A 55,197-nucleotide genomic window follows, 5' to 3' on the forward strand; every position below is an offset into this window, starting at 1 on the left:
CCTCTGATGACGCCAGGTGCAAACTCAGAAAACTATACCCTATCATCTTCTAATTCCTAACTTGGTAGAGTACTAGGGACACATTTGTGGAAGTGCCGGACGAGATTGCCGCTGTTATGGAAGAATGTCGGCTCTATGAGAACCGGCAGGAGGGCAGGAAAAGTCAGAGGGCCGCAAAAAAGCGAAAAGCGCACAAAAAAGCGCACAGACGCAGAAAGCAAGGCCGAAAGCCCTTGATACACCAGAAAGAAAGGTGTACAGCACAGTACCGATCAGCAGTAGTATTCCAAGCCCCTGCGCCAGCGCTAGGACAGAGAGCAAAAAGCCGACCCCGATCACGACCACATCCTTCGGTTCCCACAGCCAAGCTTGGCTTTCGCTCTCAAGTTGTCTGGATAGATATACATTTGAACCTACTCAGGCCAGGTGGATCATATAGCGGTTGGATATCCACTATACTCCTGATAAGATGCACTGGCAGATCAACATATAGGTTCTGAACAGAAATTCAATTGTTCCGCTGTCCGTTGGAGATTCTCCTCTAATGATACCAGATGCAAGCTCAGAAAGCTATATCCTGTTATCTTCTAATTCCTGACTTGGCAGACTACTAGTCAAAGAAACTCAGCTGCCGGTCCTTATAACTTCGGGTAGCGGCGGAGATGATATGGCGCATCTCATACAGCACTCCTAGTTCCAGGCACCGCCTGGAGAATAACTCCCACAGTTCTCTGGTCTGGGGGCTGGGACAGTAGTAGCGGGTTCCATACCGTTTCCGGTACCGCTCCCCTAACCCCTGTTCAGGAAAGGCTCGGTCCAGGCCACTGAGAAAGTAGTCTCGCTGGCCATCCCGCATGGTAACACCAAAGGCAGCGTAGACAAACTTTGCCCCTGCCCGGGCGGCGCAGTCCACCACAGATAGTACATTTTCCCGAAAATCTTCCACAAAGGGCAGCACAGGCATGAGGAGCACTCCGGCAAACACGCCCGCTCTGGACAGCTGTTCCAGTGCCTCCAGCCTCTGGCTGGGCGGAGGCGCGTGAGGTTCCAGCTTTGCGGCCAAGACGTCGTCGGTGGTGGTAACGGTCAGCTTACAGATTACTGGAGAATGCTCCTGAATGGACTGGTACAGATCGATATCCCGGGCAATCAAGCCGCTTTTGGTGGCTACGGCCACGCCGCACTGGTAGGCGTCGATGAGCTCCAAGGCATGGCGGGTGAGCTGGAGCTCCCGTTCAAAGGGATTGTAGGGATCACTCATGGAGCCCATAGTAATAAAGGCAGGCTTTGCTTTCCGGGCCAGGTCGTCCCGTAGAATACGCAGAGCGTCCGCCTTAGCTGTCACACGGTCAAAATCCGGGTTCTGATAGCAGGAACTTCGGCTGTCACAGTACAGGCAGCCGTGGCAGCAGCCCCGGTACAGGTTCATGGTGTGGTCGGTACCGAACCACTCCGTCGATTTATTCCGGTGGAGCAAGTGTTTAGCGGGAATATAGTCCATATTACCTCACCTCTCCCCAATTTTACCAGCAACAGCCAAGGGTGTCAAGAAAAATAGAACAAAAGTTTGACTTTTCTGGTTCGCCGTTATATAATAAACCTGTTGATTAGGAGGTGCGAGCGGTGGACCGGGTCATTTTCCATTGCGATTTGAACAGCTTTTATGCCTCGGTGGAGCTGCTGTCCCATCCGGAGCTGCGTCATCTTCCGGTGGCGGTGTGCGGAGACCCGGCCAGCCGGCATGGGATCATTCTGGCCAAGAACGAGCCTGCCAAGGCCTTCCAGGTAAAGACCGCCGAGACCATCTGGCAGGCCAAGCGGAAATGCCCTAATCTTGTCCTCCTCCCTGCCCACCATGGAGTTTATCAGGAGTACTCCAAAAAGGTCAACGCCCTGTATCAGGAGTTCACCGATCTGGTGGAGCCCTTCGGGATTGACGAGAGCTGGCTGGATGTCACCGGCACCCTTCACCTCTTCGGCGGGGACGCGGTGGCTCTGGCCAACCAGCTGCGGGACGAAATTCGCAGCCGTTTTGGCCTGACTATCTCAGTGGGGGTATCCTTCAACAAGGTCTTTGCCAAGTTGGGCAGCGACTACAAAAAACCGGACGCCACCACCCTCATTACCAGGGAAAATTTTCCTGAAATTGTCTGGCCCCTCCCTGTCACCGATCTGCTCTATGTGGGCCGGGCAGCGGCTCAGACCTTTGAAAAATTCGGTATCCGCACCATTGGCGATCTGGCTGTCTTTGACAGGGAACATCTTTTTGATCTTTTGGGGAAAAACGGCGCACAGCTCCACGATTTCGCCAGCGGCGCGGACAAATCTCCTGTAGCTCCCGCCAACCAGTACACCCCTCCAAAGTCAGTGGGCAACGGCTACACCTTTCCCAAAAATCTCCAGGGCCGGGACGAGATCAAGGCGGGTATTGCCCAGCTGGCTGACCAGGTGGCGGTCCGCCTTCGCAAGCACTGCATGAAGTGTCAAGGAATATCCCTTGCCATACGAAGCCCCGAGTTTCGGGACATCAGCCGGCAAACCCGGCTGGACCCGCCCACCGATCTGGCCCGGGAATTGACTCAGGCAGCAGTGGAATTGGCGGACAGCTGCTGGAACATGTCTAATCCAGTTCGAGCGCTCACAGTAACGGCCATTTATTTGATTCCCTCTGAGGAGGCGGGGGCTCAGCTGGACCTCTTCTCCACCGCTCAGGATGAGAAACGCCGCCGCCTGGAGAAGCTGGAGGGCACCTTGGATGCCATCCGGGCCAAGTACGGCCCTGGAGCTATTGCCCCCGCCTCCACCCCTCGAGACCCTAAACAGGAACATCACGCCCCGCCGCCAGGTGGAGGAATGTGATGACGGCTTCCCTTTTTGTAAAAAGGGAGAAACTCTTTTACAAGCGCAGTGGAAAAAGAGAGCATAAGCGAAGAAGACAGCCGCATAATCTGGGGCATGGAGGTGTTGTCCATGCCCCTGTCTTTTTTTGATTTTTTAGGTCAATTAAGTGAGAATCCCGCTCTGTCTGGTACTGTTTTGCTGACTTTAGCCGTTCTGCTGGTCAACGGCTGGACAGACGCGCCCAACGCCATTGCCGGGGCGGTGGTGACGGGTGCCCTCCCCTTTCGGCCAGCGGTAGTGCTGGCGGCAGTATGCAACTTTTTAGGGGTGCTGTGCGTCACTTCGGTGAATACCTCGGTGGCGGAGACTGTCTACTCTATCGCCTTCTTCGGCGGCGGACCCAGAGCCGCCCTTACCGCCCTGTGTGCGGCCATGGCGGCGATTGTCCTTTGGGCGTGGCTGGCGTGGATGTTCGGCATTCCCACCAGTGAGAGCCACGCCCTGGTGGCTGGTATTTCCGGGGCGGCAGTGGCGCTGGAGGGCTCCTTCTCCTGCATCCGCTGGGACTGCTGGGCCAAGGTGGGACTGGGGCTTATTTTGTCCTCTGCCGCCGGATTTTGGGCGGGACGGACCGTCTACTGCCGTCTGAGCTCTGTAAAGCTATCTGACCATACACTTCTTCTGGCGCAGCTTCCCGGAGCGGCGGCAGCCTCCTTTCTTCACGGTGCGCAGGACGGACAGAAGTTTATTGGCGTCTTTCTTCTTGGGACCGCCCTGGCCCAGGGCCGGACGGATGAGGGTACCTTTCTGATCCCCCTATGGCTGATGGCCCTGTGCGCTGTTTTTATGGCCCTGGGCACTCTGATGGGGGGCAAAAAGATTATTGACACCGTAGGCCGGGACATGGTAACTCTGGGTCCCCGGGAGGGCCTGGCCGCCGATCTGGGCAACATTGCCTGCCTGCTGGGGGCCACTCTTTTTGGATTGCCTGTCTCCACCACCCATACCCGCACCTCCGCCCTCCTGGGGGTGGGGTCCGCCGGAAATTCCCGTCCGGACTGGCACGTCGCCGACAAGATTGCCCTGGCCTGGCTGCTCACCTTCCCCGGGTGCATGACCATTGGGTATTGGACGGCAAAAGTATTTTTGGCAATATAATATCTCTTCCGCAAACGGGAGTGTCCCTTTCGCAGATTTTACCTAGGGGTGGCCTGTGGCCGTCCGCAAAAGAGATGGCCTTTCCTATACAAGCGGGCGGCCGCAGGCCGCCCCTACAGAGCACACCAATATCCTGATGATTACTATAAAATGCGCATTAGGACTGCCTTGACAAAGGGGCATTAACGCAGAGAGGCACCCCCAAGTTCTCCTGCGCATAGTCTATTCTGGAAGCAACCGTACAGGTAACCCGCCTGCGAATCTTCCAGAAAGGGTTCTTACATCGTGTTACAGGCACTTACTTGGGCCGCCGGGGGCACAGGCTTTACTGCCCTGCTCACCGCCGCTGGGGCCGCTGTGGTCTTTTTGTTCCGCAAGAAAAATTCTCTCACCCTCCACCGGGTGATGCTGGGCTTTGCTGCCGGGGTGATGATCGCCGCCAGCATGTGGTCGCTGCTTATTCCCGCCATCGAGAAGGCCGAGGAGCTGGGCATGGCAGGCTGGCTGCCCGCCGCTGGGGGCTCCATTCTTGGTATCGTTTTTTTGCTGCTGATGGACTTTCTTCTCCCCCACTTCGGGCCGGAGTCCTTCCACCGGGGGGCCTCTCCCAGCCGTACGGCGCTGCTGGTGCTGGCAGTTACCCTCCACAACATCCCTGAGGGCATGGCAGTGGGCGTCTCCTTCGCCCTGGCAGCCCAGAGCGGGGACGCCGCCCTGCTCACCGCCTCCACCGCTCTGGCCATTGGAATCGGCATCCAGAACTTCCCCGAGGGCGCGGCCATCTCCCTGCCCTTGTATCAGGAGGGGATGAGCAAGGGAAAGGCGTTCCTCATTGGGGCCGCCTCCGGGATTGTGGAGCCCATTTTTGCTTTGCTCACTGTGCTGGTAGCCGGAACAGTCCAGCTGGTTCTCCCCTGGCTGCTGTCCTTTGCCGCTGGAGCCATGCTGTATGTGGTGGTGGAGGAATTGATTCCCGAGGCCAACCTCTCCCAGGGCGGCCACTCCGGCACCCTGGGCGTGATGGCGGGCTTTCTGCTTATGATGATTCTGGATGTGGCATTAGGTTGACAAAAGGCCGCCCTTCGGGCGGCCTTTTGTGTGTCAAAAAACTCGTGCTCATCCTTTTAGGCTCCCTCAGGTAGGGAGCTGTCGCCGCCGCAGGCGGTGACTAAGGGAGTAACATGAAGGAATTTTACAACTTTTCCCGTGAAAACTCCCTCCGTCACGGCTTCGCCGTGCCACTTTCCTCAAAGAGGGAGGCTTTTTTCTCACCTGTTCAGTCAGTTGCTAAAAGGGTACTGGTAACCCCTTTACATCTCTTTACGAATCTGCCGCAGTGCGTTCTTCTCCAGCCGGGATACTTGGGCTTGGGAGATGCCGATTTCGGCGGACACCTCCATCTGGGTCTTACCTTGAAAAAAACGCATGGCAAGAATTTTTCGTTCCCGCTGGGTGAGGTGGCCCACCGCCTCCTTCAAGGCAATACGCTCCACCCACATTTCATCGTTGTTCTTGTTGTCCTTCACCTGGTCCATGACGCAGATGGTATCCCCGCTGTCGGAGTACACCGGCTCATAGAGGGATACCGGCTCCAGAATGGCGTCCAGGGAAAAGACTACGTCCTCCCGCTTGAGGTCCAGAATTTTGGCAATCTCCTCAATGCTGGGTTCCCGCTGGTGCTGGGCCATGTAGGCCTCCTTGGCCTGGAGGACCTTGTAGGCCGTATCCCGCATGGCCCGGGACACCCGCATGGTACTGTTGTCCCGGAGGTAACGTCGGATCTCCCCCACAATCATGGGTACACCGTAGGTAGAAAATTTTACGTCCAAATCGGTGTTGAAATTGTCAATGGCCTTGATTAAGCCGATACACCCCACCTGAAACAGGTCGTCGGCGTTCTCGCCCCGGTTGGCAAAGCGCTGGATGACCGACAGCACCAGGCGCAGGTTGCCGGCGATCAGCTCCTCCCGCGCCTGCATGTCCCCCGCCTTGGTCCGGAGAAGCAGTTCCTGCATCTCGCTGCTTTTCAGCACCTTCAGCTTGGCGGTGTTCACCCCGCATATCTCTACTTTGTGCTGCATGATAAAGACCTCCCGCCCGGATTACTGATAATTCCAGTATCTCCGGTGGGAGGTCTTTCATACGGCTTTTGCTGCCTCTAAATTTTTTATCGTTGGACTGTTTTCGATGGATTTTTCCGGCTTTTCAGTCACTGACCGCTTTTCCACAGCCGCACCAGCTCAACAGGATGCTGGGTCCGCCGGGCCACTTCCTCATCACTCATGCCCTGGGCCACATAGCGCAGGCCCACCGAGCGCATGGATTCGCCGATCTCAATCAGGTTGCCGTCCAGGTCGAAGAACCGGAGCACCCGCTGTCCCCAGGGGTACTCTTTCACGTCGTGGACCAGCTCCACCCCCGACTCCTTCACCCTGGCAGCGTCGGCGTCCAGATCCTCGGTCTCAAAGTAGAGCTCTCCGTTCCAGGGCTTCCACCGGACGTTGTCCTCCGGAAAGCCCACCAGTCCGGCAAACCCCTCCTGGAGGGCGAAGCCCCCCTCAAAGGTCACATTAGTCCCATGGTCCAGAATAATTTTCTGTCCCAAAACTTCCTGATAGAAAGTCTTTGCCTCCTCAATAGACCGCACCGCAAACAGGGATGAACAGTATTTCATAACAGAATACCTCCTTTTTTCAGATGAAAACAGGATACCCTAAAATTTCAGCGGTTCATTGTAAAAATCGGACAACTCCGCCCGGTAGGTCCCCGGCGTCACGCCGCACACGGAGCGGAAGTCGTGAATAAAGTGGGCCTGATCGAAATAACCCAGCTCCTGGGCCAGATGGGTTAGTGAGACCTCTCCCGGTTTTCGCATCAGCCGGGCGGCGGTATTGACCCGCAAAATACGCTGCAGCCCCTTGGGTGACAGCCCGCACCGCTCCCGAAAGAGCCGGGTCAGGTGCCGGGAGCTGTATCCGGTCTCGCCCGCTAGCGACTCCGGGCTCTGTCTATCCGCCATATACCGGGCCAGCAGCTTGGAAAACGAGGCGCTGCCCCTCAGCCGGGCCTGGAGTTCCCTGTCCACCGCCTCCACAAACCCGTCCAGGTCTTCTCTGCGCTGCCAGCAGTCCTGGACCACCCGGTCCAGCTCCCCCTCTCCCTGGTCCAGAGGGATGACCAGGTCCGCCAGCTCCCAAAGGGGCATTGCCGTAAAGGCGGACAGTCCGCCGGGGCGGAACTCCACAAAAAAGCGCAGCGGGCATACCCCCAGGTCGTTGTCCACCCGCACCGCCCGGCTGGAAGGGCCATACAGCAGCCCCTCCAGCTCCCCGCCTTTTAGCGTAAAGGTCAAGCAACCGCTGGCATCCGGAAAGATGGTCAGCGGCAAAAAGTCCTGGGTGGGAGCGGACGTCCCCTCCCCCAGACACAGTGTATAGTGGGCCACAAAGGGCCGAAGAGGCGGTGAGGGCCAGAGATACAGATGGGTAGAGGTCTGCGCGGCCAGATTTTGCAGGCGGTTCTGATAGGTCAATGCCACTGCGCTCCCTCCTCAGAGGTTATACAGGCTGGCCTGGATGTGCTCCTCGTCCATAACCTCAAGTCCGGCCTCGTCCAGCAGTCTGGCAGCCACGCCCCAGCCCGTTTTGACAGTATGGGTGAAGGTGCCGTCATAGATTTCCCCACAGCCGCATGAGGGGGACCTGGCCTTTAAAATAGCCACGGTACAGCCCTTTTCCCTGGCGATAGCCACCGCCCGCTCCGCTCCGGCCCGGTAGGCGGCGGTGACGTCCTGGCCGTCCTGGGTCAAAACCCGCCCGTCGGGCTGAATTTCCGCCGGGGAACGGGGGACGTCCAGTCCCCCCAGCACCTCGGGACAGACGGGGATCAGGTTGTGCCCCGCCCGGTGCAGCTCAATAATTTGACGGTCCAGACGGCTGGCCCCGTCATAGCGGCAGGGCTCCCCCAAAAAGCAGTGGCTGACTAAAATGTTCATACTACTTCTCCTTTGGTTTTTTCTTTAGTTTCAGGACAACTCCCTCAGTTTTTGCCGCTTTTTTCAGTATTTCAACTGCGGCGGCGGCTCTTTGCTTTATAGGGCTTTCTGTTGGAACCGCCGCTTTTATCTCTTCAACCCCACGGCGCAAACTTTCCAGCTCCAGCAGATAGACAGCCAGACTATAAAAGCTTTTCCGCCTTCCGTCGTTCCAGCCGTCCAGCAGCCAGTCCAGAATGGCCCGCCGCTCCTGCAGCTGGGTTATGTAAACCTCAAGCCCCAGCTTCTCCGCCTGTTCCAAATCCTGGACCATCCGGCTGTGGGGAATAAAGGAATCATACTCCATCCTTTTCTCATACCGCCCACAGGGAAATTGCCCGCACCGGGAGCAGAACTCTCCCACACCCTTTTCCAATGCGCACCGGGCAATGGCACAGCTCTGGTTGCCCGTTCCTCCTCCACAGCCTGGACAGTACCCGCCCAGGTGCATGGGACACAGCAGACAGTTCAAACCGCACTGAGAAAACTGCGGATGTTCTCTGCAAAAGCCTTTCATGGTCCCCTCCTGACAAAAAACGGCCCGCCGGTGGGCGGGCCGCTGATGATATGGCTCAGTTGTTCAGATAGTACCGGACCACAGTTTGAAGCAGCTCATCCCGATCCACCTTGCGGATGAGGGCCCGAGCGTTGTTATGGTTGGTGATATAGGTGGGGTCCTCGGAAAGGATATATCCCACGATCTGGTTGATCGGATTGTATCCCTTCTCCTGCAAGGCCTGATAGACTGTAGTCAAAATGGCCTTGATCTCCATATCCCGCTGGTCGCCCAGACTGAATCTGCGGGTGAAGTCCATCTCCTCCATAGTAGCACCTCCCATACGAACAGTTTCGCTCTGTGCATAGTGTACTCCAAAACTTTGTCGATGTAAAGAGCTTTGCAAAAATTTAATACAAATGAAATATTTCTATCCCTCTGTCATGGCGGCGGCGGACACCTGGAACAGAGCCGACAGGGCCGCCAGGTAAAACACATACTGTACGCCCCAGGTATTCCAGATCAGTCCCATAATGGGAGAGGCGATAATGGCCATGATGTGATCCACACTCAGCCCCACAGACAGAGTGCGTGTCACTTCGGAGGGGTCCAGAGCAATGGCGCGCATCATGTAGGAGTGGACCATGTTGAACTGCTCAAAAAGGACGCACAGCACATAGGCCGCAAAAACCAGCCAGGTCAGGCCGTCTCCCAGGTTGAAGGAACCGGCGGCCAGTATTCCGGCCAACAGGCCCATCACCGAGAAGGAAACCGCGATATAGACCGCCTCCGCCCACAGCATCCTTTTTACTCCCAGCTGATCCAGCATTTTCCCGATTACCGGGGCGGCCAGCGTACCCGCACAGTGAACCACAATGGTGAGCAGGGCCACCGTATCCGCCCCCTGCCCCAGCAAATTGATGATGACCCAGGGGGCAAAGACAATTTTGATCCGCTTTTGACAGCCATAGGCCAGAGTGACCATATAGTAGGGCATGTACCGCCTGCGAAACAGCAGCTTGTGGTTCCTGACGGTGTCCTTTGGGGGCATGGACATGGCCAGCACCGCCAGCAGAACCACTGCCCCAGCGGTGGCAATTCCGCCAATGGCAAAGGGCAGAATGGTTTTGGTCCCAAAGCTGAAAAAGCCTGTCCGGAAGCCAAAAAACACCATCACCGCCGCCGCCATATTGAACAGGGTTGTAACCCCCTTGAACCTGCCCAGGGTGGCCCCCACCTGCCCTTTCTCCGCCAGGTCCATGGAGACAGCGTCGTTGAGAGGCATAAACAGGTGCATACCCAAGGAGTGGATGAACATAAATACCAGCATCACCCCATAGCTGGGGGACATCCAGCCCATCACAATAAACCCCACCAGCACCAGGGCCTGGGCCGCAACAGACAGCCACAGGTTGCCCAGAAAGCCTAAAGCGGCCACCAGCACCATGCACAGAATACCAGGGCTCTCCCGGGGAATTTCGATAAATCCCCGCTGGACAGAATTGATGTGGAAAACCTCATTAAAATAATTGGACAGGATATTATTGCCCAGGCCGTTGGCCAGCGCGGTAAGAGCCAGCACCGCCAGGAATATTTTTACGGCCCACTGTCGCTTCTGTTCGGTCATGTTTTGTACGCTCTCTCCTTTATGGTTCCCTAAAACGCGATGCTCTGATATCCGATCCCGGCGATCTCCTCGTCTAAAAGCTGAATACCCACTCCGTTATTATTCGGGTCCTCGGCCCAGTCTCGGCTGAACAGTAGGTAGAGACAGCGTTTTCCATCGTAAACGTTCCGCATAATGCCGTCCGACGGGAGCGCCACCGTCTCCAGGGTTACCCATTTGCACATCTCCTCCACCGTCTCGATCTCGGGCCACCAGGCGGCGAACTCCTTCGGGTCGTCGGGGCCGTAAGCGAAGCGCTCCTCCTCGTTGTAGTAACGGATGACTTTCTGCATCACAGCCTCCTGCAGACCCGGCCATTTTTCCAGGAAAGAATGATAAGCTTCATGCTGCAACTCCGAAACCTCTGTCTGCTCTCCGAAACTGGAATCGACTATCAGGTTCAGCTGTCTCTCCTCCCCGAAAAAGTCCAGATTTATATGGCCATTCCAGTAAAAACCGTCAAAGTCCAGTTCTCCAAATACTTGATCTGTCATCACAGCGTATCCTCCTCCGCCCGGTCCAGGGCATCCTCCATGTCAAAGGGGGGCGTATCCTCTGCGGGCGCGGGGGCAGGGGGTGTGAAGGAGTCGCCGGGGGTAGTGATGCCCTGGCGGTATTTCAGTTCCTGCCACTGCTCTTTGGTAATCAGCAGCTGACGGGGTTTGCTGCCCTCAAAGGGCCCAACAATGCCCTTCTCCTCCAGCTGGTCCACCAGACGGGCGGCCCGGGCGTAGCCCAGCTTCAGCCGGCGCTGAAGCATGGACACAGAGGCCTGGCCCGTTTCCACCACCACCTCAGCGGCGGCATCGATCAGCTCGTCATACTCACTGTCCACATCCTCGGGTGCGGAGCCGCCCACACCTTTGGCCCCTTTCTCCTTCTCAGCGGCGTTGTGCTCAATCTCCTGCATGACGGAGTCGTCATACTGGGCGGCGCCGCTGTTCTGCTTGACAAAGTTCACCACAGCGGCCACCTCCGGGTCAGAGATGAAACAGCCCTGAACCCGGGTGGGCTTGCCGCTGCCCAGAGGAGCGAAGAGCATATCGCCCCGGCCCACCAGCTTTTCTGCGCCCATGGTGTCCAAAATAATGCGGGACTCCATAGCGGAGGCCACGGCAAAGGCAATTCTGGAGGGGATATTAGCCTTCATCAGGCCGGTAATCACGTCAGCGGAGGGCCGCTGGGTGGCGATAACCAGGTGCATACCGGCGGCGCGGCCCATCTGGGCCACCCGGCAGATGGACTCCTCCACCTCTTTGGCGGCCACCAGCATCAAATCGGCCAGCTCGTCGATCAGCACCACAATGGATGGCATCTTGTCCACGCTTCCGGTACGCTCAGCGTAGGCATTATACTCCTCCAGTTTGCGCACACCCACTTCGGAAAAGGTGCGGTAGCGCTTCATCATCTCGGTGACGGCCCACTGGAGAGCCCCGGCGGCCTTTTTAGGGTCGGTAACCACGGGGATCAGCAGGTGGGGAATGCCGTTATAAATGCCCAGCTCCACCATTTTGGGGTCCACCATAATCAGGCGGACCTCCTCCGGGGTGGATTTGTAGAGCAGAGAGGTGATAATGGTGTTGGTACACACAGATTTGCCGGAACCGGTGGTACCGGCAATAAGCAGATGGGGCAGCTTGCCGATATCGCCGATAATAGCCTGGCCGCTGATGTCCTTGCCCACGGCGAAGGAGGTGTTAGACCGGCTGGCGGCAAAGGCGGAGGACCCGATTACTGAGCGGATGCTCACCGGGGAGACCACCTTGTTGGGCACCTCAATACCCACTACGGAAATCTTGTCTGGGATGGGGGCAATACGCACGCCGGCAGCTCCCAGGGCCAAGGCAATGTCGTCGGCCAGATTGGTCAGCTTATTCAGCTTGACCCCCTGCTCCAGCTCCAGCTCATACCGGGTAACTGAGGGGCCCCGAACCACATTGATAATGTTGGCGCTGATGCCAAAGGAACGGATGGTGTCCCCCAGCCGCTGGCGGTTGGCGTTGAGCTCGCCCAGGGCCTCGCCGCCAATCTCCCCGGCGCTCTCCCGCAGGAGGGACAGGGGCGGATACTGATAGGGCGGCGTCTCCTGGCTCATGGCCTGCTGGATCTCCGCTCCCAGTTGGGCGGCCTCGCTGGCAGCCTCCTGGGCTGTCACTTTGGTCAGGGCGGGCTCCGGAGCGGGAGACACGGGGGGCGGCACCGGCGCGGGGGGCTCTTTCAAGGGTATATTGGGACGGCTGACAGCCGCCTGCTCTATGGGCTCCAAAATTGTTTTTGTCTCCACCGGCTCCACGCTTGTATGCTGTGGACGGATTACTTCTACAGGGAGCTCCAGTGGAGCCGCCGGGACCGCAAGCGAAGGCGGCGTAATGGGCTCCGGTTTGGAAATGGTGGGAAATTCCACTTCCACCACTTTGGTCGCCGGCTCCTCCTGGAACACCGGCTCCACTTCCTCCTCCTTCACCGGTTTCTCCTCCTGGGGACGGAGCAGCTGGTCGGGGGTGGGCACCCGAGGGCTGCGGTTGAAAAACCCCCGCTTCTTGGGCGGAGGGGCTTCTCTTTCCGTAATGGGGCCGTTCTCCATTGGAATATCAATGTTGGAGCGGGCTACAGTACGGGCCGGAACCGGCTCCTCATAGCGCTCCCGCTTCCCCCGGCTCTCACTGCGGCTGCGGCGGACGGGCTCAGGTTCCAGTTCGTAGTCGGGGCGGTTGAAGACCCAGTCGGCTACGTCCACAATGGAACGGTCAAAGGCGGCCAGCCCCACAAAGACCCCGGTGATGACAAAGACAATCGTGGCCCCCAGCGCGGTAAACAGGGACACAAAGCTCTGGGCAATGATGCCGCCCAGCGCCCCTCCAGACTGTAAAGCCTTTCCACTTTCCATCAGCTCTCCCCAAAGGGCCATCCCCCACTCCATGGGTTCGATCATCATCCCGTGGAACAAACAGGAGAAGATCAGAGGCAGTGCCAGGGCACAGCCCAGCCTCAGCCGCACGGGACGGCCCCGGTGAAAGCCCAGAATATAGGCCCCCAGCAGCAGCGCAGGAGGCGTAACCAAAAATCCGTAACCCAGCAGTCCTTTCAGCAGGGAGCAGAACCAGCTGATAAAAATAGCCTCCATGTTAAAATAGCCCAAGGCGGAGAAAACAGCCAGCAGCAAACAGACCAGCGCTCCCACCTCCCGGCGGACAGGCCTTTGCGCAGCCTGCTGACGGCTCTTTGTCCCGCTTTTGGACCGGCTGCCGCTGCCAGTTCGGGAGGAGGTCCGCCCTCCGCCGGACGCACTTCCCCCTGTTCTCTTTTGTGTTGCCATATGTCAATCGTTCCTTTCAGGTTACCTAAGGCTTCCCCCCTCAGGGGAAGCCTTTTATGCTGCCGCCGGGACAAAGGTCCAGTTCATAATGTTCAGCAGGATAAACAGCGCACCCGCCCCCCAGCAGTAGAAGGCAAAAGCACCGAAACGGCCCCGGCTGGCCAGCAGCTGGACCAGACGGATGGAAAAATAACCCACCACAGCAGCGACCGCCATGCCCAGCAGATATTTTGGGACGTTCTCCATGGGAACGCCCTCTTCCAGCTCCATCACATCCAGCACCTTCAGCAGTGTGGCCCCCAGCACGGCGGGCAGAGACATGAGAAAGGAGTATCGAACGGCAAATTTCCGGTCAAAGCCCCGGAGCATACCGGCGGAGATGGTACATCCAGACCGGGACAGTCCCGGAATCGTGGCGCAGCCCTGGGCCACACCTACCAGCAGTACATCCAGCAGGGTGGCATTCCGAACCGTCTTGCGCCCGGAGGCCATCTGATCAGAGAGGAACAGGATACAGCCGGTAACCAGCAGCGCCCCGCACACAAAGAAGGGGTTATTGCCGAAGGCCTCCACCTTGTCCTGGATGGGCAGCACCAAAAACAGAGGCAGCGTGCCTACGATAATCAACAGCACCATCCTCCTGGCCTCAGGCGGATTGCCCCGGTAAGACCGGTGGGAGAACAGGTCCCCAAAGAAGGAAAAGAACTCTACAATCATCTCCCAGATATCTCGCCAGTAGACCACGCACACTGCCAGCAGGGTGGCAAAGTGGAGCAGGACGTTAAACAGCTGATCGGGCTCAGGCATGCCAAAGAAGTGCTGGAACAGAGTCAGGTGCCCTGAGCTGGAGATGGGCAGAAATTCTGCCACCCCCTGAACAAAGCCCAGGACGGCGGACATAAAATAGGTCAAAATTATGTACCCCCTCAATGGGACAAATGCCCATAAAATCACTAATTACTATATTAGCACAAGGCGGAGAAAAATACCAGCATTTTATTTTTAACAGAGGCGGCCGCTGACCGCCTCTGTGCGTCAAAAAACTCGTGTTCGTCCTTCTTGGCTCCCTCCGTGAGGGAGCTGTCGCCGCCGCAGGCGGTGACTGAGGGAGGCTTTTTTGACAGTCTCAGGCAGCCAATGTCCGCCTCTACTTCTTGTTCTCCTCAATCATCTCGTGCAGGCAATTCAGAGCGTCGGACAGTCCGCCGATACGGTCAATCAGTCCCAGCTCCACCGCCTCCTCGCCGTAGATGACGCTGCCCACGTCGGCGGCCAGCTCTCCGGTCTGGAGCATCAGCTTTGTAAAGGCTTCTCGCTTCACATTGCTGTTGGCTGTTACAAACTGCAAGATCCGCTCCTGGATACGCTCAAAATAGTAGAAGGTCTGGGGCACGCCAATGACCAGACCGTTCAGCCGCACTGGATGGATAGTCATAGCCGCCGATGGGGCAATGAAGGATTTTTTTGCCGACACCGCCAGCGGCACCCCGATGGAATGGCTCCCCCCCAGCACCAGCGAGACGGTGGGCTTGGACATGGAGGCGATCACCTCTGAGATGGCAAGCCCGGCCTCTACGTCTCCCCCGCCGTTGTTCAGCAGGATAAGCAGGCCGTCCACCTCCTCACTGCCCTCGATGGTGGCCAGCAGGGGCAGGACGTGCTCATACTTGGTGCTCTTGCTGGTGGGAGGCAGAAGCTGGTGGCCTTCAATCTGTCCCACAATAGTCAGCACATAGATGGTCCCCCGCTCTGTGCGGATGAGCGAGGACCCCAGGTCTATAATGGGCTGGATGTCCCCCTCCTGGGGCAGCTGGTTTTGCTCTTCATCCATGGATATTCCCTCCTTTTTGAACTCAAACTTGCTGACACCGGCTCTGCAGGGGCGGCCTGTGGCCGCCCGCAGAACCAAGTGGCAGCAATTCTGACGATTACTATAGTCTGCGCTGAAAGGAGGTTTTTTACACCAAAACTGACGCTCTACTTTTCGTAGGTTGCCTTTTTCGCCGTCTTGCGCTAGACTTGGGACAATGAAAGGAGCGATTTTATGGACAACGAACACTTTGGGGCATTTATCGCCCAGCTGAGAAAGGAACTGGGCCTGACCCAGAAGGAGCTGGCCGACCGGCTGAATGTCACCGACAAGGCGGTCTCAAAATGGGAGACAGGCAAAGGATTTCCTGATGTAAAATTACTGGAGCCGCTGGCCCAAGCCCTGGGGGTGTCGCTGGTGGAGCTGATGCAGGGGAAACGTCAGGAGGCGGACACTCTCACCGTGGCCGAGGCGGGGGTGGTGGTCTCCCAGGCCATGGGGCAGTCAGAAAAAAACACAGCCCGGCGGTACTTAAAAATATTCCGCTGGTGCTTGACGGCGGTCTGTGCCTTATGTTTGGTTTGGCTTTGTCCCCAAATAACTCAAACAGTCATTTTGTGGAAATATCTTCACAGCTTTGCCCCCTCCGGAGCTACTGAAATCGGTGTTATCGGAGGCGCCGACGGTCCCACCGCCATCATTACCGCATCCCACCCCACAAACTCTCTCCCCCTTGATCTGTTTTTACTGGTCGGCATCCCCCTCCTCCTGCTGATTACTTGTATCGTCTTGGCTGTCAAGGTCTGGCGGCTGGAGAAGAAATTGAAATAAAACACAGGGCCTGCCGGCTGGCGGGCCCTGCTGCCTTTCAGGGTTCTTATGACTTCTCTCGCGAGGCTTTTATATCATTTCAAAAATTGCCTTCATACCCTTAAAGGTCATATAGCAGTCCAGCTTGCCCACTGTCTCAAAGGGGGCGTGCATAGACAGGACGGGGACCCCGGCGTCCAGAGTGTCAATGTTTCGCTGGGCCATATAGGCGGCCACAGTGCCGCCGCCGCCGGCGTCTACCTTGCCCAGCTCCGCCATCTGCCAGACCACATTGGCGCTGTCCAGAACGCGGCGTACCCTGGCCACCAGCTCGGCGGAGGCGTCGGAGGCCCCGGACTTGCCCCGCGCCCCGGTGTACTTGCACAGGCCCATACCATAGTTGACAAAGGCGCTGTTGCGCTTTTCATAGACTTCGGCAAAATTGGGGTCGTAGGCCGCCGTTACGTCGGCGGACAAGCAGAAGGACTTTTCAAAACACACCCGCAGAGGGACGCCCTGGGCCTGGCACAGGTCCTCCATAAAGGTGTCAAAGGCGGCGGACTTCATGCCAGTGACGCCCTCGGAGCCGATCTCCTCCTTGTCGGCCAGCATACACACGGCGGTGTACTCCGGGTCGTTGAGCTGGAGAATGGCGGTCAGGGTGGCATAGGCGCACACCCGGTCGTCGTGGCCATAGGAACCAATAAGGGAGCGGTCAAAGCCGATGTCCCGGGCGTTGAAGGCCGGGACGGCGCACAGCTCGGCGGAGATAAAATCCTCTTCGGTAATGCCGTACTTCCGGTTGAGCAGCTCCAGGGCGGCCAGCTTTACCCGCTCCTTGCCCTCGTCGTCCTCCAGAGGACGGCTGCCCACCAGAATGTTCAGGCTTTCCGCCGGGATCGCCTCCCCCAGGGGCTTTTTGGACTGCTCCACCCCCAGGTGGGGCAGCAGGTCGCCAATGGTGAACAAGGGGTCGTCAGGCCCGTTGCCCACTGACACCCGGACCGTCTGCCCGCTTTTCAGGGCCACCACCCCGTGGAGCTCCAGGGGAATGGTCACCCACTGGTACTTGCGGATACCGCCGTAGTAGTGGGTCTTGAGGTAGGCCAGCTCATCCGTTTCGTAAAGGGGATTCTGCTTCAGGTCCAGGCGGGGGGAGTCAATGTGTGCCGCGCCGATATTGGCCCCTTCGGCCAGGGATTTTTTCCCAATGACTGCCAAGGTGATGGCTTTGCCCCGGTTAATCCGATAGACCTTATCCCCCGCTTTCAGCTCCGTCCCGCGGACATAGGGCCGGAATCCGGCCTTCTCCGCCAGGGTGATGGTCCGGTCCACGCACTCCCGCTCAGTCTTGCCCGCGTCCAGGAATTGCTTGTAGCCGGTACAGTAGGCCTCCATGGCCTCCAGCTCACCCTCGATCAGCCGGTCGTAGCCGTTCTTTTTCTCATAGAGCAGCGCACGGCGCAGCTGCTCCCCCCTGGTCTGTTCCTTCTTTTCCTCGCTCATATGATAACCTCCTTCAAAAATTCCCGCACCTGTTGGGAGAATTCCTCTGCCGTGGGGCAGTTATTGATTAAAGTATGGTCGCAGTGTTGGGAAAAATACTCATCCGGTTTTTGCGCTCTCACTCTGGCCCAGGCGTAGTCCTCCGAAATGCCCTCCCGGGCCATGATGCGGCGCACCCGGACCTCGGGTGGGGCCAGGACAGCCACTGACAGTTGACATAACTCTTTTAAAGGGCTCTCCAGCAGGGCAATAGCGTCCACAGCTACCAGCCCTCTGCCTTGCTTCCGGTACGTCTCAATCTGCTCCCGGGTTTGGGATACTACCGCTTTCCAGGCAATGGCGTTGAGGGTCTCCAGCTTCTTTGAATCATGAAAGACCACCGCCCCCAGCTTTTTCCGGTCAATGGCCCCTGTTTCGTCCCGGATCGGGCCAAACTCCTGTTCCAATCTATTCTGTAAAGCAAGATCGCTTTCCAGCAATTCGTGATACACCGCGTCGCAGTCAATGACCGCGCCGCCCAGCTTCTCCACCTCCCGCAGCAGGGTGGTCTTCCCCGCCCCGGTGGGGCCGGTAATGCCCAAAATCGTCATAGCCATTCCTTTCTTAAAAGTGGTCGTATCCCTCTGCTGTCCACTTCCGTCTCCACAGACGGTTGGTCAGCCGCCGGGCCTGGACCAGGTTCCAAATCGGGACCAGCAGGGTAAACCATGGTTCGGCTCGGTCCTCCTCTTCCGTCAGTCTCCAGGCACGCAGGAACAGCACCGCCTGTATCAGGTACAGGCCCAGCAGTCCCAGCAGAAAGCCTACCGTGCCATTGTAGTCCAGCAGGTTGTTCCTTGCCGCGATCAAACCGCCAATGATGAGGGAGAATAGAATTCCAATGGTCCCCATAAACAGTATCCCCCCGCCCAGCAGAGCTGGCCACAGGAGCAGGAACACATTGATCTCACTCCCCCGCTCCAGCAGCGCCAGTCCCTGCTCCCAGCCGGGCCGCTGGTCATTCTGCTCTCTCGCCAGCAGGATGTACCCGGCCAACAGGAGCAATGCCAAAAACTGGGCACTCACCTCCGCCGGGGGCTGGCCGGCCTTTGACCGGAACAGCACATCCATCGCCCCACACAGAACAGGAAACAGCGCCGCCGCCAGAATCCGCCACTCCGGCTTCCGCACAGAGATCCATCCCAAAAGGTCCAACACTATCAGGGCCAGCCACAGCGCCGTCAACCCCCAGGCTGTCATGCCCAGGTCATACGCCGCCAAGACAACGCAGCATTCCAGAATCTCACTCAGCAGCGCGGCCACCGTATGTGCCACTAAATAGATCAGACAGAGTATGTTTTCCATACTCCCACCCCCTTCTGTACTCCCAGCATAGCGGAAGGGAGCAAGACACGCAAGGGGTTTTGGACAGTCGGTCCATTTTGGGGGATAACTGGTCAGGCCTCCACAATATGGAAGCCCGCCGCCTTGCTCAAACGGTTGACCACCGCCAGCCCCATACCGCCGGTATCGGGACACTGGGCCCAGATATGCTTCACCCCGTTGTCGTCCATGGCCCGCAGGGCTCGAAACAGCCGCCGGGCGTGCTCAAAGCTGTCCAGTGAGCCCCCCAGCCGCTCCACGGGGTGGTCCTGGAACCAGTGGGCAAACTCATCAAAACAGATTACTCCCTCCCAGTAGCTGTCGGTCATATGGTCCAGAATATACTGGGCAGTGCGCTGGGACTCCCCCCGAACCACGGTGACTGGAGCCTTGGGCGCGTAGTGGCGGTACTTCATACCGGGGGCTCTGGGACGCTCCCCCTCCTCCAAAGGACGGTCAAGAGAGGGGTCCAGGTCCACCTCATCCAGCACATCCAGCAGCTCCTCCAGCGGGACCCCTCCGGGGCGGAGCAGGCGGGGCGGCGTACAGGTCAGGTCTATGATGGTGGACTCCACCCCCACCTGACAGTCGCCGCCGTCCAGAATGGCGTCGATTCTGCCGTCCATGTCATCCACCATGTGCTTGACAGTGGTGGGACTGGGCCGGCCCGAAATATTTCCGGAGGGGGCGGCAATGGGCACCCCCGCCGCCTCAATCACAGCCCGGCACATGGAGTGGGCTGGGCACCGCATGCCCACAGTATCCATTCCAGCCGTCACCACATCAGGAATCAGGCGCGGGCCGAAGTGGGTCGCAGAACAGACCGGTCCCTTCTTCAGCTCTCTCAGCTCCGCCTCGGTCCGCTTCTTGCACCGGAGAATCATGGTCAGCGGCCCAGGCCAAAAGCGTCTGGCCAGCTGCCAGGCCGCCTCTGGGATGTCCTCACAGTATACCTCCAGCCAGGAGGCCTCTGGGATGTGGAGAATCAGCGGGTTGTCCTGAGGACGGCCCTTGGCCTGGAAAATGCACTGGACCGCCATAGGGTTCAGCCCATTGGCCCCCAAGCCGTATACCGTCTCGGTGGGGATGCCCACCAGACCGCCGGCCCGGATGATCTCAGCGGCCTTTTCAATCTCATTCGGTTCGAGAAGCCGTGTTTTCATGGCTTTCGCCTCCTTGCTGCCTTCGGCCCAGCCAAAGCCAAAATGTCAGAAAAATCAGAGAAGCCATGGCATACAGTCCTCCGGCAAGGTGCCATTTGAACTGCTGGTCCTCTAATGTATACATCACACAATCCGCATATGGACTTGTCTCTGAAATCAGATAGGGCCAGAGCTCCTTGGCCTCTCTGGCTGTTTGGAAACAATTCCATGCCAGCCAGGCCAGGAGCAAACACCCTGCCCACGCGGCGGCTGAAAACGCCGCTTTGGTTATCTTATGCCTCATTGTCCCAAAATCAGGTCCCCCAGCTCCTCCGGGGTTGCGGCCAGGTGAACGGCCCCCTCTTCCTCCAGCTCGGCCCGGCTCCGGAAGCCCCAGAGCACCCCGCAGCTGGTAAGTCCGCCGTTTTTGGCAGTGCGGATATCCACATTGCTGTCCCCCACAAAGAGGGTGTTTTCCGCCTCTGCCCCCATCTCCTCCATCAGTCTGCGCAGCAAAGTGGGGTCGGGCTTGGTGGGTACGCCCTCAACAGCCCCCTGGGTAAAGTCAAACATGTTGGGGAAGTAGCCCTCAATGATGTCCGGCACCAGGCTGTGGGCCTTGTTGGACAGCACCGCGACGGAAACCCCCGCCACCTTCAGCCGCTCCAACAGCGCCCGGATACCGGGGTAAGGGGCGGTTTTGTCCTCTTTGTGGACGTTGTAATAGGGCATAAACTCATCCAGTATGGCCTGGATTCCCTCTGGAGTACGCCAGTCCTCCGGGGCAAAGCGGGCGGCCAGCTTGGCCATGCCGTTGCCCACGTAGCGTTTATACTCCTCCACCGAGTGGGTAGGCCAGCCGTGATTGCGGCACACCCAGTTGCCGGCGTCCGCCAAGTCGTCAATGGTATTCAGGATGGTGCCGTCTAAATCAAAAACAACATATTTATACATGAAAATCCCCCTGTATCACTCACTCGTACACGCCGATCTCCATGCAGCCGATCTCCACGGTGGTGTCCCGGGGGAACTGGGCCCGCTGGAGGTAGGCCTTTACCGCCACCTGGGCGTGTTTGGGATTGGCCCGCTCGTCCTCCAGGTCCAGGTCGATGCGCCCGGCCTCGCCGCCGCAGACAGAGCCCACGTCCTCCAGCACCTCGTTCAGCTCCCCGATTACGTCGTGGAGGTCTTTTCCCTCGGGAAGGGATTTGTAGTGGATATACATTTCCATAAAAATTGCTCCTTTGTTTTAATTCTGCTCCTTGAGCAGCTCCGCCTGGTGGTCGGCGGCCAGGGCGTCAATGATCTCGTCCAGCGTCCCGTCCATCACCTGGTCAATTTTGTACAGTGTAAGACCGATACGGTGGTCAGTCACCCGGCCCTGGGGGAAATTGTAGGTGCGGATGCGCTCGTTCCGCATGCCGGAGCCCACCTGACTGCGCCGCTCAGCGGTATATTGGGAGGATATTTTCTCCTGCTCCGCCTCATACAGCCGGGAGGCCAAAATGCGCATAGCCTTGTCCCGGTTCTGGAACTGGCTGCGCTCCTGCTGGCACTCCACCACCGTCCCCGTGGGCTTATGGATAAGGCGCACGGCGGAGGATGTTTTATTCACGTGCTGTCCCCCCGCACCGGAGGAGCGGAACACCTGCATCTCAATATCCGCCGGGTTGAGCTGGACGTCCGCCGTCTCCATCTCGGGCAGGACGGCCACTGTCACCGTAGAGGTGTGGACCCGGCCCCCCGACTCCGTTTCAGGCACCCGCTGCACCCGGTGAACTCCGCTTTCAAACTTGAACCGGGACCAGGCGCCCTCCCCCTCGACTGTAAAAACAATCTCTTTCACGCCGCCCAGCTCTGTCTCGCTGGCGGAATCCACCACGGTGTGCCAGCGCTTGGACTCGGCATACATGGAGTACATCCGGTACAGGGAGTGGGCAAACAGGGCGGCCTCCTCCCCGCCCACCCCGGCGCGGATCTCCACAATGACATTTTTACCGTCGTTAGGATCTCGGGGCAAAAGCAGAATTTGCAGCTCCTTCTCCAGCCGGGGCAGGTCAGTAACCGCCTGCTGGTACTCCTCCTGGGCCAGCTCCCGCATCTCCGGGTCGGCCATCAGCTCCTGAGCCTGATCCCGGGCCTCCAGGGTCTGCCGGTAGGCCCGGTAGACGTCCACCAGAGGCTGGAGCTCCGCCTGCTCCTTATTCAGCCGGGCCACCAGCTCCGGATCGTTGTAAGTCTCCGACGCCCCCAGCCGGGCTTCAATCTGGCTGTATTTCGCCTCAATGGCGTTCAGCTTGTCCAGCATGGACAGCCCTCCTTGTAAAGCTCTCTCGTCCCGCCCGCAGGCGGAAAAGCCTCCTTTTGAAAGGAGGTGCCCCAGTGCGCACACTGGGGCGGAGGATTGTATTTTGGCGAAGCCAAACTGTATGAAATAAACAAGGTTTGCAATCTCTTGTTTGCTTCGCACATTTCGCCTGCGGCGAAATACAATCCCCACCGCCCTTCGGGCGGAGCCCCTTTCCAAAGGGGCCTTTCGTGGTGCCCTCTAGGGTGTGTCCGTCCGACCGGTGAGATAATCTAGACTGACACCGAAGAAGTCAGCGATACTTACAAGATTACTCATCTTTGGCTCAGATTTTCCATATTCATAATCCTGATAGATACGAGAGGATACACCGATTTCTTTCGCAACTGCAATTTGAGATACGCCCCTGTCCTTTCGCAGTTGAAGCAAGCGTTCAGAGAAAACAGACATTTTAACTACACCCTCTTGATGGTGAAGTCTTCTTCGTGTATTATAATGATGCGAAGAGAACTTTGCAACCCGATTTGGAGGTACTAACTATGGATTCCTTACTTTGAAGCCCTCTAACCTATGCGTACAAATATTGCTTTGACATTTACTCCCTGCGTGACAAGGAGGAGCGGCTGGAAAATGAGAAAATGATACGCATTGCCAAAGATGAGCTAAATGTCCGCGGCATGAACGATGCGATGGAGCGCATTGAGGCCGGTTATTCCGTCTTAGCCTGCCTGGATCGGCGCAGCGCCTTTTGGGCCGGGCTGTCCATTGGCCTGGAACTGAGCCGGCTTTAGCGGTCGAAGACAAAGGACTTCACCAGCGCCAGCGGTTCCCGGATGTACATTTTCAGCCGGGAGGGCAGATGGCTGGAGGGGGCGGCCAGAGTGGAGACATTTTCAAATCCCGCCCTTCCGGCCAGCATTTTGGCCCGGGTGAGGTGAAAGCCGTTGGAGACGATCACCACACCGTCTTTGATATCAAAGCCCGCCTCTTCCAAGTGCTGCGCCGACCAGCGCAGATTCTGGTTGGTATTGTGGGATTGGGTCTCTAAAATGATGTTTTCCCGGGAAAAACCGTGGTCAGCCAGATAGTCGGCCATTCCCTGGGCCTCGGTGGTGGGCTCATTCTCCCCCTGGCCGCCTGACACTACCACAAGCATATCCGGATGGCCGTACAGATACTCCAGCGCCTTGTCCAGCCGGTCCTGCAACATAATGGAGGGGCCCCAGTCGTAGAGCTGACAGCCTAAAATCACCATCACCTTGGGGTCGCCGTTGATATCGTCCCGGGCGCCGCCCAGCACCTGTCCCAGCAGGAGCGCAAAGACCGCCGCACCTGTCAGCACCAGAACAAAGACCGCCTTCATAAGGCCTGTAAAGCGTTTTCCCTTGTAGCTGTTTACCTCCACCTTGGGCCGTTTGTGCGCTTTCTGTATCATCCCCGCGCCTCCTCCAGATCCGCTGCCAGCCCCTCCCACACCGTGTAGAGGTGGGCCAGCTCATCCTCCAGGGCCTCCCGCTGCTGGTAAAGCTCCTGAAGCTTTAAATAGTCCGCCGACGCCTCCTGAATGGCCTGCTCCAGATCGTACATCCGCTCCTCGGCGGCAGCCACCGCCCGTTCGGCGGCGTTGACCTCCTTTTCCAGGTTCTTGGTACCGCCGGGGCGCTTGGGCTTGTCCTTTTTCTCTGGGGGCGCATTTTTCACAGACGGCGCGCCGGGGCCGTCACGCCCCGCAAGCTTTCCCCGCTCCCTGGCCGCCTGATACTCCTGATAGGTGCCTTTAAAATCGGTAATCTTCCCATCCTCCAGCATCCAGATGCGGGTAGCGAAGCGGTCAATAAAATACCGGTCATGGGAGACAAAAAGCAGATTGCCCTCATACTCCTCCACCGCCTCCTCAATCCACTCCCGGCTCTGGATATCCAGGTGGTTGGTGGGCTCATCCAGAATGAGGAGGTTAATTTTGCTGTCCATGAGCATACACAGACGCAGCCGGGACTGTTCTCCGCCGGACAGGGCGGACACCGGCTTGAACACGTCCTCACCGCGGAACTTGAAGGCGGCCAGACGGTCCCGGGCGGTCTGCGCGGTGCAGTCCAGGTCGTAGAGCATGGTATCCACCAAGTTGCGCTCCGGATGGTCAAAGTGGATGATCTGCGGCAGGTAACCTACCTTTACAGTAGGCCCCTTTCTAAGCTTACCGGCGTCCGGTTCCTCCTCCCCCATCAGAATTTTAATGAGGGTGGACTTGCCGGTTCCGTTGTCCCCCAGCAGGGCAATGCGCTCGCCGCCCTCCACCTCCAAGTTGACGTCCGCAAACAGCTTTCGTTCTCCAAAGGACTTTTCCAGCCCCTTGATGGACAGCACCTCGTCGCCCCGAAACTCCCGTTCGCCAAACCGGACGGACATTTTGCGGTCCTTTTTGGGCTTGTCTGTCTGACGGATACGCTCAATCCGCTTTTCCATAGACTGGGCCCGCTTGAAAATTTTGTCGTTGCCTGAGTAGGCCCAAATGCGCAGCTGCTCAGCGGCCTTTTCCAGCTGCTGGATTTTAGCCTGCTCCTTCTCGTACTGGCGCAGCTTTTCCTCGTACCGCCGCTCCTTCTCCACCGCATAGAAGCTGTAATTTCCGGAATAAAACTCCGCTCTACCCTCCTGAATCTCCACCACCCGCCGGACTACCTTGTCCAAAAAGTAGCGGTCGTGGGAGACGGCCAGAACGGTGCCCTTGAACTTTTCCAGATACTCCTCCAGCCACTCGGTGGCCCGCAGATCCAAGTGGTTGGTGGGCTCATCCAACAGCAGAATGTCGGTGTCCTCCAAGATGAGCCGGGCCAGGTTGACCCGGGTTTTCTCCCCGCCGGACAGCTTGTCAAAGAGCCGTTCCCGCATAGCCGGCGGGATAGAAAGGCCGTTGCACACTTTGTTCTTGCTGGTATCTGTCTCGTAGCCGCCCCCGGACTGAAAGGCGGCAGACAGCCTGTCATATCTGGACAGCAATGCGGAATCACTTTCCCCATCTGCCATCCGCTGGGACAGCTGCGAAAGCTCTTCCTCCAGCCTGTGAAGGGGCTCAAAAGCGGTGTCCAGCACGTCCTCCACAGTGCAGTCCGCCGGGTAGACGGGAATCTGAGAAATCAGCCCCACCCGCCGTCCAGGGGCGATCACAACGTCTCCCTCGTCCGGGTGGACCACGCCGGTGAGGATGCGCAGCAGAGTGGTCTTGCCGCAGCCGTTGGGGCCCAACAGGCCCACCCGCTCGCCGGTATCCACCTGGAAGGTGAGCCCGTCCAGTATTTTTTTGCCGACTTCGAACTCTTTTACGACGCCGGATACAGATATATCTATCATTGCTTGGGTCCTCGCTTGTTTTCAATCGTTCTATATGGTACAATATTCTCATTTCATATCAGAAATGAGGTTTTTTTATGGATGCCATTCGTTGGGAAAAGGGTGTGCTCTATTTGCTGGATCAGACCCGTCTGCCTCTAACCGAATATTGGCTGCGTTACACCGACTACCGTGAGGTGGCCCAGGCCATCCGTACCATGATCGTCAGAGGCGCGCCCGCCATTGGGGTGACGGCGGCTTACGCCATGGTCCTGGCCGCTCAGGAAAATGCCTGTAAAGAAGATTTCCTTGCCACCATGTCCCAAGCCAAGCAGGTTTTGGCCAACAGCCGTCCTACGGCGGTCAATCTGTTTTGGGCTTTGGACCGGATGGAGCGGTGCTGGACCGCCTGCGGGTCCAACCTGGCCCGGCTGGAGGAGGAGGCCCGGACCATTCATCTGGAGGACATCCAAATGAACACCAGCCTGGGCAAAGCGGGGGCAGAGCTGGTGCCCGACCGCGCCAGCATCCTTACCCACTGCAACGCCGGAGCTCTGGCCACCGGGGGCTACGGGACGGCCCTGGGGGTCATCCGCGCAGCCCACGCTCAGGACAAAGTGTCTATGGTGTACGCCGACGAGACCCGCCCCCTCCTTCAGGGAGCCAGGCTCACCGCCTATGAGCTGGTTCAGGATCAAATCCCCGTCACCCTCATCTGCGACGATATGGCCGGCTATCTCATGGCCCAGGGCAAAGTGGACCTGGTCATTGTGGGCTGCGACCGCATGGCCGCCAACGGGGACTTTGCCAATAAGATCGGCACCTACTCCCTGGCCATACTTGCCAAACACCACAACATTCCCTTTTACACCGCCCTGCCCTCCTCCACCATTGATATGAGCATCCCGGACGGCTCCCACATCCCGGTGGAGCAGCGGGACGGAGACGAAGTGGCCTGCTTCGCCAGGGGCCGGACCGGGCCCGCCGGGGTGCGGACCTGGAATCCCTCCTTCGACGTGACCCCCCACCAGCTGCTCACCGCCGCCATTACCGAGCGCGGGGTGCTCTATCCCCCCTTCATCGAGAGCCTGGCCTAGGGGCAGTAGACCGTACAGCCAAAGCCCTCCATGATCCGTAGGATGGCTGTGCGGTCCTCCTGTGACACATTGGTGCAGTAAATTGACAGCATCTTATCCTCATAGCCAAAGAGCCTGACCTCCTCGGTATGCCAAGGCTCCTCCGCATGGACCTTTTGAAAGATGGGCAGCTCCCGGCATTTTCGCTGGTCCCATTCTGAAAACTGCTCCTCAAATTGGGACACAATCTCCTCTACTGGAAGAAGCTCCACCGCCTTGACCTTGGCGCAGGTCTTGACATAACGCAGCTTCTCATAGAGAGTCTTGAACTCCATACTTACATTCGGCTTCAGCTTCCAAAATACCAGTTCAATTTCCTCAGACTCCGGCAAATCACCGTGGAAAAAGTAATAGGCTGTCTCGTCCAGAGAGGCGCGGCTCCAATACTCAAAACACCAGCTCCCCACCTCCTCCGCATCCCAATCCCGACCGGTGAGGCGGCACATCTCCGCCGCCTGTTCCTCCAACAGCGGATTTTCTTCCACAGGACCATAGTAATCCGAAATACGGTTGATGAGCTCTTTCACCGCTTCATAGTGCTCTGGCAGCATGTCTGTCACCCTTTCTCTACGCCTCCACTGTCAGCTCCAACAGCTTTGTGGTCAGTTCCTCCAGCTTCATCCCCCGGGAACCTTTCAGCAGAATGGTGCTGTCGGGACACACCACCTGGGGCAGGACCTCCTTGGCCTCCTCCCTGGTAGTACAGTGGATCACCTGAGCGACCCCTGCGTCTCTGGCCCCTTCGGCGATATGCCTGGCCAGCTCACCCACTGCCACCAGACAGTGGATGCCCACAGAACCCAGATACTCCCCTACTCCAGCGTGGAGGGCGGGGGCGAAGGGGCCCAGCTCCAGCATGTCGCCCAAAATGGCCACTTTACGGCTGCCCCGGCTGTCGGCCAGTACACTGATGGCCGCCCGCATGGACTGGGGGTTGGCGTTGTAGGTGTCATCTAAAATGGTGATGCCACCACCCCGGCGCAGTACGTTCATCCGCATCCGGGTGGGCACAAACTGGCTCAGCCCCTCCTCAATCTGGTCAGGGGTCAGGCCGAACCGCTCCCCTACCGCCGCAGCAATGAGGGCGGGGTAAATCATATGCTCCCCCAGAGCGGGAATTTTTACCTCCCGATCCATGTGGGGGGTGGTCAGGCGGCAGTGGATATGGCTGACGCCGTCACCGCCGACGGCCTGGGCCCGGCAGTCACACCCCTCCCCCTGGCCGCAGAAGACGGCGGGAACAGGGGTATTTCCCCTTAGCGCGGACAGCAGCTCGTCGTCCCCGTTGAGGACCAGCAGGCCGTCCTTTTTCACATGGGGCAGCAGCTCACACTTGGCCTTGAAGATATTTTCCCGACTGCCCAGCCGCTCAATGTGGGCATCGCCAATGTTGGTAATAACCCCTACATCCGGTTTAACAATGTCCGCCAGATAGTCGATCTCGCCAAACCGGTCCATCCCCATCTCCAGCACGGCAATCTGATGGCTGGAATCCAGCTCCAGCAGGGTCAGGGGCAGCCCCACGTTGTTGTTGTGGTTGCCCTCGGTTTTGAGCACCTTGTACTTCACACCCAATACCGCGGCCAGCATATCCTTGGCGGTGGTCTTGCCCACGCTGCCTGTCACCCCAATGAAGGGGATTTCAAACCGGTTTTTATACCATGCGGCCAGGTCCCTCAGCGCCTTTTGGGTATCGTCCACCTTTACATAGAATTTTCCCGGCAGAAAGCTGTCCCGCTGGTGGGCGGTGATACAGCCGATAGCCCCTCCCTCCAGGGCGGCGTTGATATAGGCGTGGCCGTCGAAGCGCTCCCCAACCAGGGGCAGGAACAGAACGCCGGGATGGATGGACCGGCTGTCCGTCTCCACCTTGGCAATGGGGGTATCTAAATTGTCAAATTCCCCCAGCAGACGGCCATTGACCGCCTCCAACAGCTGGGCCAGGGTGATTGTTTCCATTTACAGTCCTTCCTTCCGGGCCTCCAAAGATTTTTGGATGATGGTTTCACACAGCTTGCCGTAGTCGAGCCCCGCCGCCGCTGCCTCCTGGGGTACCAGACTGGTGGGGGTCATGCCGGGCAGGGTGTTGATCTCCAGGAAATAGGGCGTGCCGTCCGGGGTGACGATAAAGTCAGCCCGGGCGTAGACAGACAAACCAATGGCACGGAACACGGCCAGGGCCGCATTGCCGATAGCCTTCTCCCACTCCTTGGGAATGCGGGAGGGGCAGACTTCAAGGGCCGCGCCGGGCTGATATTTATTGGCGTAGTCGTAAAAGCCCACCTTTGGGATGATCTCGATAGAGGGCAGGGCCTGGTCCCCCAGCACCGCCACCTGGATCTCACGGCCTTTGATGTACTCCTCAATCACCGTGCGCCCCCCCAGCTTGACGCTCTCGGCCAAGGCACTTTTCAGCTCCTCTTTATTTTGGGCAATGTACACTCCGATAGAGGAGCCGCTGTCAATGGGCTTTACCACCACAGGCAGCTTGATTCTTTCAATCAGCTCCTCCATATTTTCCTCAGTGACGGTGACCGTCTCCCACTTGGGCGTGGTCACCAGACCGGCCACCAGCCGCTTGGTCAGGTCCTTATCCATGGCGATAGCGGAGCCCAGACAGCCCGAACCGGTGTAGGGCACGCCCATCAGGTCCAGAGTGGCCTGAATGCGGCCGTCCTCGCCGCAGGCGCCGTGGAGGGCCAGATAGACCACATCCGCCTTGGCGCACATCTCCAAAACGCCGGGACCAATGGCGGAGGGGTCCTCCCCGCCCCGGCGGGCCTTGATCTCCTCCAGGTTGGGGGCCTCCCGGGCCACCTGCTTAAAGCTTTCCGGAATGGGCGCTACATACAGATTGTCGCCGGACAGAGCCCCGTCCAGTCCAAAAAACATATCCATCAGCGCCACCTGGTGCCCCCGGTCCCGCAGAGCCTTGCACACCATAGCCCCCGAGGACAGGGAGACATTGCGCTCCGGGCTCAGTCCGCCCGCCAAAACCAAAACTTTCATCCTTGTTACCTCACTTCACAGTACGCGGATACGTCTCATAACGCCTCCGCTGATTTGGGCATACCAACTTCATTTTATCATTAGTTAAGATATTCTAACACATTCGCCGGTAATACTCAACCCGAAGAAGAAAATTTTTCCCGCTTTTATTTGACATCACTCCAATTTTCCTGTATGATGGTTGGGCAGTAAGCTGGACAGCCGCGCGGACGGGCCGAAAGGCCCGCCTGTGAGGAAAGTCCGGGCTCCGCAGGGCAAGGATAACGGGTAACACCCGCCGGGGGCGACCCTAGGACAAGTGCAACAGAGATATACCGCCGCATCCTTCCTCACGAGGGAAAGGTGTAAAACAAGCAAACTCCCGACTAACTGTGGAGTTTCGTTTTCGCTGGGTGCGGTAAGGGTGGAAAGGTGAGGTAAGAGCTCACCCGATGGCGTGTAAAAGCGCCCATCGCTGTAAACTCTATCCGGAGCAACGCCGTGGAGGGACATACAGGCCGGCCCGGCCGTTCCAGGGAGGCGGCTAGAGCGTGTCAGCAATGGCGCGTCGAGATAGATGGCTGTCTTAAAAGACAGAACCCGGCTTACAGGCTTACTGCAACCATAGAAAAAACCGCCGTCCCAAAGGGGCGGCGGTCCTGTTTATGCCTGAACGCTGATTTCCGGCTCTGGTGCCGGCTGTGCTGAGGCGGCGGCATACTGCTGGACGGCGCTCTCCAGCGAAGTCTGTGTGCTCTCCGTCAGCTCCCGCATCTGCTCCCTCAGCTCCAGCTTGGTGGCGGCAACATGGTCCTGAAGGCGGTTGTCAACCTCCGCCTCACGCAGATAGCCCGACTCACGGATCATCCGTTGAGCCTGCTTATTTTTCAGCTGCTGGCGCAGGCGCTTGGCCTCCCGGGTACGCTTTTCCTTCTCCAGCCTGGCTTGACGCTTGGCGGTCATCTTCTCCTGGGAAATCTCCCGTTTTTTCCGGCCCGCCCGGTTTACCGCCTTTTGCAGCTGGTTAATGGCGGCCTGGATGCGGTCGGCGTTTTCGCTGTCGCTGCGTTTGGCGGTCCGCAGCTGGGCAATCTGACGCCGGGCGTAGCCTGATGCGGCGTCTACCTCCCCCGTACTTCTGGCCCGGGCCAGCTTGGAGTAAGCAATCATAGCGCAGTCACCATAACGGCGGCTGTTCTTGGGCAGCTGGAACATTTTTTCCCGCTCCGCCGCTTTCTCCCGGGCCTCCTTCATCATCTGCGTCAGATCGGGCTGGCTGTCCTGCTCCTCCCTGAGGGCCTCGGCCAGGGACTTCTGCTCCGCCTGGGCAGTTGAGTTCTGTTCCGACGCGGCCTGACTTAGATACCAGGTTCCCGCTCCAACGCCCGAAATACCCATACCGCTCACAGCGCTCCCCTCCCCTTCTGGATGTCTGATATGTTAATGAGACTGTCAATAAAGCCTCCCTCCTTGAGGGAGATGGCACGGCGGAGCCGTGACGGAGGGAGTTTTTGCGGGAAAAGTTGTAGATTTTCGCTGCCTTACTCCCTCAGTCACCGCCTGCGGCGGTGACAGCTCCCTCTCTGAGGGAGCCTGATATTCCAAATAGAAGTTTTTTGACACGCTGATGTTAATATCGACCAAATCATGGGTGGAAATAAGAACCTTTTCTGAATTATTTTTCAGATTCCGGGCACTCCATCTTTGCGGGCAGCTTTATCTTCTGAATCAGCCCGATCATCTGTCCGGACAGGATTACCGTTACCACCGACCAGCCGATTCTGTTCAGGGGGATATAGCTGACGGACAGGGCCAGCACAAGGAAATCGGACAGCAGGTAGACCCACTGGATATTCCAATGGGTCACATGGGAGACGCACATGGCCAGGGCGTCATCCCCGCCGGTGGCGCCCCCGACCCGGACGCATACCCCGGCCCCCACGCCTACAAAAACGGCTCCCACCACCGACGCGGCCAGCGGCATATCAGCCAGCTGGGTCCACAGGGGCGGAAACTGCTCAAACACCTTGTAGGCCGCGGAAAAGCCCGCCGCAGCAACAGCGGAGTAACCGATAAACTCCCGCCCCAGCAGCCGCCAGCCCATGGCGTAGCACAAAACGTTCATCACAAATCCGGACACCGCCGGCGAAATATGCAGCCAGTGCTCCAGCAGCAGAGTCATCCCCAGCACGCCCCCCTCTGTCACCCCGGAGAAGGAGTGGACATGGTACAGCCCAAAGGCCAAAAAGGCGCTGCTCAGCACAACAGCCACACAAGATATGGGTTTCAGCTTCAATTCATAACAATCCTCATTTCATTTTTATCGCAGCTGCGCGTCTCCCTTTTCGCCCACGGGAACCGGCATGATGCGGCATTTGATATTTTTGCTCCGCAGGGCTGAACACAGCCGCAGGGCCTCCGCACGGGTCAGGTTGGACAATGGACCGATTTCTTTTCGCAGATAGCCCTTTGCACAGTAGGCCGCCACTTCTGCCTCTGCCTGCTCCTTGGACAAGTGGAACTCCATCATCAAAAAACGTGTCAATGTAACTTATCACTTCCCGGCAGTTTGGCCTTTAAGACATTTACACCGTAGTAAAATTTCAGTTGGGTTGATGTGGTTTTGCATTTGGGGCAAACGGCCTCTTTTTGGGTACAGAAGGTGCGGATGGCATAGGCAGATTCTCCGCAAACCGGTTGCTTCCGTTCCGGGAAACGTGATAATGACTGCGGTATTCTCCCGCCCCCAGGAACTGGGTGAAGGTCTCCATGGTGACCTCCTTGGGCACGGGCCGGGCCAGTTCCTGCTTCTTCTCAAATTCCTTAATCGCTTTCTTGGGGAACCTCCAGCCCTCCATCCCCAGCAGCTTGGCGGCCTGCTCCAGATACCAGGCCCAGAATTTCAGCTCCGCCGCCTTCTGCTCGCCCGGACTGGCCCCCTCGTCCTGCCCTAACCAGGCAAGGGAGGCGCACCAGGCCGTGTCCCAGTGGAAAAGGACAGCCTGCCGGTTTCTGCGGTCTCCTGGACTGCCCGCTCAAATGCGTCCATCTTTCCTTCCTCCTATAAAAAACGGGGGCCGAAAACAGCCCCCGCATCTTTAATCCTGATCCCAGTTGTGGTAGACGTTCTGCACGTCGTCGTTTTCCTCCAGCAGGTCGATCAGCTTTTCCATGTTTTTGATGTCGCCCTCGTCGGTGAGCTTGACATAGTTCTGGGGGACCATCTGCACACCGGCCTCCAGGAAGGTGTAGCCCTTGGCCTCCAGGGCCTCGGTGACAGAGGCAAAGGAGTCGGGATCGGTGTAGACCTCAAAGACATCATCATCAGCCTGCATATCGTCAGCGCCGGCGTCCAGGGCGTCCATCATAACGGTATCCTCGTCCAGATCCTCAGACTCAATGACGATCACGCCCTTTCGATCGAAGGACCAGGACACACAGCCGGTGGCCCCCAGGCCCTTGCCGTACTTGTCCAGCAGATGGCGCACCTCGGGAGCGGTGCGGTTGCGGTTATCGGTGAGGGCCTCCACAATGACAGCCACGCCGTTGGGGCCGTAGCCCTCGTAAACTACATTCTCAAAGCTGTCGGTGTTGCCGGAGCCCAGCGCCTTGTCAATGGTACGCTTGATGTTGTCGTTGGGCATGTTGGCCGCCTTGGCCTTGGCAATGACGGTAGCCAGGCGGGAGTTGTTGGCCGGGTCGCCGCTGCCGCCGGTCTTCACCGCCACAATCATCTCACGGGCGATTTTGGTAAAAATCTGGGAGCGCTTGGCGTCCGCTGCGCCCTTGGTCTTTTGTATGTTGTGCCACTTGGAATGTCCGGACATGAATATCTTCCCCTTTTTGTGTAATAGGCGGAGGTATTATACCATTGTTTTATTCGGTTTGCAACCCCCGGGCAGGTTTTTTCCACGGAAATCAATTTTGACTCCGCCGGGCGCGGCGACCCCGGCGCACCCTTGAGCAAAATCTGCCAGCCAGCGGCGGGCCGGGTCGTCCCGCCCTGCAAATTAGGCTGGATTTTCTCAAATTTGATTTCCGTAAAACTTTTTTATCCCAGCGCCGCCACGGCCTCCTCAATGGCCGTCTCCTCCGCCTGCATGGCCTTGAGGGTCAAATCCAGCAGCTTGTCCAGCTCCCAGCCCAGCAGCTCCGCCCCGTTGGCAATCACGTCACGGGAACAGCCGGCGGCAAATTTTTTGTCCTTAAACTTCTTTTTCAGGGACTTCAGCTCCATATCCGCCACACTTTTGGAGGGCCGCATCAGAGCCGCCGCGCCAATCAGGCCGGTGAGCTCGTCGCTGGCGTAGAGGACCTTCTCCATCTCATGCTCCGGCTTGATGTCCACCCGCAGGCCCCAGCCGTGGCTGGCGGTGGCCCGGATGGTGCGCTCATCCACCCCGGCCTGCTTCATCAGCTCCTGAGACTTCTCACAGTGCTCCTCGGGCCACATCTCAAAGTCCAGATCGTGGAGCAGGCCCACGACAGACCAGAAGTCCGCCTCCTCCCCGTAGCCCAGCTCCCGGGCATACCAGCCCATAACATGTTCCACTGTGATGGCGTGGCGCAGATGGAAGGGCTCTTTGTTGTATTGGGTCAGCAGGTTCCAGGCCTGCTCGCGGGTTATGGACATATGTTATCTTCCTTTCTGTAGGGGCGGCCTGCGGCCGCCCAAAATAATATTGCAGGGCATGCAAAAGACGGGCGGCCACAGGCCGCCCCTACACATTATGCACACAATCAGGTTGTTTTGTCAATAGGCCACCACAACTCCGCCGTCGTAGGCGTAGACGCTGGTGATGCCCCCCGCCTCGGTAATAAGGATGTGGGCAAACTTGCACTTGGCCTCCACCATAGCCTTTACCTGAAAGGCACGCTCCAGGCAGTTACAGTGGCAGATGGCCAGGGTGCGGCCCACATGGCTGGCGTCGGCGGCAATTCTGTCCACCATCTTGGTCAGGGCCTGCTTCACTGTCAGGGCCTGGCCCAGCTTACAGATCTCCCCCTCGGGAGTGGCGCCCATAAACAGCTTGATTTTCAGCGCGCCGGTTATCACCGCCTGGAGCTTGGTGAGCCGGCCGTTTTTCCGCAGATTTTCCAGAGATTCCAGCACAAACATGGTCTGCATCTGGTAGATGAACTGTTCCACCTCAGTCACCACCCGCTTAAAGGGCATCCCGGCGGAGGCCAGCCGGTGGATGGCCATAGCCACCAGCAGCTCCCCGGAGGCGGCGGAGCAGGAGTTGAACACATGGACGTTGACTTCAGGGTCTTCCTCCTCCAGCAGGAGGCGGGCCTGTTCAGCGCTGTTGTGGGAGCCACTGAGCAGGGCGGACAGGGTCACCACATACACGTCGTCCGCCCCCCGGAAGGCGTCCAGATAGGCCTGGGGGGAAGGACAGGCGGTGGAGGGAGCGTCCTCGCTCTGGCGCATGGACCACAGCAGGTCGGCCTGGTCAAAGGTCTCGTCGTCCACAAAAGTACTGCCGTTGGAGTAGATGGTAAGGGGCACCTTGACAAAGGCCGGGTCTTTCAGCATGGCGGGGGTCAGGTCGCAGCAGCTGTCCACTACAATTTTAAAACTCATGTGTTTCATCTCCAGACGTGGTCTTTTAAATTAGATTTCACCAATTAGTTTACCATAGGTTTAGAGAGATGTAAAGAGGAAATTATCCGCCCCCAGAGGAAGGCAGCCACTAATATTAGTTTGCAGGGTACAAGCACCGTTAGCTTGCTACCATGCAAACTAATTTTGTATACCCTTTTACATTCTTTATGCCAAGAGAACATTTGTCAAGGGGGTTTTCACCATAAAGATGAAATCCCCCGACAATTTTAAAACTTAGAGTTGTTCAATTAAGCGGTACATTTTTTCAACATAGAGATCTGGGTGATTTATACTGATGTCGCCATGATAGAAACCGGGGAATACTTCCAAAGATGAATTTCGAATTGTCTGATGGATTATTTCAGCAGACTTTTTCATAATATCTTGTTCCTTGGAGCCGACCAAAATCAGTGCTTTTGTACAACAGTTTGCAAGACTGTGCTTCATCTGATAGTTGGCATTTGCCATAAGAAATGAAATCATGTCCGCTTTTGAAATCGCAGAGCTATCTCTATAGTACTCATCAAAAAAGGTAGGCTGAATGTGTAATGCTGCAAATTGCATCTTTGCGAACCAACGCTTTTTTATGAGAGGGTAACAAAATGAAAATGTTAGCTTTATTAATTGTGCGGTTGCTCTCATCGGCAAAATCAAGCTACTTTCTATCATGGCATATTGGCAAATGTCTTTTCGTTGTGATAAAACTTCTACGAGTATCTGCCCACCAAGGGATAGTCCGCCGATCAGAAAGACCTTTCCGCCCAAATGCTCATCAATGTATCCGATGATATGCTGTGCAGCATCTTCGATTGTTGTAAAACCACAGTCGCTACCATTGTGTCCGTCCAATATTGGAAGCAAAATGTGATATTTTTCTTTGAGGAGCATGGCTTCTTCTTTATAATTCCATGGAGCTAATCCGCCGCCATGTAAAAAGAGGATGGTCTTATCATGGTTGATACCATATTCTAAAAATTGCATTTGTGCTCCTCCATAATTCCCGATTTGTCGAATAGGCATAGACTAAGTATACTATCATTACATGCGACTTTCAGCTATCATTTTTAGGTGTTGATAGTAGTAGCAAGCAATGCCCCGGTATATACCCGGCGCAGCTTGTTGGTGGCCGATGATCCCCAAGCCCCCAGTGATCGGCGCGGCTGCGTCCGATGCACAAGTCGCCGTTGGCGTCTACTGGTATATACCGGCAGGGCAGGACACCCTGGCGGAGCCGCCCCCGGAGGGCGCACGGCTGCCGTCAGGCAGTACCACCGCTGGCCCCTGGCCGGTGGTGAGTAAGTGCGCTCTTCGAGAGGGCCGACAAAGGGAACAGAGCACCCAGGTCATCCCCGGACGCTCCCCCTTCGGTTCCCTCCTGCTGGTCGATCACCGCCTTTCCGGCCTGTGTCATTCTGCCACAAATGAACCGTCAGCCAATGTGTATTTGGGTGGTGAAACCACCCTTTACACAATACATCTCAGAAAAGAGGTGAAAACAACATGGCGGGCTAGGGCTTCTTCCAGGGCCTCTCCCGCCTTTACCGTTTTGGGTCCGCCCGGTTTGCCAAACAGCAGCCAAACACCTTCGCTTGACAGACAGTTATCATTCAGCCAAGCCCGAAGCTGCGCTCTGTCCGCAAATATCATAATATCGCTCATTTACTCCTCCTCCAGCTCCTTTAACAGCTTCTGGTCCTCCTTGGAGGACAAATCCAGCTTTTCGTACAAATCGGGCCGGCGCTGTCTGGTGCGGAGGATGGACTGCTTTCTTCTCCACTGCTCCACCTTGGCGTGGTTGCCTGACAGAAGGATGGAGGGCACCGCCCGTCCGTGCCACACCTCTGGGCGGGAGTACTGGGGGGCCTCCAGCATCCCGTTCCAGTGGCTTTCGTTCTCGTAGCAGGAGGGGTCGGACAGTACCCCGGGCACCAGGCGGCACACCGCGTCGGCCACCGCCATAGCGGGAATCTCACCGCCGGTCATGACGAAGTCGCCAATGGAAATTTCCTCGTCCACGCACTCCTCAATAAACCGCTCGTCGATACCCTCGTAGTGGCCGCAGACCAGAATCAGCCGCTGGTAATCGTCCTTCAGCCGCCGGGCGTCCCGCTGGGTAAAGGTTTTTCCCGCCGGAGACATGTAGATGGTATGCACCCTCTCCCCCGCCTCATCACAGATGTGTTCCCAGCAGCGGAACAGCGGATCAGCCTGCATCACCGCACCCCGTCCCCCGCCGTAGGGGTAGTTGTCCACCTGCTTCTGCTTGTTTACGGTGTAGTCCCTGATCTGGTGGCACTCCACCCGGATATACCCCCGCTCCTGGCCCCGGCCCAAAACAGATTCGCACAGCATATCCCCCACTACATCGGGAAATAATGTCATAATGTCAATACGGTACATGCTTGTCCCGCCTTTCTCATTGTCTACGGCAATATTATACGGGATTTGCCTCTTCTTTTCAACGGATTCCGGGCAAATCAGAAAATTTCCTTCTATCCGCGACTTCCTCTCGCATTTTGGAAAAAAATATGCTATGATTGTTAAGAAAGAAAGCCTCCCTCTCTGAGGGAGGTGTCACGGCAAAGCCGTGACGGAGGGAGTTTGGCAAGCGGAACGGCTCCGTTCGACGTACTCCCTCAGTCACCGCCTGCGGCGGCGGCAGCTCCCTCAAAGAGGGATCCCTAATTGATACGAAAGCGAGGTTTTTCTATGTACTGTACCCGCAAGGTCACGGAAGACCTGATCTGGATCGGCGCCAACGACCGCCAGCACCCCATCTTTGAGGCGGCCCACCCCGTCCCCCGGGGGATGTCCTACAACTCCTACCTGCTGCTGGACGAGAAGACCGTCCTCTTTGACACAGTGGACCGCTCTGTTCAGACCCAGTTCCTGGAAAATCTGGACCACGCCCTGGACGGCCGGAAGCTGGACTATATCTTTGTCCACCACATGGAGCCCGACCACGCCGCTACCCTGGGAGACCTTGTACTCCGTCACCCTGAGGCGAAGATTGTCTGCAACGGCAAGGCCATCAACATGATCCGCCAGTTCCACGCCACTGACCCCTCCGGGGCCATCCTGGTGGGTGAGGGGGACACCCTTTGTACCGGCAAGCACAACTTCACCTTTGTGGCCGCCCCCATGGTCCACTGGCCTGAAGTGGTGGTCAGCTACGACTCCACCGACAAGATTCTCTTCTCCGCTGACGGCTTCGGCTCCTTTGGCGCGCTGAACGGCGTTCTTTTCGCCGATGAGGTGGACTGGGAGCGGGACTGGCTGGACGAGGCCCGCCGGTACTACACCAATATCGTGGGCAAGTACGGCCCCCAGGTGATGGCCCTGCTGGGCAAGGCGTCCAAGCTGGACATCCAGATGATCTGTCCCCTCCACGGTCCTGTGTGGCGCAAAGACTTTAACCAGATTATTGACCGGTACGTCAAGTGGGCCTCTTACGAGCCTGAAGTTGACGGCGTGGTCATCCCCTTCGCCTCCATCTATGGCCACACCGAGACCGCCGCCAACATCCTGGCCTGCCGCCTGGCCGAGTTGGGTATACCTGTCCAGATGCACGACGTGTCCGTCACCCATTACTCCTATGTGCTGTCCGACTGCTTTAAATACAGCCATATTGTCTTTGCCTGCCCCACTTACAACAACGGAATTTTCGATCCTATGGAGCACCTGCTCCGGGACCTGGCACACCACAATCTGCAAAACCGCAAGGCGGCCCTCATCCAAAACGGCTCCTGGGCCCCCGCCAGCGGCAAGCTGATGTCAGAAATCCTGTCCGGGATGAAGAATGTAGAGCTCATTGAGGCCCCTGTCACCCTCAAGTCCGCCCTGGCTCCCGGCCAGGAAGGTGAACTGGAGGGGCTGGCAAAAGCCCTGGCCGCCTCCGTGAAGGGCGAAGAGCCTGCTCCCGAGGAGGAGCCCGCACAGAATAAGCCCCAGGGCTTTGTCTGCAAAATCTGCGGTTTTATCTATGAGGGAGACACCCTCCCTGAGGATTACGTCTGCCCCATCTGCCGCCGTCCTGCCAGCGATTTCGAGCCCGTCCAATAACATCCGGCCATAGGAAACCGGCGCACCTCAGGCATTCCCGGGGTGCGCCAGTCTTTTATTTCCCTCTTACAAAACAGGCTCCGCCAGTTCGCCTGTACAGCCCTGTCTAATCAGGCTGTGAAAGGCCTCCCAGGCCCGGGGCGGAATTTCCTGCGGAATCTGATATCCCTTCCGGACGTAGACCTCCATACGCTGAAAATCTCCTACGATAATATCAATGGCCGCCTGCTCCGTCAAACCCTGGTCCATGGAATTTTGAATATGCTCCTCCAGTGTAATTTGGGGTGAGGTAAAAATGGCATTGGCCTCCGGCCAATAGACCCCCATGGCAGCATACAGCCGCCGTGTCATGAAGGGCTTATGGACGCAGATAATCTGCCCCTGAGCCAGCCCCGCCCGCTCCAGTGTCTCCCGGGTAAACAGAATATTTTCCGCTGAGTTGGTGGAACGGTTCTCCAAAAGAATCGCCGTTTCCGGCACGCCATGCTCTACAGCGATGGCCGCAAAGCGCTCCGCCTCTGTCTGGCTCCAGCGGCCCAGGGTGTTGCGGCCCAATCCCCCGGTAAACAGCACCTTGGGGGCATAGCCGTCCCGGTAGAGCCGGGCGCACCGGAGCGGGATGGTGTCATTGATACAGCCAAACCCCACAATGCAGTCCGCCGGCCGGAGCTCCATGTCCACACGCATATAGTCCCAAATTACCTTTAACTCCTGATAGACAGTTTCCGTCAAGCAAATGACCTCCTAAACCGCGCCAAACCCTTGGGCCGCAGCTTGTTTGTGGGGATTATAGCAGTGGGAAAAACAAATGTCAAGGGGTGGCCTGCGGCCGCCCGCAGGGTCTGTTAAAAACGGGCGGCCAAAGGCCGCCCCTACATAAAATTTGCGATCGGGACCTCTCCTGGTCATCTCCCCGGAAGCTGGGGAGCCATGGTGCGGGTGTGACGGATTTCCTCCCATACGGTGGTCTTTTTCCAGAAGCTGACAGCCGTGATGGGCAGCCAAGTGAGGAGGAACAGCCAATAGGTACACAGTCCCTTCCACAGGCGGCGGTCCCATTTTCCCTCCAGCGTGACGACCACCCCGGCGGCCACAGTGGCGGTCAGCGCAGCCCAGGCGATATTGCCAAGAACTCCCGCCAGTGCCAACACCAGCGCCTGGAGCAGGGTCCGTCCCCCCAGCGCAGAGGTGAGGGCGGTACAGGCCAGCCCCGCCAGGGCGGCCAGCTGGTAGGCTGGCAGCAGAAGGGTGACCTCAAAGTCGAACATGGTCAGTCGGGGCCGGTTTGCCTGCTCCTCCCCCAGGGCGGGCAGACAGCGCTGGGCCACCTGAAGGGTGCCGCTGGTCCAGCGGCGGCGCTGCTTGATGGACTGCTCCCAGGTGAGGGGCTGCTCGTCATAGGTGACGGCCTTGGGCACATAGGCCACCTTCTCCCCTGCCAGGATGGCCTGGGCGGTGATTTCCAGGTCTTCGCTGATGGTCTCGGTGTGCCAGCCGCCCAGCTTGTCCAGCAGCTTCTGGGTTACCATAAAGCCTGTGCCCCCGATCATGGCGGACACACCCATTCCCGCCTTGCCCCCGTTGTGGAAGCGGTCCATCATCCAGTAGTAGATGGAGGAACAGCCGGACACGGCGGTGTCGTAGGGATTTTTGCTGTCCCGATAGCCCTGGGCCGCCTGAGCTCCGGCCAGACGGGCATTGTTCATCTCCGCCAGAAAGCGGCGGTCTACCACATTGTCCGCGTCAAAGACCAGCCAGGCGTCATACCGCCGGCCCCGCAGACGGTTATAGGCAAAGCGGAGGACCTCCCCCTTGCTCTTCACCGGTACAGTACACTCCAGCACTCTGGCCCCGAAATTCCGGGCCGCCAGGGCGGTGTTGTCGGTACAGTTGTTGGGGATGACCCACACGTCATACAGCTCCGCCGGGTAGTCCTGGGTAAGCAGACTGTTGATGAGGGAACCGATGACCAGCTCCTCATTCCGGGCGGCTATCAGCACCGCGAACCTTGTCCGGGCCGGATGAAATCCATAGTTCTTTGGCTTTCTCACACAGGCCAGCCCTGAAACCAGATACCACAGGCCCCAAAGCCCCATCAATACTCCCATTGTGCCCGTCAGGGCCAGCGCGGCCGGAAACATCCAATCCATACCCGCTCCTCCTCTCGTCAATCTGTCCATAAGGATAACAGACCTTCTTTAAGGACAAAGTGGGAGTATAATTAAGATTTCATGAAGGTTTCCTTAATGCGCCAGTCTCCGACAGAAGTTTACATTTTCTTCATTTGACAAAAACGGCAAAATCTGCTATACTATATTTAGTAAATATGCCGTATTTTTCCATTTTACCTCATACCCGGATGTCATCTTTCGGGCCGATTCCCTTCGGCCCTTCTTTTTTATTACCTGAATGGAAACCGACGGCAAGCCGGCGTCAAGGCGCCCCGGAAAAGGAGGTTACATTGCTACGATTCGATCACGTCAGTCTCACCTATGGAACCCAGAAAATTCTCAATGATATTTCATTTGAGATTCCGGAGGGTCAGTTCGCCGTTTTCATTGGTCCCTCCGGATGCGGCAAAACCACCACCTTGAAGATGATTAACCGCCTGATTCAGCCAGACAGCGGCCATATCTACTTAGGTGACAAGGACATTGCCGCTATCGACCGCTATGAGCTGCGGCGGCACACCGGCTACGTCATCCAGCAGATCGGCCTGTTCCCCAACATGACGGTGGCCCAAAACATCTGCGTGGTGCCCAAGCTGCTGAAATGGCCCAAGGACAAGTGCGATCAGATTGTCCACGACCTGCTGGACATGGTGGATATGCCCTATGACCAGTATGCCCACAAGTACCCTGGGGAGATGTCCGGAGGCCAGCAGCAGCGCATTGGTATTCTGCGGGCCCTGGCCGCCTCTCCCCCGGTAGTCCTGATGGATGAGCCCTTCAGCGCCCTGGACCCCATGACCCGCCGCTCCCTCCAGCTGGAGGTAAAGACCCTCCAGCAGAAGCTGAACAAGACCATCATCTTTGTCACCCACGATATGGAGGAGGCTCTGGACCTGGCCGACATCATCATCTTCATGAATCAGGGGGAGATTGTCCAGATCGCGCCCCCGGAGGAGATGCTGGAAAACCCGGCCACCGATCAGATCAAGGAATTTTTGGGCAAGCACCAAACCGCCCCCGACCCCGCCAGCCTGACAGTGGACCAGTTCATGCGCACAGGGATCATCACCGTTAAGGAGAACCGGGGTGTGAACGAGTGTGTCAGCCGGATGCAGCACCACAACGTGGACACCCTTCTTGTTGTGGACGAGCAGCGCCGGTATCAGGGCACGGTGTCCATTGCCGACATCCGCCTCACCGGCCATGTGGTAAAGACCATTGGGCCGCTGGTGCGGTGTACCACTCCCACCGTCCACGTGGGGGACAACGCCAAGGAGTGCTTTGAGCAGCTGATCTCCAGCGGCTTCCCCTATCTGGTGGTGCTGAAGGAGGACGAGACGGTGGCGGGCATTGTCACCAAAACCAGCATGGCCTCCGCCATGGCGGAACAGCTGTGGGGGTGATGGGATGAATGAACTGCTGCTGTCCATTCTCCGGGCCGCCACTGTCCACACCGGCTACACCCTGGTGTGCGTGGCTATCGGCTTTGCGCTGGGGCTTTTCCTGGGCATCTGCCTGTCACGGCTGCCTACGCTGTCCAAATACCTCATTCCCCTGCTGTCTATTTTGAACACGGTGCCCGGTATTGTTTTTATCGGCGTGCTGGTCATTATGATTGGCATGACCCCCGCCACCGTTATTATCGCCCTGTCCATCTATGCCATGTTCCCGGTGCTGAAAAACACCGTCACCGGGCTGGACGGGGTGGATGCCCAGTATAAGGAGGCCGCCCGGGGCTGCGGCATGAACCACTACCAGCGCCTGGTCCAGGTAGAACTGCCTCTGGCCATGCCCACCATCATTGGTGGACTGCGGCTGTCCACGGTGTACACCGTCAGCTGGGCGGTGCTGGCCGCCATGATCGGCCAGGGCGGTCTGGGCGACTTTGTCTACAAGGGGGTCAGCTCCAACAACAACGCCCTCATTCTCCAAGGGGCCATCCCCGCCGCCATTCTGGCTCTGGTACTGGGCGGACTGGTGGATACCCTTCAAAAGCGGGTGGTCCCCCGGGGCCTGCGGAAAGGCGGGGCCGGGAAATGAGTGCTGCTATGATTTGGGGCCATCTATCCCTGGTGCTTTCTGCGCTGATTTTGGCCATTGTTGTTGGAGTCCCCCTGGGCCTGCTGGCCTATCTGTTCCCCAAGGTAGGAAAAGTTCTGCTTTGGGTGGTGGATCTGATTCAGACCATTCCCGCGCTGGCCCTGCTGGGTGTCATCATGGTGGTGGCCGGGCCGGGCTCCCCCACCGCCATGACCGGTCTGGCCCTCTATTCCCTGCTGCCTATCGCCCGTAACTGCTCCCTTGGCCTGTCCCAGGTGCCGGACCATTTAAAAGAGGCCGCTGCCGGTATGGGGATGAGCAAGGCTTACCGCCTGTTTCATGTAGACATCCCTCTGGCCACCCCTATGCTGGTTACCGGTATCCGCATTGCCGCAGTCAACGCCATTGGCACCGCTGTCTTTGCCTCCTTTGTAGGGGGCGGAGGGCTGGGCGGACTGTTCTACACCGCCATCCGCCAGCGGGACATGGGCATGATTGTTCTGGGCACCGCCGTCCTCATGGGCATGGCCCTGGTGCTGGACGCGGGGCTGGGCTGGGTGGAGCGGCGGCTGTCCGGAACCCGGCAAAACAAGCTTCCTCTCCCGGTAAAGGCCATTGGCGGCGGTATTCTGGCTTTGGCCAGTGTGGCGCTGGTGGTGTCCATGCTCCTGCCCAGCCGCACCGAGGGCCAGCTCACCCTTTACGACGGTGACTACTCCGAGGTCAAACTGATGCACGCCATGGTGGAGCAGTTGGTGGAGGATAAAACCGGCCTGGAGGTGGTCATTTTAGACCAGATGACCCAGGTAAACAACCACAACGAGCTGAAAGGGAGCAATCCAAGCTGTGATTTGATGTTCAGCTACGACGGCACCGTCCTGACCACCTTCCTGGGGTTGGACACCGGCGACATTCCCCAGGGCGAAACCCTCTACGACTATGTCAACGACACCGTTCGGGAGCGGGAGGGCCTGCGGCTGCTGGGCAAGGTAGGGCTGAACAACACCTACTCCATTGGTGTCACCCAGTCCGTGATTGACCGGTACGGCGTGACAAAGGTCTCCGACCTTGTTCCTATCGCCGGGGAGCTGGACTTTGGCGCGGAGCACGAGTTCTACACCGAGGAGGGCAGCATGAAATATCAGCCCTTTGTGGACTTCTACGGCCTGAACTTCCGTTCCGCCAAGCCGGTGGACGTGGTGCTCAAGTACAACGCTGTAGAGGGAGGGGCCTTTGATGTAATGGTGGTCTACGCCACCGACGGCCTGAACAAGCGGGCCGGCCTCACCATCCTGGAGGACGACCTGGGCTTCTTCCCTGAGTACTACGGGGCCTTTCTGGTGCGGGAGGACCTGTTCCAGGACTTCTACGACGCGGCCCCTAACCTGGAGCAGGTGCTGGAACTCCTCACCGGCCAAGTGAGCAGCGAGGACATGGTGGAATTGACCTACGCCGTGGACGTGGACGGTCGGGCCGTAAATGAGGTGGCCCATGAATTTTTGGTATCTAAAGGGCTTTTGACCACATAGGACATCCCCTTCCCCGCATACCTTTAATCAAACCGATTCCCGCCCCGCCGGGCGGGAATTTATTTTAGGGGGAATAGGCATGGACACCAGAATTGCGGAACTGCGGTACAAAGAGGTCATCAGCGTGGAAGACGGCACCCGCTACGGTTACGTGGGGGACATGGAGATCGACCTGGAATCCGGCCAGGTCCGGGCCCTGGTGGTCCCTGGCCGGCGGCGCTTCTTCGGTCTTTTCGGCCGGGAGGAGGATAAGGTCATCCCCTGGGGGGCGGTGAAACGCTTCGGGGAGGATATTATTTTGGTGGAGAAGTGACCAAAACGGGACGGCCCAGCCGTCCCGCTTTCTTATTGCTCCATGACCCACAGGTCGCCGGGAACAAACTTTACTGTGTATTTCTTCCCCTGCTCCCCGCAGTTCAGGCAGATACCCTCCAGATCGACGGGCTTATCCCACTCTATATTAATGTGGGCTGAGGGAAGCATGCTGTACTTTATGCTTCCATAGGCCGGAAACACCATGAGCGCTTCACCGACCTTTTTACTCCCATTATAAACCTTGTGTAGATGAAAAAGATGCTGCCCAAAAACAATAAAATAAAATCACGCAATATTGCACAAAACGCAATATCACAGCAGGAAAGGTGGAGAAAAAGTTGAATTTTCCAAAACGACCTCCCGTTTCAAAAAATTTACGCGCCGGAGATGCAAAATCCGCCTTTTACAGACGGAGCAAACTCGCTATCCGCCTATCCCCAGAGTGACCGGAAAAGTCCGGCAGCTCTGGGATTTTGCTTTTCTCGCCACTGTTACATATGTAGACTTGTTCACCGGGCGGGTCACCCGCGGCCCGAAAAAGGGCATGGTGCGCTCCTTCCCTCTGTGCGGGAAGTGCGCCGTCCAGCGTGACTGCAAGATCCGGCCCATCCAGCGGTATCAAAAAAACCTGCCGCCCGGAACGGTCCAATACATCGGCATCGCCCAGGACGAGCAGGAACGGCTGCTGCGGCTGGAGAGCGGCAGGCAGGTGTCTCTGCTGGCAAAATACAATTTCACAGAACAGGACGCATGGCAGCTCTGCGAGAAAGCGGGGCTGCTTTCGCCTGTCTACGCCTTCACCGACCGGGGCGGCTGCTGGTTCTGCCCCAATGCCAAGTTGCCGGAACTGCGCCACCTCTACGACCACCACCCGGACCTGTGGGCCAGGATGCTGGAATTACAGGCTATCCCCAATAAAGCAACAGAGAAATTCAACCGCACCCAGAAGTTCTCCGACATCGATGTCCTGTTCCGGCAGGAGGACGGCAAAGCTGCTCTCAGACAGGCGGCATAGCCGGGGATTGTTGGTATTGCTGGGGATTGACAGCGGATTTTTGTTGGGTATCGTGAATGGCTTTCTCTCTCTGGTTTGGGTATCGTTGTGGCTGTGCCAACAGCGCGAAAGGAGATGCATACCATGTCCACATCGAACTGACGCCGGCGCAGTACCAGCGGCTGGTGGCCCAGGCCAAGCAGTGCGGCCTCTCCCGGAGGGCCTACCTCGTCCGGCTTATTGAGGAAGTTCCACTCCCGGTAAAGCCTATCCAAGAGATCAAGGACCTTCGTTGGGAAGTCCACAAAATCGGTGTAAACATCAACCAGATCGCCCGCAGTGTCAACGCCGGGATTGCCAGGGCCGAGGACGCCAAGCGGGGGCTATACCTGCTGGATCAGGTCTACGAGTTGATGTATCAGATCGCTAAAAAATAGCGTTACAGCACCATCAACAGCGTTCCGGCCCCAATCAGGATACAGCCCAAAATGGACTTGGGCGTGAACTGCTCATGCAGAATGACAGCCGCCAGGATCATGGTAATCACAACACTCAGCTTGTCGATGGGTATCACCTTGGATGCCTCACCAATTTGCAGGGCCTTATAGTAACACAGCCAGGAGGCTCCCGTGGCAATACCGGACAGGATCAGGAACAGCCAACTCCGCCTGCTGATCTCTGCAATGCCGCCCTGCGTGTTCGTGATGAACACCATCCCCCAGGACATCAGCAGCACAACGAAGGTGCGGATGGCTGTCGCAAGGTTGGAGTTTACCCCCTCAATGCCGATCTTGGCTAAAATCGAGGTCAGCGCCGCAAATATGGACGAGCCTAACGCAAATAAAAACCACATATTTTTCTCCTAAAGTTTATTGGGATCATTATACCACAGGAGTCAGGAACATGGCTATCACAAAAATCCTGGCCCGGAAGGGCCGACTGGACGTGGGCATCAACTACGTCCTCAACGGGGACAAGACCCAGGAGCGCGTCCTCACCGCCCACCTCAACTGCGACCCAGGCCGGGAGTGCCGCCAGATGCTGGATACCAAGCGGGCCTATGGCAAGGAAGATGGTGTGCAGTATTACCACATCATCCAGTCCTTCAAGCCGGGGGAGGTCACCCCGGAGCAGGCATTGGAGATCGCCGCAGAGTTTGCGAAGGAGCATCTGCCGGGGTACGAGACGGTGATCGGGGTCCATGTGGACAGGGAGCATATCCACGCCCACCTGGTCTTCAACTCTGTGAACGCGGACACCGGCGAGAAGTACCACAGCAACACCCAGAGCTACTACCAGCAGATCCGGGCCACCTCGGACCGGCTGTGCCGGGAGCATGGGCTGTCCATCATCATGGAGGGTGAGTCCGCCCAGGCGGTCAGCTACATCGAGTGGCTCCGCCAGTCCAGGGGCCAGCCCACCTTCCGCTCCATGCTGGAGGCGGACCTGCGGACGGCCATTGAGGACGCCAACGACCTGGGCCACTTCTTTATGCTCATGGAACACATGGGGTGGGAGATCAGCCACGGGAATCGCCTGGGCTTCCGGCTGCGGGGACAGGATCGGTTCATGTACCCCGGACGGAAAAATGGGCTGTTCACCGAGGACGGTATCCGGGCGGCCATCCAGAGCGGCCTGGAGGACATCGAGGCCGGACGCAGGCCCGCCGTCATTTACCGGCCAGCCTACAAGCCCTACAAAAAATATCCGAAATATACCGGAATTATGGCGCTGTATGTCCACTACCTCTACGTCCTGGGCAAGATCGGGCAGCGGCGGTATCCACCCCGGATGACGCCCCAGCTTCGGCAGGAGGTGATGCAGGCGGAGCGATACCGGGAGCAATTTGACTTCCTCCGGGAGAATGGCATTGCCACCCAGGGGGACATGGCGGCATTCCAGTCCCGCACAGAGGACGCGCTGGCCACCCTGACCAAGCAGCGTACGATCCTCAACGTGCGGAAAAAGAAACGGAAAAAGCTGTACAACGCCCTGGCGGATGTGTCCGCTCTGGCCCAGGCCAAACAGCTCTACGAGGACGGCCTGTCCGGGATGGAGGCGGAGTACGCCCGGTACATGGATGCGGTGGCTGTGCTGGAACAGTGCGGCATCCCCAGAGAACGGCTCTCTGCGGAAAAGGCGGAAATTTACGAACAGGTGGCGGAGGTCAACCGGCAGATCCGGGCGGAGCGAAAGAAGCTGGCCCTCTGCCGTGACATTTTAGACAGGCTGCCCCAGATGGAACATGACATCAATAAAATCGAAGAACACACCAAGGAGGTGGAACGAGATGAACGTAGGAGGCGGTGAGGCCGCTGACCAGATGGTGCGCATGATGCTCTCCGGTACGGAGGTGATGGTGCGGCTGTCCGGCTCGGCCCTGAAGAATATGCTGGCCCTGACCATGGCGCTGGCCAGTAACCGCAAAGTCCTCTCCGGCAAGGTGAACATGGGCAAGATGCTGCGGGAGACGCGGGATCTGCGCCGGTTCCCCATGACCCCGGAGCAGTACAAACAGTTTAAGAAGCTGGCGAAAAAGCACAAGCTGTTGTTCTCGGTGATCCGTGACAAGGATGACAAGGGCAGGGTGCTGGATGTGATCCTGCCGGTGACAGAACTGGAACGGGCCAACGCCATTTTTGAGCGCATCCTCTACACCCTGCCCCCGGAGCCGGAGCGCAGGCCCGCCAAGCCGCTCCAGAGGGGGTATGAGGTATTTCATGAACGGCAGGCCCCGGAACGTGATGCCCCGGAGCAGGTGCAGGTCAGGCGGCAGGAGCGCAGGCCCCAGGAGGCCACTGTAAGGCCAGCGCCGCCACAGCAAGAGGTATCCCAGCGGTCCCCAGACCAGGGCCGCCAGCAGGCCCCTGTGGCCCAGCGTCAGGAGAACAAGGGAAAAAACGGTTCTCGGTCGGAACGAGACTCGCACGTTACAAAAATCAACTCCTCTATGCCCAAAGAGAGCGGCGCTTCGAGGGGGACGAGTGAGCGTCCCTCCATTGCGGCGCGTCTGGAGGCGCATCGGGCGCAGGTGAGGAGACCGTCCGCTCCGGCCAGAGAAAAAGCAAAATCTGTTGCGAAAAACAGGCCCAAAACAAGATAAAAAAGATACTCCCCACCAACCACCGCGCAACGGGATCAAAGTCCCACTCAAAAAGCACTCTTGGGCTGGAGGGAAGTACTAACAGGTATCGTAGCACAGGCCCGGAGGATCTGTCAATATGCAGATTCTTCGGGCTGCTGTATTTTTTGGAGGTGAGGAAGATCTGAATCAACCATCCCGGACGGGTAAACTCGCCGTTTACCTATTTCTCTATATTCCCGTGGTCTGGGCGGCGCTGCTGCTGGCTCAGTCCCTGGGCGGCGGCCTGCCCGACATCATTGCCAACCTGACGGCAGCGATGGAACACCCCTTCCGCATACAGTGGACGAATCACAGCCTTGTGACCATCCTGGTCTGTACCGGGGCGTACATCATGGGGATATGCCTCTACGCCGACCAGCAGGGCCGAACCCGTGACGGCGAGGAACACGGCTCCGCCGCCTGGGCCTCCCCCCGGCAGGTCAACGCCATGTTCGCTCAGAAACAGAACAAGCTGCTGACCAAAAACGTCCGCCTGGGGCTGGATACCCACAAGCACCGCCGCTCCCTGAACGTGCTGGTCATAGGCGGTTCCGGCGCAGGCAAGAGCCGAACCTATGTGAAGCCGAATATCCTCGAAGCCAATACCAATTATGTCATTACCGACCCGAAATCAGAGGTTTTGCTGGCCACAGGTGGATATTTGAAAAGCAAAGGTTATGACATCCGCGTGCTGAATCTGGTCAATCTGGAGCAGTCGGACGGCTATAATCCCTTCCGCTACATCCGGGACGAAAAGGACGCTCTCCGGCTGGTAAACAACCTGATTCAAGCGACTACGCCTAAAAACAGTCACAATTCCGACCCGTTTTGGGAGAAATCAGAGACAGCTCTGCTCCAGGCCATCATCCTCATGCTGTGGCAGGAGGCTCCGGAATACGAACAGAACTTCTCCATGGTCATGCGGGTGCTGGAGTACGCCGAGGTCAAGGAGGAGGACGAGGAGTACGTCTCGCCCCTGGATCTGCTCTTCCAGGCCATTGAGCGGGAGAAGCCGGACAGTGTGGCGGTGAGGCAGTACAAAGTCTTCAAAATGGCTGCCGGCAAGACCTCAAAAAGCATACTCGTGTCCACCGCCGTCCGGCTGGCCCCCTTCAACCTGCCCCAGATCAAGGCCATAACAGACCGGGATGATATGGACCTCTACACCCTGGGGGAGCAGAAGTGCGCGCTCTATGCCGTCATACCCGACAACGACCAGAGCTTTAACTTTTTAGTGAGCCTGCTCTACGCCCAGGCGTTCCAGGCCCTCTACTACAGCGCGGACCAGATCCACCACGGAACCCTGCCCTGCCACGTCCACTTTATATTGGATGAGTTCGCCGCCATGCCCCTCCCAGGCTTCACCCGTGAGCTGGCCACCATGCGCTCCCGCAACATTTCGGCAAGCACCATTATTCAGAATATGGCGCAAATCAAGGAACTTTTTAAGGACAGTTGGGAGACAATTCCGGGCAATAGTGACACAATTCTGTACTTGGGCGGCAACGAATCGTCCACCCACAAGTACATCTCAGAGGCCCTTGGGAAAGCCACGATTGACACCCGAACTCACGGTCAGACCAAGGGCAAATCCGGATCGTACTCCACCAATTTTCAAATGAGCGGCCGCGAATTGTTGACTCCTGATGAGGTGCGTGGGCTGGACAACCGCTACGCCATCCTGTTCATCCGGGGTGCCAAGCCGGTGATGGATTTGAAGTACGAGCTGACCGATCACCCTGCCATCCGTTACACCGTTGACGGCGGTGGGCCGCCTTACATCCACCATCAGGAAAAGCCTGAGCTGAAGTTCCAGGGGGAACCGCTGTTCGCCCCGGAAACCGAACCATCTGATGAAGAAAAGGAGACTGCAACCTATGAAGATCATGAAGAAATCCCAGAAGCCCCTGAACACCCTGGAGCGCCAGAAGAAGATTGAGCGCCGCGCCAAGCGGGCCTACGCTCTCTTCGCCTGTCTGGTGCTGTCCATGGCCGTCATGATCGTCCCCGCCTTCGCCGCGGACGATCCCCTCCAGATCGTGGAGAACCTGAGTGAGTTCATCTTTTCCCTGATCCGGGCCATCGGCCTGATCCTGCTGGGCTTCGGCATCCTCCAGCTGGGCCTGTCCCTCAAGAGCCACGACCCCTCCCAGCGGGCCAACGGTATGCTCACCATCGCCGGCGGTATCGTGATCACCTTTACCCGTGAGATCCTCACCCTCATCACTGGCGGATGAGGAAAATAGCAGCAGGAGGGCGCATCCGCGCCCTCCGCCTTTTAGGGGAGGTGATCGACCATATTTGAACGATTGATCAGCGGCGACGCCGTGGAACAGCTCCGAACACTGGATGCGGAGAGTGTCCACACCTGTGTTACTTCGCCGCCCTATTTTGGACTGCGGGACTATGGGATAAAGGGGCAGATCGGATTAGAGCCAACGCCCCAGGAGTATCTGGAACGGCTTGTCCAGGTGTTTCGGGAGTTGCGGCGGGCACTGCGGAAGGACGGGACCCTGTGGCTCGTCATAGGCGACAGCTACTGCCGGAAAAACTGTAGAAGCCTCAAAAACAAGGACTTGCTGGGCATTCCCTGGGCACTGGCCATGGCCCTGCGGACGGACGGCTGGTATTTGCGGCAGGACATTATCTGGCACAAGCCCAACGCCATGCCGGAGGGGGTGCGGGACCGCTGCACCAGAAGCCACGAATATATCTTCCTGTTGTCCAAATCAGCGCGATACTATTTTGACGCCGATGCCATCCGGGAATCCTTCATCACACCCACCCGTTCGGGAGAACGCCGGAGTTATCCGTCAGGCTGTGCCTCCAGCTTTGATCTGGATGCCGGACACCTTCCGCAAAGGGGGAACTTTGCCGGACTTCCCCTCAACCCGCTGGGCCGGAACAAGCGGGATGTCTGGACAGTCCCCAGCAGCAGCTTCCAGGGGGCGCACTTCGCGGTGTTCCCGGAGAAGCTGGCGGAACCCTGCATCCTGGCGGGAAGCCCCTTGGCGGCACGGTGCTGGACCCCTTCATGGGCAGCGGTACAACCGGCGCTGTGGCGAAACGCCTGGGCCGGAGTTTTATCGGGATCGACCTATCCCCGGACTACTGCGCCATGGCCGCGAAACGAATTTCGGACGCAAAGGAGGTGGTGTGAGTGGGAAGCGGAAACTGGATCGTGGACAACCTGAACTCCGCCCTGGGGACCTGGAATGGGAAGCTGGCAGAGATCTGGCAGCTCCTCAGTACCACCCCGGAGGAGTTCAAGGGCGGCGGAGTCTGGACAGTCATGCAGGATATCAACGGCGCACTCCAAGCCATCGGCTGCGCCCTGCTGGTGCTGTTCTTCGTCATGGGCATTGTCAAGACCTGCGGCAGCTTTACGGAATTAAAGAAGCCTGAGATGGTGTTCAAGTGCTTTATCCGTTTTGTACTGGCGCAGGCGGCGGTGACCCACGGCATGGAGCTGATGACGGCGCTGTTCAAGGTGGCCCAGGGGATGATCTCCACCATCATGACGGCCTCCGGGCTGTCGGCGCTCACCGACACCACCCTCCCCGCCGAGATGGTAACCATCATCGAGGACGTGGGCTTCCTGGAGAGCATCCCCCTCTGGGCCATTACCCTGCTGGGATCGCTGTTCATTTGGGTATTGTCTTTGATTATGATTTTAACCGTTTACTCCCGGTTTTTCAAGCTCTATCTCGCCACGGCCATCGCGCCCATCCCCATGGCCAGCTTTGCGGGACAGCCCTCCAGCAGTATTGGCGTGGCCTTTCTCAAGAGCTACGCCGCAATCTGTCTGGAGGGCTGTATCATCGTGTTAGCCTGTGTGATCTTCTCGGCCTTTGCCTCCACACCGCCCGCCATCGCGGACGATACCCTGGCGGCGGCCACCATCGTGTGGAACTATGTGGGCGAACTGATCTTCAATATGCTGGTGCTGGTGGGCTGCATCAAAATGAACGATAGGCTGATCCGGGAGCTGATGGGGCTGGGCTGACAAATCAAGAAATACGGTTACTTTTTCCTGTTCAATTTCAAGGAAATTCCTTTTTCATCGGCAGCTTTTTGGAACAGTGACGCTGCATACACGGCACGCTCTTTCACGGTTGGCAGATCAGATGCCATAAGCTGATCAACGACACTTTGCACATCGGAAAGCTCCAGCAGATTGACTGCCAGACAAAAGAGCGTTTTCCTGCGCCCGTCATTGCAGGAAGAAAGCAGATACTCCAGCAACTGCACCTTCTCCCCCTGTTCGGCATTATAGCGCTCAGCTCCGATATCCCGCAGTTTTTCCATATCGGCTTTTTGCCTCCGTGCGGTGATAAAGGAGTCGTATTCGCCAATCTTCTCGTACTTTTCGCAAGGATACTGAGGGCACTCGCAACAATACTCCATGCCCCCATGTTCCAAACTGCATCGGGCAATTTTGCAGGATTGGTTTCCATTGCCGCATCCGCCGCAATGTCCACCCAATCGCATGGTGCATAGTCCGCAGTTAAGTCCGCACAGGGAAAATAATAGATTTTTTCGGCTGAAACCCTTCACTAATCCGCCTCCTCACCCTTAAATAAGCTGCCTTATTGTAGCACAGGAGAGCGATAAAATCAACGCCACAGTCCTTGGGTGTCAATGGCATACTCGCCGGCGGCCCTGGCTTGCCGGACGCGGTAGGCCAGCAGGTCTGCCATGGCCCGTTCCTCCCGCCAATCCTCCAGCAGTTCCCAGAGGCGGCGGAGCAGCGTCACCACCCAGGACAGGGCAGTGAGGCCGATCAGGGCGAAAAAGATGCCGTCCGCCAAAGCTGCGTGGGCCTGATACCAGCCGTGGAACGCTGTGAGCATCAGTGCTGCATAGAGCATGGGGACACCCAGCCGGAGCTTCAGGGCCAGACAGAACAGGATAGGCAGCAACATCAAGCCAAATCCAAATATAAACAGCGTCATGTGACAGACCTCCCTTTTTCTGGTTTGTCGCATCTTACCATAGGCAGGCGGACCTTGCAACGGTCTGTCTGCCGATTCTTTCATTCTGGAGGTGATCACCCATAGAAGTCCGCATCAACAAAGAAGTCCGGGACTACCAGGAGAGCCTGTTCTTCGGGCTGTCCCTGCGGCAGTTCCTGTTCGCCCTGCTGGCTGTGCTGGTGGCGGTGGGGCTGTATTTCGGCCTGCGCAATGTGGTGGGCAGCGGGGAGATCGGCTGGATCTGCGTCCTGGCCGCCTTCCCCTTCGCCCTCTGCGGCTTTTTCACCTACAACGGCATGACCTTTGAGAAATTTCTCCTCGCCGTCATCCGCTTGGAGTTGCTGTACCCCAGAAAGCTGGTGTTCCGGGCGGAGAATCTGTACGCCCAGGCGATGGAGCATTCCACAGTAAAGGAGGCACTGAAGATTGATTAAAACCTTGCAAAATACGCTGAAGCAGGACCGGGAGGGCTTCGTCCT

General features: G+C 57.8%; 61 protein-coding genes and 1 other RNA gene (1 of these 62 only partly in view). 22 read left to right on the top strand and 40 right to left on the bottom strand.

Translation table 11 applies throughout. The features are described from left to right. Window positions 1-610: 610 nt before the first annotated feature. Window positions 611-1,501, bottom strand: coding sequence for an SPL family radical SAM protein (locus tag NFS22_RS15070; protein WP_251318536.1), 891 nt, complete (start codon window positions 1,499-1,501; stop codon window positions 611-613). Window positions 1,502-1,623: 122 nt separating this feature from the next. Between NFS22_RS15070 and dinB the strand changes: the two genes are divergently transcribed. The 3 genes from dinB (at window position 1,624) to NFS22_RS15085 (ending at window position 5,067) form a co-directional block, all read left to right on the top strand. Continuing rightward, complete coding sequence (gene dinB / locus NFS22_RS15075; RefSeq protein ID WP_251318537.1) at window positions 1,624-2,859, top strand: DNA polymerase IV; 1,236 nt, start codon at window positions 1,624-1,626, stop codon at window positions 2,857-2,859. 111 nt (window positions 2,860-2,970) lie between these two features. Beyond that, window positions 2,971-3,999, top strand: coding sequence for an inorganic phosphate transporter (locus NFS22_RS15080; RefSeq protein WP_251318538.1), 1,029 nt, complete (start codon window positions 2,971-2,973; stop codon window positions 3,997-3,999). Window positions 4,000-4,284: 285 nt separating this feature from the next. Continuing rightward, window positions 4,285-5,067, top strand: a complete 783-nt coding sequence (locus NFS22_RS15085) for a ZIP family metal transporter (protein WP_251318539.1) — start codon at window positions 4,285-4,287, stop codon at window positions 5,065-5,067. 242 nt (window positions 5,068-5,309) lie between these two features. Here NFS22_RS15085 and sigG read toward each other — a convergent pair whose 3' ends face one another. The 11 genes from sigG to NFS22_RS15140 all read right to left on the bottom strand — a co-directional run bounded on the left by sigG (window position 5,310) and on the right by NFS22_RS15140 (window position 15,341). Continuing rightward, on the bottom strand, window positions 5,310-6,080 hold the full coding sequence (gene sigG, locus NFS22_RS15090) for an RNA polymerase sporulation sigma factor SigG (RefSeq protein ID WP_251318540.1): 771 nt from the start codon (window positions 6,078-6,080) through the stop codon (window positions 5,310-5,312). A 128-nt stretch (window positions 6,081-6,208) separates the two neighbouring features. Continuing rightward, window positions 6,209-6,673: a VOC family protein gene (locus tag NFS22_RS15095; protein ID WP_251318541.1), complete on the bottom strand. Its 465-nt coding sequence runs from the start codon at window positions 6,671-6,673 to the stop codon at window positions 6,209-6,211. A gap of 39 nt (window positions 6,674-6,712) precedes the next feature. Then, window positions 6,713-7,537, bottom strand: a complete 825-nt coding sequence (locus tag NFS22_RS15100; protein WP_251318542.1) for an AraC family transcriptional regulator — start codon at window positions 7,535-7,537, stop codon at window positions 6,713-6,715. Window positions 7,538-7,549: 12 nt separating this feature from the next. Then, on the bottom strand, window positions 7,550-7,993 hold the full coding sequence (locus tag NFS22_RS15105; protein WP_251318543.1) for a 2-thiouracil desulfurase family protein: 444 nt from the start codon (window positions 7,991-7,993) through the stop codon (window positions 7,550-7,552). A gap of 1 nt (window position 7,994) precedes the next feature. Beyond that, entirely contained in the window at window positions 7,995-8,549 is a 555-nt protein-coding gene (locus NFS22_RS15110; RefSeq protein WP_251318544.1) for a DUF3795 domain-containing protein, read from the bottom strand. Between the two features lie 55 nt (window positions 8,550-8,604). After that, window positions 8,605-8,856: an IreB family regulatory phosphoprotein gene (locus NFS22_RS15115; protein ID WP_277614784.1), complete on the bottom strand. Its 252-nt coding sequence runs from the start codon at window positions 8,854-8,856 to the stop codon at window positions 8,605-8,607. Between the two features lie 102 nt (window positions 8,857-8,958). Further along, window positions 8,959-10,155, bottom strand: a complete 1,197-nt coding sequence (locus NFS22_RS15120; RefSeq protein WP_251318545.1) for an MFS transporter — start codon at window positions 10,153-10,155, stop codon at window positions 8,959-8,961. A gap of 29 nt (window positions 10,156-10,184) precedes the next feature. After that, window positions 10,185-10,688, bottom strand: a complete 504-nt coding sequence (locus tag NFS22_RS15125) for a DUF6985 domain-containing protein (protein ID WP_251318546.1) — start codon at window positions 10,686-10,688, stop codon at window positions 10,185-10,187. After that, window positions 10,688-13,510 carry an FtsK/SpoIIIE family DNA translocase gene (locus NFS22_RS15130; RefSeq protein WP_251318547.1) on the bottom strand — a complete coding sequence of 941 codons (2,823 nt, stop codon included), beginning with the start codon at window positions 13,508-13,510 and terminating at the stop codon, window positions 10,688-10,690. The genes NFS22_RS15125 and NFS22_RS15130 overlap by 1 nt, the downstream gene beginning before the upstream one ends. Window positions 13,511-13,564: 54 nt before the next feature. Beyond that, window positions 13,565-14,422 (bottom strand): undecaprenyl-diphosphate phosphatase, encoded by an 858-nt coding sequence (locus NFS22_RS15135; RefSeq protein ID WP_251318548.1) that lies wholly within the window; start codon window positions 14,420-14,422, stop codon window positions 13,565-13,567. A 235-nt stretch (window positions 14,423-14,657) separates the two neighbouring features. Next, window positions 14,658-15,341: a ClpP family protease gene (locus tag NFS22_RS15140; RefSeq protein WP_251318549.1), complete on the bottom strand. Its 684-nt coding sequence runs from the start codon at window positions 15,339-15,341 to the stop codon at window positions 14,658-14,660. Window positions 15,342-15,554: 213 nt separating this feature from the next. Between NFS22_RS15140 and NFS22_RS15145 the strand changes: the two genes are divergently transcribed. After that, window positions 15,555-16,151, top strand: coding sequence for a helix-turn-helix domain-containing protein (locus tag NFS22_RS15145; RefSeq protein ID WP_251318550.1), 597 nt, complete (start codon window positions 15,555-15,557; stop codon window positions 16,149-16,151). Between the two features lie 69 nt (window positions 16,152-16,220). Here the strand turns inward: NFS22_RS15145 and NFS22_RS15150 are convergent, their stop codons facing one another. The 8 genes from NFS22_RS15150 to NFS22_RS15185 all read right to left on the bottom strand — a co-directional run bounded on the left by NFS22_RS15150 (window position 16,221) and on the right by NFS22_RS15185 (window position 22,898). After that, window positions 16,221-17,636 carry an aminopeptidase gene (locus NFS22_RS15150; RefSeq protein ID WP_251318551.1) on the bottom strand — a complete coding sequence of 472 codons (1,416 nt, stop codon included), beginning with the start codon at window positions 17,634-17,636 and terminating at the stop codon, window positions 16,221-16,223. Next, window positions 17,633-18,226, bottom strand: coding sequence for a dephospho-CoA kinase (gene coaE, locus NFS22_RS15155; RefSeq protein WP_251318552.1), 594 nt, complete (start codon window positions 18,224-18,226; stop codon window positions 17,633-17,635). The genes NFS22_RS15150 and coaE overlap by 4 nt, the downstream gene beginning before the upstream one ends. A 13-nt stretch (window positions 18,227-18,239) precedes the next feature. Continuing rightward, on the bottom strand, window positions 18,240-18,980 hold the full coding sequence (locus NFS22_RS15160; protein WP_251318553.1) for a hypothetical protein: 741 nt from the start codon (window positions 18,978-18,980) through the stop codon (window positions 18,240-18,242). Between the two features lie 92 nt (window positions 18,981-19,072). Further along, window positions 19,073-20,161: an L-threonylcarbamoyladenylate synthase gene (locus NFS22_RS15165; RefSeq protein ID WP_251318554.1), complete on the bottom strand. Its 1,089-nt coding sequence runs from the start codon at window positions 20,159-20,161 to the stop codon at window positions 19,073-19,075. Window positions 20,162-20,440: 279 nt separating this feature from the next. Beyond that, window positions 20,441-21,094 carry an HAD family hydrolase gene (locus NFS22_RS15170; RefSeq protein WP_251318555.1) on the bottom strand — a complete coding sequence of 218 codons (654 nt, stop codon included), beginning with the start codon at window positions 21,092-21,094 and terminating at the stop codon, window positions 20,441-20,443. 19 nt (window positions 21,095-21,113) lie between these two features. Next, window positions 21,114-21,371 (bottom strand): hypothetical protein, encoded by a 258-nt coding sequence (locus NFS22_RS15175; RefSeq protein WP_251318556.1) that lies wholly within the window; start codon window positions 21,369-21,371, stop codon window positions 21,114-21,116. An 18-nt stretch (window positions 21,372-21,389) separates the two neighbouring features. Further along, window positions 21,390-22,448 (bottom strand): peptide chain release factor 1, encoded by a 1,059-nt coding sequence (gene prfA / locus NFS22_RS15180; RefSeq protein ID WP_251318557.1) that lies wholly within the window; start codon window positions 22,446-22,448, stop codon window positions 21,390-21,392. A 240-nt stretch (window positions 22,449-22,688) separates the two neighbouring features. Then, window positions 22,689-22,898, bottom strand: coding sequence for a helix-turn-helix domain-containing protein (locus NFS22_RS15185; protein ID WP_251318558.1), 210 nt, complete (start codon window positions 22,896-22,898; stop codon window positions 22,689-22,691). 188 nt (window positions 22,899-23,086) lie between these two features. Between NFS22_RS15185 and NFS22_RS15190 the strand changes: the two genes are divergently transcribed. Then, a complete protein-coding gene (locus NFS22_RS15190) occupies window positions 23,087-23,239 on the top strand; it encodes a hypothetical protein (RefSeq protein WP_251318559.1) in 153 nt (50 codons plus the stop codon). Here NFS22_RS15190 and NFS22_RS15195 read toward each other — a convergent pair. Both NFS22_RS15195 and abc-f read right to left on the bottom strand, forming a co-directional pair. Continuing rightward, the gene (locus NFS22_RS15195; protein ID WP_251318560.1) at window positions 23,236-23,883 is read right to left on the bottom strand and encodes a YdcF family protein; all 648 of its coding nucleotides are present in this window, start codon (window positions 23,881-23,883) and stop codon (window positions 23,236-23,238) included. The two genes, NFS22_RS15190 and NFS22_RS15195, sit on opposite strands and share 4 nt — an antisense overlap. Then, window positions 23,880-25,796, bottom strand: a complete 1,917-nt coding sequence (gene abc-f, locus NFS22_RS15200; protein ID WP_251318561.1) for a ribosomal protection-like ABC-F family protein — start codon at window positions 25,794-25,796, stop codon at window positions 23,880-23,882. The genes NFS22_RS15195 and abc-f overlap by 4 nt, the downstream gene beginning before the upstream one ends. Window positions 25,797-25,873: 77 nt before the next feature. Between abc-f and mtnA the strand changes: the two genes are divergently transcribed. Beyond that, complete coding sequence (mtnA, locus tag NFS22_RS15205) at window positions 25,874-26,872, top strand: S-methyl-5-thioribose-1-phosphate isomerase (protein ID WP_251318562.1); 999 nt, start codon at window positions 25,874-25,876, stop codon at window positions 26,870-26,872. Here the strand turns inward: mtnA and NFS22_RS15210 are convergent. From NFS22_RS15210 to NFS22_RS15220, 3 genes are read right to left on the bottom strand one after another with little or no spacing between them, the layout of a single operon-like run. Then, window positions 26,869-27,471, bottom strand: a complete 603-nt coding sequence (locus NFS22_RS15210; protein ID WP_251318563.1) for a hypothetical protein — start codon at window positions 27,469-27,471, stop codon at window positions 26,869-26,871. The genes mtnA and NFS22_RS15210 overlap by 4 nt on opposite strands. Before the next feature lie 7 nt (window positions 27,472-27,478). Beyond that, the gene (locus NFS22_RS15215) at window positions 27,479-28,870 is read right to left on the bottom strand and encodes a UDP-N-acetylmuramoyl-tripeptide--D-alanyl-D-alanine ligase (RefSeq protein WP_251318564.1); all 1,392 of its coding nucleotides are present in this window, start codon (window positions 28,868-28,870) and stop codon (window positions 27,479-27,481) included. Next, window positions 28,871-29,920, bottom strand: a complete 1,050-nt coding sequence (locus NFS22_RS15220) for a D-alanine--D-alanine ligase (protein ID WP_251318565.1) — start codon at window positions 29,918-29,920, stop codon at window positions 28,871-28,873. 185 nt (window positions 29,921-30,105) lie between these two features. Here NFS22_RS15220 and rnpB point away from each other — a divergent pair. Beyond that, an RNA gene (gene rnpB, locus NFS22_RS15225) (RNase P RNA component class A) lies at window positions 30,106-30,523 on the top strand. 39 nt (window positions 30,524-30,562) lie between these two features. On the opposite strand, the gene NFS22_RS15230 is transcribed toward rnpB, so the two are convergent. The 9 genes from NFS22_RS15230 to trmD form a co-directional block, all read right to left on the bottom strand. After that, complete coding sequence (locus NFS22_RS15230) at window positions 30,563-31,306, bottom strand: coiled-coil domain-containing protein (RefSeq protein WP_251318566.1); 744 nt, start codon at window positions 31,304-31,306, stop codon at window positions 30,563-30,565. Between the two features lie 268 nt (window positions 31,307-31,574). Then, window positions 31,575-32,195 carry a DUF6198 family protein gene (locus NFS22_RS15235; RefSeq protein ID WP_251318567.1) on the bottom strand — a complete coding sequence of 207 codons (621 nt, stop codon included), beginning with the start codon at window positions 32,193-32,195 and terminating at the stop codon, window positions 31,575-31,577. A gap of 24 nt (window positions 32,196-32,219) precedes the next feature. Continuing rightward, window positions 32,220-32,444: a DUF3343 domain-containing protein gene (locus NFS22_RS15240; RefSeq protein ID WP_251318568.1), complete on the bottom strand. Its 225-nt coding sequence runs from the start codon at window positions 32,442-32,444 to the stop codon at window positions 32,220-32,222. A 58-nt stretch (window positions 32,445-32,502) separates the two neighbouring features. After that, the gene (locus NFS22_RS15245) at window positions 32,503-32,757 is read right to left on the bottom strand and encodes a hypothetical protein (protein ID WP_251318569.1); all 255 of its coding nucleotides are present in this window, start codon (window positions 32,755-32,757) and stop codon (window positions 32,503-32,505) included. A gap of 240 nt (window positions 32,758-32,997) precedes the next feature. After that, window positions 32,998-33,726: a YebC/PmpR family DNA-binding transcriptional regulator gene (locus tag NFS22_RS15250; protein ID WP_251318570.1), complete on the bottom strand. Its 729-nt coding sequence runs from the start codon at window positions 33,724-33,726 to the stop codon at window positions 32,998-33,000. Between the two features lie 224 nt (window positions 33,727-33,950). Then, window positions 33,951-34,532 carry a hydrolase gene (locus tag NFS22_RS15255; protein ID WP_251318571.1) on the bottom strand — a complete coding sequence of 194 codons (582 nt, stop codon included), beginning with the start codon at window positions 34,530-34,532 and terminating at the stop codon, window positions 33,951-33,953. A 120-nt stretch (window positions 34,533-34,652) separates the two neighbouring features. Then, on the bottom strand, window positions 34,653-35,486 hold the full coding sequence (locus tag NFS22_RS15260) for a DegV family protein (protein ID WP_251318572.1): 834 nt from the start codon (window positions 35,484-35,486) through the stop codon (window positions 34,653-34,655). A gap of 255 nt (window positions 35,487-35,741) precedes the next feature. Then, window positions 35,742-36,488, bottom strand: a complete 747-nt coding sequence (locus NFS22_RS15265) for an alpha/beta fold hydrolase (protein WP_251318573.1) — start codon at window positions 36,486-36,488, stop codon at window positions 35,742-35,744. A gap of 678 nt (window positions 36,489-37,166) precedes the next feature. Continuing rightward, a complete protein-coding gene (gene trmD / locus NFS22_RS15270; protein WP_251318574.1) occupies window positions 37,167-37,907 on the bottom strand; it encodes a tRNA (guanosine(37)-N1)-methyltransferase TrmD in 741 nt (246 codons plus the stop codon). A 309-nt stretch (window positions 37,908-38,216) separates the two neighbouring features. Between trmD and NFS22_RS15275 the strand changes: the two genes are divergently transcribed. Then, window positions 38,217-39,569: an oxygen-binding di-iron domain-containing protein gene (locus tag NFS22_RS15275; protein ID WP_251318604.1), complete on the top strand. Its 1,353-nt coding sequence runs from the start codon at window positions 38,217-38,219 to the stop codon at window positions 39,567-39,569. A gap of 66 nt (window positions 39,570-39,635) precedes the next feature. On the opposite strand, the gene NFS22_RS15280 is transcribed toward NFS22_RS15275, so the two are convergent. Both NFS22_RS15280 and NFS22_RS15285 read right to left on the bottom strand, forming a co-directional pair. Next, a complete protein-coding gene (locus tag NFS22_RS15280; RefSeq protein WP_251318575.1) occupies window positions 39,636-40,301 on the bottom strand; it encodes a YdcF family protein in 666 nt (221 codons plus the stop codon). A gap of 173 nt (window positions 40,302-40,474) precedes the next feature. Further along, on the bottom strand, window positions 40,475-41,719 hold the full coding sequence (locus NFS22_RS15285) for a glycosyltransferase family 2 protein (protein ID WP_251318576.1): 1,245 nt from the start codon (window positions 41,717-41,719) through the stop codon (window positions 40,475-40,477). 311 nt (window positions 41,720-42,030) lie between these two features. On the opposite strand from NFS22_RS15285, the gene NFS22_RS15290 reads away from it, so the two are divergent. The 4 genes from NFS22_RS15290 (at window position 42,031) to NFS22_RS15305 (ending at window position 45,622) form a co-directional block, all read left to right on the top strand. Further along, window positions 42,031-43,143: a betaine/proline/choline family ABC transporter ATP-binding protein gene (locus NFS22_RS15290; protein WP_251318577.1), complete on the top strand. Its 1,113-nt coding sequence runs from the start codon at window positions 42,031-42,033 to the stop codon at window positions 43,141-43,143. A 4-nt stretch (window positions 43,144-43,147) separates the two neighbouring features. Next, window positions 43,148-43,780: an ABC transporter permease gene (locus NFS22_RS15295; protein WP_251318578.1), complete on the top strand. Its 633-nt coding sequence runs from the start codon at window positions 43,148-43,150 to the stop codon at window positions 43,778-43,780. Then, window positions 43,777-45,309: a glycine betaine ABC transporter substrate-binding protein gene (locus NFS22_RS15300; RefSeq protein WP_251318579.1), complete on the top strand. Its 1,533-nt coding sequence runs from the start codon at window positions 43,777-43,779 to the stop codon at window positions 45,307-45,309. Before NFS22_RS15295 ends, NFS22_RS15300 begins: the two co-directional genes overlap by 4 nt. 79 nt (window positions 45,310-45,388) lie before the next feature. Then, complete coding sequence (locus NFS22_RS15305) at window positions 45,389-45,622, top strand: YlmC/YmxH family sporulation protein (protein WP_251318580.1); 234 nt, start codon at window positions 45,389-45,391, stop codon at window positions 45,620-45,622. A 32-nt stretch (window positions 45,623-45,654) separates the two neighbouring features. Here NFS22_RS15305 and NFS22_RS15310 read toward each other — a convergent pair whose 3' ends face one another. Further along, window positions 45,655-45,828 (bottom strand): hypothetical protein, encoded by a 174-nt coding sequence (locus NFS22_RS15310; protein ID WP_251318581.1) that lies wholly within the window; start codon window positions 45,826-45,828, stop codon window positions 45,655-45,657. A 238-nt stretch (window positions 45,829-46,066) separates the two neighbouring features. On the opposite strand from NFS22_RS15310, the gene NFS22_RS15315 reads away from it, so the two are divergent. Together NFS22_RS15315 and NFS22_RS15320 are read left to right on the top strand one after the other, a co-directional pair. Then, window positions 46,067-46,639, top strand: a complete 573-nt coding sequence (locus tag NFS22_RS15315; protein WP_251318582.1) for a phosphoadenosine phosphosulfate reductase — start codon at window positions 46,067-46,069, stop codon at window positions 46,637-46,639. 56 nt (window positions 46,640-46,695) lie between these two features. Beyond that, window positions 46,696-47,055 (top strand): plasmid mobilization protein, encoded by a 360-nt coding sequence (locus tag NFS22_RS15320; protein WP_251318583.1) that lies wholly within the window; start codon window positions 46,696-46,698, stop codon window positions 47,053-47,055. 2 nt (window positions 47,056-47,057) lie between these two features. Here NFS22_RS15320 and NFS22_RS15325 read toward each other — a convergent pair whose 3' ends face one another. Further along, window positions 47,058-47,471, bottom strand: coding sequence for an EamA family transporter (locus NFS22_RS15325; RefSeq protein WP_023348792.1), 414 nt, complete (start codon window positions 47,469-47,471; stop codon window positions 47,058-47,060). Between the two features lie 50 nt (window positions 47,472-47,521). Between NFS22_RS15325 and NFS22_RS15330 the strand changes: the two genes are divergently transcribed. The 6 genes from NFS22_RS15330 (at window position 47,522) to NFS22_RS15355 (ending at window position 53,748) form a co-directional block, all read left to right on the top strand. Then, window positions 47,522-48,928, top strand: a complete 1,407-nt coding sequence (locus NFS22_RS15330) for a relaxase/mobilization nuclease domain-containing protein (RefSeq protein ID WP_251318584.1) — start codon at window positions 47,522-47,524, stop codon at window positions 48,926-48,928. Beyond that, window positions 48,909-49,721, top strand: coding sequence for a DUF3801 domain-containing protein (locus NFS22_RS15335; protein WP_251318585.1), 813 nt, complete (start codon window positions 48,909-48,911; stop codon window positions 49,719-49,721). The genes NFS22_RS15330 and NFS22_RS15335 overlap by 20 nt, the downstream gene beginning before the upstream one ends. Before the next feature lie 118 nt (window positions 49,722-49,839). Continuing rightward, the gene (locus tag NFS22_RS15340) at window positions 49,840-51,681 is read left to right on the top strand and encodes a VirD4-like conjugal transfer protein, CD1115 family (protein WP_251318586.1); all 1,842 of its coding nucleotides are present in this window, start codon (window positions 49,840-49,842) and stop codon (window positions 51,679-51,681) included. Between the two features lie 49 nt (window positions 51,682-51,730). Continuing rightward, on the top strand, window positions 51,731-51,979 hold the full coding sequence (locus NFS22_RS15345) for a formate hydrogenlyase (RefSeq protein ID WP_478293117.1): 249 nt from the start codon (window positions 51,731-51,733) through the stop codon (window positions 51,977-51,979). Between the two features lie 90 nt (window positions 51,980-52,069). Continuing rightward, window positions 52,070-52,936, top strand: a complete 867-nt coding sequence (locus tag NFS22_RS15350; RefSeq protein ID WP_478293113.1) for a DNA-methyltransferase — start codon at window positions 52,070-52,072, stop codon at window positions 52,934-52,936. Then, window positions 52,903-53,748: a VirB6/TrbL-like conjugal transfer protein, CD1112 family gene (locus tag NFS22_RS15355; RefSeq protein ID WP_251318587.1), complete on the top strand. Its 846-nt coding sequence runs from the start codon at window positions 52,903-52,905 to the stop codon at window positions 53,746-53,748. The genes NFS22_RS15350 and NFS22_RS15355 overlap by 34 nt, the downstream gene beginning before the upstream one ends. A 17-nt stretch (window positions 53,749-53,765) precedes the next feature. On the opposite strand, the gene NFS22_RS23870 is transcribed toward NFS22_RS15355, so the two are convergent. Together NFS22_RS23870 and NFS22_RS15365 are read right to left on the bottom strand one after the other, a co-directional pair. Further along, window positions 53,766-54,050: a hypothetical protein gene (locus NFS22_RS23870; RefSeq protein WP_289805148.1), complete on the bottom strand. Its 285-nt coding sequence runs from the start codon at window positions 54,048-54,050 to the stop codon at window positions 53,766-53,768. A gap of 308 nt (window positions 54,051-54,358) precedes the next feature. Beyond that, a complete protein-coding gene (locus tag NFS22_RS15365; protein ID WP_251318588.1) occupies window positions 54,359-54,697 on the bottom strand; it encodes a hypothetical protein in 339 nt (112 codons plus the stop codon). Between the two features lie 101 nt (window positions 54,698-54,798). On the opposite strand from NFS22_RS15365, the gene NFS22_RS15370 reads away from it, so the two are divergent. Then, window positions 54,799-55,152 (top strand): PrgI family protein, encoded by a 354-nt coding sequence (locus NFS22_RS15370; RefSeq protein WP_478293119.1) that lies wholly within the window; start codon window positions 54,799-54,801, stop codon window positions 55,150-55,152. Beyond that, window positions 55,145-55,197: the beginning of a VirB4-like conjugal transfer ATPase, CD1110 family gene (locus NFS22_RS15375; protein ID WP_251318589.1), read on the top strand. 2,284 nt of this gene lie beyond the right edge of the window; the window shows 53 of its 2,337 coding nt (coding positions 1-53); it begins with the start codon at window positions 55,145-55,147; the stop codon falls past the right edge of the window. Before NFS22_RS15370 ends, NFS22_RS15375 begins: the two co-directional genes overlap by 8 nt.

Origin of the sequence: Flintibacter muris (genome assembly GCF_943192995.1) — a bacterium.
Lineage (GTDB): Bacteria > Bacillota > Clostridia > Oscillospirales > Oscillospiraceae > Lawsonibacter > Lawsonibacter muris.

What these genes read in the sequence shown, in the direction of transcription:
- NFS22_RS15305 (WP_251318580.1), top strand. Translation starts at nt 45,389, where the DNA reads ATGGACACCAGAATTGCGGAACTGCGGTACAAAGAGGTCATCAGCGTG.
- NFS22_RS15285 (WP_251318576.1), bottom strand. Translation starts at nt 41,719, where the DNA reads ATGGATTGGATGTTTCCGGCCGCGCTGGCCCTGACGGGCACAATGGGA.
- NFS22_RS15170 (WP_251318555.1), bottom strand. Translation starts at nt 21,094, where the DNA reads ATGTATAAATATGTTGTTTTTGATTTAGACGGCACCATCCTGAATACC.
- NFS22_RS15345 (WP_478293117.1), top strand. Translation starts at nt 51,731, where the DNA reads ATGGCCGTCATGATCGTCCCCGCCTTCGCCGCGGACGATCCCCTCCAG.
- NFS22_RS15110 (WP_251318544.1), bottom strand. Translation starts at nt 8,549, where the DNA reads ATGAAAGGCTTTTGCAGAGAACATCCGCAGTTTTCTCAGTGCGGTTTG.
- NFS22_RS15120 (WP_251318545.1), bottom strand. Translation starts at nt 10,155, where the DNA reads ATGACCGAACAGAAGCGACAGTGGGCCGTAAAAATATTCCTGGCGGTG.
- NFS22_RS15125 (WP_251318546.1), bottom strand. Translation starts at nt 10,688, where the DNA reads ATGACAGATCAAGTATTTGGAGAACTGGACTTTGACGGTTTTTACTGG.
- abc-f (WP_251318561.1), bottom strand. Translation starts at nt 25,796, where the DNA reads ATGATAGATATATCTGTATCCGGCGTCGTAAAAGAGTTCGAAGTCGGC.
- NFS22_RS15310 (WP_251318581.1), bottom strand. Translation starts at nt 45,828, where the DNA reads ATGGTGTTTCCGGCCTATGGAAGCATAAAGTACAGCATGCTTCCCTCA.
- NFS22_RS15320 (WP_251318583.1), top strand. Translation starts at nt 46,696, where the DNA reads ATGGCTTTCTCTCTCTGGTTTGGGTATCGTTGTGGCTGTGCCAACAGC.
- NFS22_RS15340 (WP_251318586.1), top strand. Translation starts at nt 49,840, where the DNA reads ATGCAGATTCTTCGGGCTGCTGTATTTTTTGGAGGTGAGGAAGATCTG.
- NFS22_RS15245 (WP_251318569.1), bottom strand. Translation starts at nt 32,757, where the DNA reads ATGGAGGGCTGGAGGTTCCCCAAGAAAGCGATTAAGGAATTTGAGAAG.
- NFS22_RS15265 (WP_251318573.1), bottom strand. Translation starts at nt 36,488, where the DNA reads ATGCAATTTTTAGAATATGGTATCAACCATGATAAGACCATCCTCTTT.
- NFS22_RS15160 (WP_251318553.1), bottom strand. Translation starts at nt 18,980, where the DNA reads ATGGAAAACATACTCTGTCTGATCTATTTAGTGGCACATACGGTGGCC.
- NFS22_RS15275 (WP_251318604.1), top strand. Translation starts at nt 38,217, where the DNA reads ATGTACTGTACCCGCAAGGTCACGGAAGACCTGATCTGGATCGGCGCC.
- NFS22_RS15260 (WP_251318572.1), bottom strand. Translation starts at nt 35,486, where the DNA reads ATGAGTTTTAAAATTGTAGTGGACAGCTGCTGCGACCTGACCCCCGCC.
- sigG (WP_251318540.1), bottom strand. Translation starts at nt 6,080, where the DNA reads ATGCAGCACAAAGTAGAGATATGCGGGGTGAACACCGCCAAGCTGAAG.
- NFS22_RS15105 (WP_251318543.1), bottom strand. Translation starts at nt 7,993, where the DNA reads ATGAACATTTTAGTCAGCCACTGCTTTTTGGGGGAGCCCTGCCGCTAT.
- mtnA (WP_251318562.1), top strand. Translation starts at nt 25,874, where the DNA reads ATGGATGCCATTCGTTGGGAAAAGGGTGTGCTCTATTTGCTGGATCAG.
- NFS22_RS15080 (WP_251318538.1), top strand. Translation starts at nt 2,971, where the DNA reads ATGCCCCTGTCTTTTTTTGATTTTTTAGGTCAATTAAGTGAGAATCCC.
- NFS22_RS15165 (WP_251318554.1), bottom strand. Translation starts at nt 20,161, where the DNA reads ATGAAAACACGGCTTCTCGAACCGAATGAGATTGAAAAGGCCGCTGAG.
- NFS22_RS15175 (WP_251318556.1), bottom strand. Translation starts at nt 21,371, where the DNA reads ATGGAAATGTATATCCACTACAAATCCCTTCCCGAGGGAAAAGACCTC.
- NFS22_RS15140 (WP_251318549.1), bottom strand. Translation starts at nt 15,341, where the DNA reads ATGGATGAAGAGCAAAACCAGCTGCCCCAGGAGGGGGACATCCAGCCC.
- coaE (WP_251318552.1), bottom strand. Translation starts at nt 18,226, where the DNA reads ATGACGATTTTGGGCATTACCGGCCCCACCGGGGCGGGGAAGACCACC.
- NFS22_RS15295 (WP_251318578.1), top strand. Translation starts at nt 43,148, where the DNA reads ATGAATGAACTGCTGCTGTCCATTCTCCGGGCCGCCACTGTCCACACC.
- NFS22_RS15215 (WP_251318564.1), bottom strand. Translation starts at nt 28,870, where the DNA reads ATGGAAACAATCACCCTGGCCCAGCTGTTGGAGGCGGTCAATGGCCGT.
- NFS22_RS15255 (WP_251318571.1), bottom strand. Translation starts at nt 34,532, where the DNA reads ATGTCCATAACCCGCGAGCAGGCCTGGAACCTGCTGACCCAATACAAC.
- trmD (WP_251318574.1), bottom strand. Translation starts at nt 37,907, where the DNA reads ATGTACCGTATTGACATTATGACATTATTTCCCGATGTAGTGGGGGAT.
- prfA (WP_251318557.1), bottom strand. Translation starts at nt 22,448, where the DNA reads ATGCTGGACAAGCTGAACGCCATTGAGGCGAAATACAGCCAGATTGAA.
- NFS22_RS15070 (WP_251318536.1), bottom strand. Translation starts at nt 1,501, where the DNA reads ATGGACTATATTCCCGCTAAACACTTGCTCCACCGGAATAAATCGACG.
- NFS22_RS15115 (WP_277614784.1), bottom strand. Translation starts at nt 8,856, where the DNA reads ATGGAGGAGATGGACTTCACCCGCAGATTCAGTCTGGGCGACCAGCGG.
- NFS22_RS15145 (WP_251318550.1), top strand. Translation starts at nt 15,555, where the DNA reads ATGGACAACGAACACTTTGGGGCATTTATCGCCCAGCTGAGAAAGGAA.
- NFS22_RS15330 (WP_251318584.1), top strand. Translation starts at nt 47,522, where the DNA reads ATGGCTATCACAAAAATCCTGGCCCGGAAGGGCCGACTGGACGTGGGC.
- NFS22_RS15325 (WP_023348792.1), bottom strand. Translation starts at nt 47,471, where the DNA reads ATGTGGTTTTTATTTGCGTTAGGCTCGTCCATATTTGCGGCGCTGACC.
- NFS22_RS23870 (WP_289805148.1), bottom strand. Translation starts at nt 54,050, where the DNA reads ATGGAAAAACTGCGGGATATCGGAGCTGAGCGCTATAATGCCGAACAG.
- NFS22_RS15095 (WP_251318541.1), bottom strand. Translation starts at nt 6,673, where the DNA reads ATGAAATACTGTTCATCCCTGTTTGCGGTGCGGTCTATTGAGGAGGCA.
- NFS22_RS15250 (WP_251318570.1), bottom strand. Translation starts at nt 33,726, where the DNA reads ATGTCCGGACATTCCAAGTGGCACAACATACAAAAGACCAAGGGCGCA.
- NFS22_RS15365 (WP_251318588.1), bottom strand. Translation starts at nt 54,697, where the DNA reads ATGACGCTGTTTATATTTGGATTTGGCTTGATGTTGCTGCCTATCCTG.
- NFS22_RS15335 (WP_251318585.1), top strand. Translation starts at nt 48,909, where the DNA reads ATGAACGTAGGAGGCGGTGAGGCCGCTGACCAGATGGTGCGCATGATG.
- NFS22_RS15300 (WP_251318579.1), top strand. Translation starts at nt 43,777, where the DNA reads ATGAGTGCTGCTATGATTTGGGGCCATCTATCCCTGGTGCTTTCTGCG.
- NFS22_RS15220 (WP_251318565.1), bottom strand. Translation starts at nt 29,920, where the DNA reads ATGAAAGTTTTGGTTTTGGCGGGCGGACTGAGCCCGGAGCGCAATGTC.
- NFS22_RS15190 (WP_251318559.1), top strand. Translation starts at nt 23,087, where the DNA reads ATGATACGCATTGCCAAAGATGAGCTAAATGTCCGCGGCATGAACGAT.
- NFS22_RS15130 (WP_251318547.1), bottom strand. Translation starts at nt 13,510, where the DNA reads ATGGCAACACAAAAGAGAACAGGGGGAAGTGCGTCCGGCGGAGGGCGG.
- NFS22_RS15195 (WP_251318560.1), bottom strand. Translation starts at nt 23,883, where the DNA reads ATGATACAGAAAGCGCACAAACGGCCCAAGGTGGAGGTAAACAGCTAC.
- NFS22_RS15185 (WP_251318558.1), bottom strand. Translation starts at nt 22,898, where the DNA reads ATGTCTGTTTTCTCTGAACGCTTGCTTCAACTGCGAAAGGACAGGGGC.
- NFS22_RS15150 (WP_251318551.1), bottom strand. Translation starts at nt 17,636, where the DNA reads ATGAGCGAGGAAAAGAAGGAACAGACCAGGGGGGAGCAGCTGCGCCGT.